Here is a 57,671-nt window from a genome sequence, read left to right on the forward strand (position 1 = left end):
GAATTGTTACTGTGGTAAGTACAATTTTCCCTGATAAGACGGGCATTCTCTGTTTAACGCGCCGCTAGATTCCGATCCCGATCGGTGGATTTAGGCTAAGCCGGTGACGATCTTCAGTAATCCCGTTTCGTCACCGATTGAGAGATCACTTCCCACCAGCTGGAACGCCGTTGCGTAAACGATGGCAGCTGCGGGCTTATAGAGGATGAATGCGATCAACCACGACATGCATTTCTGAAACCAGGCTTTGCCAGTGGCAGTGTTAGTAAAGCTTGCAGCGAGAGGAAAGATGCCGGCCAGAAGAACCAGCATCCCACCTCGAACAACCATCAATGCGATCTGGACGAGGGACGCCAACATCGCAATCAAGCCCAGAACGATGACGACTATCGGCCCTAAAGCGCCCGTCGCGGTACCTGACAGTGCCATGAGAGTGACGAGGTTCTGCCCAAAGTCAGTTCCCTCTGTCGATGACGACAGAATCCAGCTCGCGAGGCTATCGGCCGAGACGACGGCCAGTTGAATGGCGGCGAGCCCGGCACCGGACACGACGGTCAGCGTGAGAAGGCTTTGGAACAGATCGCGTCCTGGCCCGAGTCGCTGATGCCAAGCCATTCGTCCCCCGCCGATGATGATGGAAAGGATTGCCATGCCTCCCACGTAATAGGTCAGCGACGACTGGATAAACGCCACCGACGATGACGCGTTCGTCGTACGAGGGTTTTGCAGAATAACGCTGACTACGCCTACTGCCGCGCTCATCAGAAGGACCGCCCCGAGCACCACGCCGAGCCGAGATATCGAGCTTGCGGCCTCTTTAGGTCGAATAACCAGGCGCACCCCCACGACAAAAAGGCTGAGCATGCAGATCGCCAGTGAGATCCACATCGACCATGACAGGAGCGTCTCAAATTCGGTGCTCACTGGCGAGGTCACCGCGATGGCCGAGCTTCCTCCAATAAGGTCCGGCGTCGGCACAGTTGCCCACACGGATCCCAGTGTCGCGAGTGTCTGCCCCACGCTCTGACTGATCGCGTCAGCCAGGGCTTGGATGCTCTGCCCCGCTGCACTTTTTAGCCACTCGCCTGGCGCCTCGGCGAGCTGGCAGCCCCAGTCGATCGGAGCGCAGGCCATCAGCCAATCCCCCAGGGAGTGAAGCCCCCGAGGCTGGCAAGCGTTCGAAGCTCGGGGAGCCGCCCCGTTCCAGGGTCCACGATCAGCTTCCAGTCACCTTGACTCCATTTCAGGACCAGATCACCGCTCGCAAGCGAGCCGTCGTCCGCGCGCACGGCGAGAGCGATATCAGTCGATTGGGGGTCATAGCGATCAAGGCGATAGCCAGCGATCTGAACGGCACCCGGGGACGAAACGGGTGCTGCTCCTGCGGCTTCGATAGCGGCGTTCTGTCCGAGGCCTGGAACGATAGCCGAGGCCGCCAGTTCTGCGCCCAGGTCAGGTCTCCCAGTCCCAAACGCGATGAAGTTCGCGGCAGCAAGGACAGCCCCTGCCGGAGTCTCTGCGAAACAGCGCGGGACGCCGTTCGCGGACACCTCCATGGGCCCGACTCCCTGAATGTGGGGTGCCGCCACGGCCCCCACCATCGACCATTGGGCGCTGGCCAGTTCCGTCAGGACAACAGTTGACTGAAGATCCAGAGTCGGGCAATTCGCGGACCCGTCGAGCTTCGCTGCCGAACCACTCTCACCAACTCCAGCAGCCGGAGTGTCGTCCGATTCAGCAAAGCGAAGGACGGTGAGAACCAGGCCAGCGAGCGCCACGATCGAAAGAAAGACGGCAGCTAGGACGAATCCGATTGGACGACGACCCGCATCAGCGCGTCGCTTTGATTGTTCTGATCTCAATGTTCCGCCTCCAGTGGCTTGGTTACGGTGGTTGGCTGCAGGCGCCCCGGGCGACGGTTGGAGGCGACGTGCGAAGCCCATCCTTTGTCGAGCCAAACCGTCCTGGCCGCCACGTCCTTTCGCGCTTGGGCCAGCTTCGACTGTGGGTGAAACTCCGCGAGGAACTCTTCGACTCGGACGAGGACTTCGCGCCCGACACGCATCAGTTCGTTCGCCTCAGCCGGGAAAGTCTGCGTCTCGTTCGCGTATCGCGCTACCTGATTGATGTTGACCGCGACTCCCCCGATGGCCGTTTTCAGACTCCACAACGCGGTGATCAGATCACGCTTTTCCGTTATCGTGAGGCTGGCCATTTGCGAGTCTGACCCCGTGTCCCTCGCCAGTGCCATTTCGACCATCAGGCGGGCAACTGTGACCCCCTGAGCGTCTGCTTCAGACTCGAGAGCTGCGCTCTCATCGTCGTTGACTTTGACAACGTACCGATGTCCGCGACCGCCCTCAACATTTTGTTGACGCTGCGGTCTGCCCGTGCTGCTCGCCGGCTTAGACATCGGGTCGCGTCTCGGTCCAGAAGCCCAGCGCAGCGAACTCGGAAGCTGGAGGACGGACGCCTTCAAGCGGTTTAGGGCACCTAAACCTATAGCTTGCTCCAAACCGAGACACTTGGAGAAGCCTCACCGGATGCGCAAGAACGGCAATGGCAGGCGGTAGACCAGCCTGCAAGTTCGGCTCGCCTTCGTGGGCCTTTCCCGGTGTGCAGACTCGATGAATAGCGGAGAAGGCCGGCCGCTGAGAGATTCCCCAGTCTGGTTGCCCGCCTTGGGTGATCTTGTTCTCAATGTGGTTCTTCATGGTTCTTCCGTTCTCTTAGGGGGTACTGTTTCCGACCGCTTAAAGGTCGTGGATTCGTACCCCTGGTCGCTTACTTTTCGTACCTGCGAGGGGGACGTCATTCCACTCGCAGCTGACTCGAGACCCCACGGCCGCGATCGGAATGTGTACCCCTCCGCCACTGAGAATCCGTACCCCTGGAAATGACACCAAGGGTGAGTTCAAATTCCGCAGTGCGGCCAGCTCGTGCCGGTCTGATTTCGCGTATCGCGCCAACTGCCTTCAGTTCCCGCAGGGCGCGCTTGATGGCTTGATCGTCGGCTTCCCACGCCCGACGTAAATCCACATCAGCCGATTCCGGCGGCTCCCTGTCCGGCATGAATCTTCCGATTGCCAGGCCGAGTTCGGACCGCCGCATGAATGACCGTCTCGCCTGTTGACCGGATGGTGACTCGTCATCGAGGGCTCGAAGTGCCATGTAAACGAGCAGCACCCTCGCGGTGGGAGCGAGTGCCAGCTTGGCTTTGGGTCGCGCCGACTGAAGATTGGCCATATTGGCGAACGCAAAGGCCTCAAGTGCTAGGCGCGCACCCACGGCTTCCCGTCTTCCACCCGCTGTGCCGCGCACAGGCTCTCGGCCGACACGACGCAACCAGGCCTCACGCAGCTCAATGGACCGGCTCCCCCGTCCTGTGTTGCACAGAGGCGCGAATCCAACGCTCAACGTCGGCACGAAGGTACCGCACGGTCTTCGGCGTCAACTTGATGAACGCCGGCCCCTGCCCCTTGTAGCGCAACTGAGCCAATGCTCCGCGGCTCAATCCGGTCCATTTGCTTACCTGCATTGGGTTTAGCAATTCCTGTGCGATATCCATGACTCAGTCCTCCCGATATGACCACTGCCCGGCGAAAGCCGTCTGAAAAACAAGATTGTCAATAAGTGATCATGGTGGTACAAATGAGTGATGAAAGGGATCAATTTGGGACAGTCGCCTACTGAGCCAATCGGGACTCGTATTCGGCGGCTTCGGCGCGCGGCCGGATTCAACAGCCGCGAGGATCTCGCAACTGCTATCGGCAGCCCGACCGTGACTGCGGCGGTGATCAAGAACATTGAGGCAGGGCGAAAGGCCGACATGTCGGTCGTTCACCTGTTTGAGATCGCCTACGCAATCGGCGTTTCTCCGCTTGTGTTGCTTCTCGACTTCTCGCACCCGAATCGCGAAGCCACCATTACCGGCCTCGGGCCGAACTTCAGCGGCGCGACCAACAACGACCTTGACGACTGGCTAACTGAGCCAGCCGCTTACGCGCCCCTGGCATTTGGTACGGACAACTACCGAGAGCTGCTTCCAGAGGTGCAGCAGATGTACGTTGCGCGCGAATATCGCATCGCCGGCCTGGCCGCAAAAGCGACCGTAGAGAACGTCGATCATGCTCGCGTCAACATGCAAGATAACGGGCGAAACAATGTGCAAATCGAAAATCACTTGGAAGAACTAAGGATCCGCGCCGCCCAGTCCGAACAGATTCTGCGAATAACTGTTCGGACCGCGGAATCGCTAGGTATGGATCTCACCGAAAGGGATTGACGTTGGGGATGACGCTCAAGATCACACTCCAACCACACGGACCCAGGAGAGGCCGAGGCACACCTCACCGCCTGTGCGGCAAGAAGACAGAAGAGAGTAGTCATGGGATCGATCGAGAGCTATGCGACAAACGCGGGAAAGCGCTACCGGGTCCGGTACCGAAAACCGGACCACTCCCAGGCCGCGAAGCGCGGATTCACGACCAAGAAGTCTGCGGAACTCTACCTCGCCGAGAATGAGGTCTCGAAGGCCCGAGGCCAGTGGATCGATGCCAGCGAGAGTCGAACCGCCGTGTCAACGCTCGGAACGGCGTGGTTGTCCTCCCAGACGCACCTGAAACCGTCGTCTCTTCGTCCCGTCGAGATAGCCTGGCGACTCTATGTGCTGCCAGCATGGGGCCGGGTCGCGATCGGTGATATCCGCCACACGACGGTGCAGGCGTGGGTTTCCTCGATGACTACCGGCACCGGTGAGATGGCCGGAAAAGGCGCGACGACAGTTCTTCGGGCTTACGGAGTCCTCGCCGCGATCCTCGACGCCGCCGTGAAAGACCGGCGCCTACATTCGAACCCCGCCCGAGGCGTCGCCCTCCCCCGCAAGACCGGCAAGGCCCGCGTATACCTCTCGCACGACCGGGTGCAGTTGCTCGCAGACAACGCGGGCAGACACTCAACACTCGTCCTCATGCTCGCCTACACGGGCCTGCGTTGGGGGGAGGCGACTGGACTGCGCCTCAAACACCTCGACGCTCTCAGGCGGCGCGTGAGGGTGCAGGAGAACGCCGTCAACGTCGGCGGTCATGTGATCGTCGGCACTCCAAAATCACACGAGGCCCGAAGCGTGCCCTATCCAGAGTTCCTGTCCATCCCCCTGGCGCGGCAATGCGAGGGAAAGGGCCATGATGCGCTGGTGTTCGGGGCAGGGCTCGTGCACCAGGCGCAGCCCGACGGACGGCGCGGCTGGTTCGTCGCCGCAGTAGCGAAGGCGCAACTCGTAGACAAAGCCTTTCCGCGGGTGACCATCCACGATCTGCGTCACACGGCTGCAAGCCTGGCCGTTTCGTCGGGTGCGAATGTGAAAGCAGTCCAACGGATGCTCGGCCACGCCTCCGCCGCGATGACCCTCGACACTTATGCAGATCTCTTCGATGACGACCTAGACGCTGTCTCGGTAGCTCTCGACAACGCGAAGCGAGATTCAGATGTATCCAGTTCACGTCCGAAAGCGCCATTCGGAATCTGAACCCCCGAGCCCTTTGTGAGCAGAGAGAGGCACGCCAGGCGGTTCGATGGATGCCGAGTGGAATCCTCGCCAAGCGCGGATGACGTCAGAGGGGACTCTTCGAGCTACTAATAGGCCTGGGCGGAAATGCCGCCTGGAAGATTGTGGTTTGCTTCGCGAACGCCTCCGAGCGTCTCCCAGCTTTCTCCATAGACACCGCTTCCCCGCTTCGCGTCGCCACGGAGGGTGACGAGAGTGCTCGCACGGTAGCTCTCTGTAGAGGTGGGTGAAATGCGACCGGTCTGTCCACTCGGATCGCTTATCGCAGCGAGCCCCCACTGCTCAAACTTTCAATTAGGTACATCACGTCCAGCTACGGATTGAACGTCGTCTCCTTGTCCATGTGCCACGGAGAACGAGGTTCGGTCGGGCGTCTCATATCGCGAAAAGAGCAGAGCCTCACCGCTCGCCTACGCGAGTGTCCAAATCCGGTTCTTCTTTGTCCTCTGTCGGGGCTAGGCTGTCCACATGCAGCACTTTTCTATCCTAAAATCTCTTATCCGTGTCGCTCTGGCGCACGATAGCGAGCCACTACGCCACCAAGTAGAGCGGCTTGCCGCAGCAATGACGGACGCAGGAGATGACCGCGACGCCGCGGCGTTGGTTCAGCTCTTGAACAGCCGTGAGCGATCGACCAAGCTCGCGCCAAGCCGGATGAAGCGCAGCACTATTGCCGCTGGGGAACGCATGACGGCCAGCGTCCGCGTGCCCGTTGACAAAGATTCGGCTGCCCCGCTAGCGACCGTGTACATGCCAGAGGCGCTCGACGCGACGCTGCCGCTGTTTCCGGCATCCGTGCAGGACAATGTTGATGCGCTCGTACGTGAATGGGCGAAGGCCGACCAACTACTCGAGGCCGGCATGCAGCCATCGCAATCGCTTTTGATCTACGGTGCGCCAGGTACAGGGAAGACCACGGTCGCGATGTGGCTCGCTCAGCAATTACATCTTCCCGTGGTGGTTGCGCGCTTGGATGGTTTGATCAGCTCCTTCCTCGGTAACACCGCTCGGAACCTTGGCTCGCTCTTCGACTTCGCTAACCGCTACGAATGCGTACTCGTACTCGATGAGTTCGACGCGATTGCCAAGTTGCGCGACGATCCAAATGAAGTGGGTGAGATAAAACGCGTTGTGAACGCGCTGCTTCAGAACATGGATGCTCGCGAGGGGCGAGGCGTCACCATCGGTCTCACGAACCACGAGATGCTCCTCGACCCGGCAATCTGGCGTCGATTTGAGGTTCAGCTCGCCGTTCCCTTGCCAGGTCTCGAACAACGAACAGTGATCGCAAGCCGGCTGCTTGATGATGGGCTCACCGCCGAGGCCAAGCTCATTGCGTGGCTGTGTGACGGTGCGTCCGGGGCTGAAGTGCAAACAATGGCTACGAAGTACCGCAAGCGTCGCCTACTCCGCGACGACCCCAACGCTGCGCCCATCGAAACAGCGCTCCAAGTGGCGCGATCTACATCTATACGCGTCGAGTCCGATCGCAGACGTCAGATCGAGCTCGATGAAGCACCTCTAACTGTTGAGCTCGCCACGGCTGATGGTCTTTTTAATCACGCCGAGCTTGCACAGCTCTTCAAATGCAGTACCAAGACTATTCAGCGACGGCTGAGTGAATTCGTAGGGGAAGGCCCGAACAGTGGCGAATGAACCAGTACAGATCATCCTGAATCCACGGACGATCAATATCGATCGTGAACGTACGCCCCCGGTGGGTCACGGACGTGATTTCTTCGCCGGACGGAACGAAGCCTTCGCCGCGCACAGGGCGTCGCTGGCGGCTTCGGTCAGGCATATCATCGCTGGGCTTGAGATCGGCGGCCTCGGCCTCGGCCACGTCAAAGTGACGATGGCCGGCCAGGCGATCGCCAAATCACATCGACCGCAAAAGAAGATCTTCCGCTCCCGGTGGACTCCGCACGTGGCCACTGCAGACATCGGTGAACCGATTTTCGCGGCGACACCTGCAGCGCTTCAACTCGTCATCGACGCGATCGAGCAAGCTGAGACTGTTGTTGAAGTGCGTCAGAATGCCAGCGGCGAGCCGCGCCCGAACCCGAGTCGGAACCGCTGTGAGGCGTCCGCGATCGAGTCAATCTCCTTGTGGTCCGACGAGAACAAGCGAGCGTTCAGCGCAGAGACTGGTGCGGCTTGGATGAGCCGCCCCGGGACCGGAGGCGCCTACCTCGTTGAGTTGTTCCCCCGCGCCAGCGCCACTCACGATCGGACGCTTGCAGCCGCCGAAGCCGCTGCATTGTTGGAGCTCCGCTCGGCCCTTGTCGCGGTCGGCGTCAGTGCTGAGGTGTTGGGTAGCGCCGGTCCACTTGTATTGCACTCGCGAGTTACAGCTGACGGGAACGTCGGGGAGCTGACGTTCGAGCCACGTGGTGCAGGTGGACAGCTGGAGCGCTTTCCCGCTGCTAGCACGGTCATCACTCTCGAACCGACCGCTCACCACGAGGCGCTGACCGCCATCGAAGCTAACCCAATGGTCCGCCAGATCCTTCTCCCTCCGGTCATCACACCATCCACTTCAGCATCGTTCGCCCTTGGGTCCAGTGCTCCCAGCACAACGTTCGAGCGGGGCCAAGAAACGTCAGCTTCGGCCGTTGGTGTGATCGACGGCGGCGTCAGCGATGCCATCGGGGCATGGGTCGAGAACCGCTGGGGGCAGCTTGCTCCGCAAGACCGTGAGCTCGGGCACGGTACCTTCATCTCGGGCTTGCTCGTTGCCGCCGGAACGCTCAATTGGTACCTCGCGCAGCCCCACGGGTGCCGGATATTCGATATCGATGTGCTGCCGAACGACCCCGGACAAACGGGCTTGCCGTTCGATGGCTACTACCCAGGTGGCGTCCCAGACTTCATGGACGAGATCGAAGCTGCCATCGGTGATTTTCGTCGAAATCACGGCGTGCGAGTGTTCAACTTCAGCATGAATTTCACCGCTCCCGGGGAACCGAACCGCTATGGATACGTAGCTCGTCGCCTAGACCAGATCGCGGCTGCCCACGACGTTATTGTGGTCATCTCGGCTGGGAACCTGTCGCTTGCTCAGTTCCGAACTGAGTGGTCTCCAGACAACGCGACCGCGCTTGCGAGCCTTGTCAGCGACACCGCAGGGGTGCTTGCCGAGCCAGGAGAAAGTCTCTACAACGTTTCCGTATCGGCCCTGAATCCGCCCGGTCTCGAAAACCACGTTCCCTTCGCTCCGGCGCGGTACAGCAAGCGCGGCCCGGGCCTCAGAGGAGCAATAAAGCCTGACTTCGGACACATCGGCGGATCCGGCACTCCCACCCCGACAGAGGGATCCGGGCTGGTGTCAGTGAATGAATCTGGCGCCCTCGTCGCAGAAGCCGGCACCAGTTATGCCGCTCCACTCGTCGCGCGGAGCCTCGCCGACCTCGACTCGCTCATCGATGGCGACGTCTCAAGGGAAGTGCTCCTCGCTCTCCTCGTGCACTACGCTCGCACGCCGGAGCTCTTCACCCACAAGGACCTCAAGCATGTTGCGCGAAACCTAGTTGGATTCGGCGTGCCCATTTCTGCCGATGAGATGCTGCAGCGCGCCGATTCCGAGATCACCCTCGTTGTGGACAGTGTCCTGCGCCCGAAAGAGGATGCTGAGCTCGAATTCGCGTGGCCCGACGCGCTCGTGAATGACGGCAAGTGCCGCGGGGATGCTCGGCTCACCGTGGTGGCCAGACCACTCCTTGCCTACGAGCACGGCGCTGAGCGTGTACGAATGAACGTCGGCGCCCGGTTGATGCAGCAGAAACGGGATGGGGGCTTCCAAAACCGTCTCCAGCCGGTGAATGCTCCCCGTGCCAGCTCCGGCGAACCACACGCGGAGAAGGAGCTCATGGACGAAGCCCTCAAATGGCAGGTGGTCAAGTCATTCCACCGACGCATGACAAGTCTCGGTCCGTCGTCAAACTGGAAGCTTGCCGTTGACTACCTGCCGCGTTTTGACGAGGAGCCCCCGGAATCCGGCGTGCAGTTCGCTGCAATTCTGACGATCGCAGATCCTACTGGTGTGGCACCGGTCTTCCAACAGATGCGTCAGGAGCTCATTCGCCAGAACATCGAAACCGGCGACATCCGCACGAGCGTGCAGACGCGAACCCGCACGTAGTGCTGCGCCGTTGGCGCGCCCACTCTCCCATGCCCGTCGCGTCCTGCGCTGTCTCGGTAGCTCTCGATAACGCAAAACGGTTTTCAGATGTGTCCAATCCGCGTCCGTATGAGGCAATCGGAAACTAAGAAACCCCCTACTTCCCAATGAAACACTGGGATGCAGGGGGTTTTCTGTGGCGGTACCGGTGGGATTTGAACCCACGGTGGAGTCTCCCCCACACAACTTTTCGAGAGTTGCACCTTCGGCCGCTCGGACACGGTACCGAGAGCGATTGTAGTTGAGAGGAGGGGTCCGGCGCCAATCCGGGCAATTGTCAGAGGCCGGCGGTACTCTCGCGGGGTGACAAACGACAGTTCCACTCCCCGCACTCTTGCCCTCGCCGCCGGCGCCCTGGCCACCACCGCCGGCATCACAGCGGTGGCGGTCGCCAACTACAGGCGCTTCAAGCTGCACCTGGCCGCGAACGCCGCCGAGCTCAACGAGACCTTGCCGATCAATTCGCTCTGGTGGCGCACCCACGCCACGGAGAAGGGCGACCTGCTTTACGTGGCCATCGGTGACAGTGCCGCGCAGGGCATCGGCGCCAGCACGCCCAACCGTGGTTATGTCGGCATCCTGGCCGACCACATCCGTCTGGCCACAGGCCGCACCCTGCGGGTGATCAACCTCAGTGTCTCAGGGGCCACCGTGGAGCTGGCCGTGCGCGACCAGCTGCCGCGGTTCGCCAAGCTGCAGCCCGACTTCGTCACCGTCGCCATCGGCGCCAACGACATCGCCCAGTGGGATGCGGAACGCTTCGAATCCGGCATTCGCACGGTGTTCGCGGCCCTGCCGCCGCACGCCCTCGTGGCCGACTTGCCGTGCTTCCACCTGCCCCACAATGAACGCAAGGTGGCCGTGGCCAACCAGATCGTGCGCGACGTGGCCGCCGAGCACGGCCTCACCGTCGTGCCGCTGCACGCCACCACCAAACGACAGGGCTGGCGGAGCGTGCTGACGCAGGTGGCCAACGACATGTTCCATCCGAACGACCGCGGCTACCGCACCTGGGCGGAGGCCTTTCTTCCCCTGCTCAGCTCGGCCGTGGCCCGACGGGTCCCCCAGGAGGCCCTGACCGAGTGAGGCGTGTCGGCGGCCGCGGCTAGGCTCGCAGCATGGCTAAACCCGTCTCCAACTTCCGCTGCACCGAGTGTGGTTGGACCACCCTGAAATGGGCGGGCCGCTGCGGCGAATGCCAGCAATGGGGAACCGTGGTGGAAACCGCGGAGAAGTCTGGGATCAGCCGGTCGGTCGCTCCCTCCGTTGTGAGCGGCACCGGCGTGGCCCGGCCGATCACCCACGTCGACACGACGGCGGTGGCGCACTGGCCCACCGGCATCAACGAGTTCGACAGGGTCCTCGGCGGCGGCATCGTGCCCGGCTCGGTGATCCTGCTCAGCGGCGAGCCCGGGGTGGGCAAGTCCACCCTGCTGCTCGAAGTGGCGTCCAAGGCGGCCGTAGCCAAGTCTCGGGTGCTCTACGTCAGCGCCGAGGAGTCGGTGGCGCAGGTGCGCCTGCGCGCCGAACGCACCGGGGCACTGCAGCCGGAACTCTTCATCGCCGCCGAGACCGATCTGGCCACCATCCTCGGCCAGATCGACGCGGTCAAGCCCGACTTGGTGATCATCGACTCCGTGCAGACGGTGTCCAGCTCCCTCAACGACGGCCAGGCCGGGCAGCCCGGCCAGGTGCGCGAGGTGGCGTCCACGCTCATCCGGCTCGCCAAGGACCGCAACCTGCCCGTGCTGCTGGTGGGGCACGTCACCAAGGACGGCACCATTGCCGGCCCGCGGCTGCTGGAGCACCTGGTGGATGTGGTGTGTCAGTTCGAGGGCGACCGGCACACCGCGCTGCGGTTCGTGCGGGCCCTCAAGAACCGCTTCGGCTCCACCGACGAAGTGGGCTGTTTTGAAATGACCGGTGACGGCATCAGCGAGGTCGCTGACCCGAGCGGGCTGTTCCTCAGCCGCGGCACCGCCGCGGTCTCCGGCACCTGCGTGACCGTGGCAATGGAGGGACGTCGCGCCCTGCCGGTGGAGGTGCAGGCGCTGGTGATCGACACCGCCATGCCCAACCCGCGCCGGGTGACCAACGGCGTGGACGGGTCCCGCGTGGCGATGCTGCTGGCGGTGCTGGAGAAGCGGGCGGGCTATCCGCTCTCGAAGAAGGACGTGTACGTGTCCACGGTGGGCGGGGTACGGCTGGTGGAACCGGCCGCGGACCTGGCCATCGCGATCGCGGTCGCGTCGGCGCTCAAGGACGAACCCATAGCGCACAACGTGGTGGCGTTCGGCGAGATCAGCTTGGCCGGTGAGATCCGTCCGGTGTCCGCGGCCAAGCAGCGCGCCGCCGAGGCCGCCCGGATGGGCTTCAGCACCCGTATTGACGCGTCCAGCAGCACCGTGCAGACCGCGGTGAACCGGGCACTGGGCACGGGTATTTCGCGGCGCGACGCCGAGCTGGACGACGCGTTCCGGTAGCGGTTCGGGTCAGTCCGTCGACGGCTGGATCGGTCCGAGCGCGCGCAGCAGGTCGGCCGGAGCCGCCTGCATCACAGCGGGGCCGGCTACGTCGAAGAACACCATCTCCAGGGTCTCGCTGTGCACGGTGAGAAACTCTCTCAGCCACTGACCGTCGGCCACCATCACCTGCGGATCGACTTCGTCGGGGATCATCCGGGCGTAGTTCTCGCCGGAGGAGAAGAGCAGCAGGGTGCGCTTGTCGCTGCCCTCCCGGCCGAAGACCCGCACCTGCTCGGCGGAGCCCTTCACCACGAGCAGCGGCGCGATCACGACATCGTTGCGGAGCGCATACGCCACCGCCGCCACATCCTGCCTGGCCAGGGCGCTGGCCAGGGCATCGGATCGGGTATCTGAAGTCGCGTCTGTCACGTGCTCCATTCAATCATTCACGGCCGGAGCGGGGCCACTCGAGGCCTCAGCCCGGAGCGAACACCGCTCAGGCGGCGGTCAGTTGAGCAGGAACTGGGTGGGGCCGGCCGATTCGACGCCGCCCACGCTCACCGAGAGGTAGTACGACGCGCCCTCGCCGGGCACGGGCTCCCGGTCGATGATCTCGCAGGTCTCCGGGCTGGACCGGGTACGGTCCCAGGTGAGCGGCGTCTTGGTGCTCACCGCGACGCCTGGCTGCAGGGTGACCTCGGCGTCTGCGGGGTCGGACTGGCAGTCGGTGGAGGACCAGTACACGTCGGCGCCGCTGGTGATCGTGAACACCTGCGTCGCGGTGCCGGCGTTCAGGGTGCAGGGTGTGCTGCCGGTGTTGGTCACGCTCAGGGAGAGCTCGGGCTCGTCGCCCGCGTCGTAGGCGTCCTGGTCGGTGATCGCCTCGACCTGCACGGCCGCAGGGTCGCACGCCGCGCCGGCGGCATCGGGGGCGGCCGGGTCGGCGGTAGTTGCCGGATCGGCCGCGTTTCCGGTCGGCGTCGGCGCCGCCGTCGATGCCGGGTCACTGCCGCCGCCGGGGCGCACGACGATCAGGATGACGATCAGGAGCACGGCGAGCACACCGAGGCCGACCACCAAACGACGGCGCCGGTAGACGGTGCTGGCCTGGGGGCCGACGGGATGCTTGATCGTCGACATGGTTCCAGGCTAGCGAGGTCTACCGGCGCCGCCGGTAATGCTCTGCGTGTCGGTTATGAATCCATCGAAACCCGGCGACGACTCACCAGAACCGCACCGAGCAGCAGCATCAGCGCGCCGCCGGCCAGCCACGGGCTGGCGTCCAGTCCGGTCTGGGCGAGTGTCCCGGCCGGGGTGACGCCGGCGACGGTGATCTCGGTCCAGCCGATCACGGCGCCCGCGGCGTCCTGCACGATGATGCTGTGCGTACCAGCGGCGAGGCCGGCCGGCACCACCGCGGCGACGGTGCCCGCGGCGCTGACCCGCTGCCAGCCGCCCAGGTTGATCGGCGTGGAGCGAACCCAGACGGAGACGTACTGACCGGCGAACGCGGTTCCGACGCCGATGGTGAGCTTGTCCCCGGCGGCCACCGTGGAGTCATTGACCGTGATCTTGTTCTGCAGGGCCTTGGTCAGAGCGGACTCGGCCGCGGCCGTCGGTGCGCTCGTGGGAGCGGACGATCCGGTCTGGGGAAGCTCGGTGGGGGCGGGGGTCGGAGCCGTCGTCGGCACCGGGGTCGGCTCCGTGGTCGGGACCGGGGTCGGCTCCGTGGTCGGGACCGGGGTCGGCTCCGTGGTCGGCTCGGGCGTCGGGACCGGGGTCGGCTCCGTCACCGGAACGGTGACGGCCAGGGGTACCCGCACCGTGGTGCCGGATTCCTTGGCCGTGAGGGTGATCTCGCTGGCGGCCGCGGCGTCGGCGGGCACGGTGACGGTGACCGTTGCGGCGCCGGTGGTGTCGACGGATGCCGGAGCGAAGACCGTCTTGCTGCCAGCCCAGGTGACGGCGAGTTCGGTGTTCTTCGGCGAGCCCAGCGAGGTGAGGTTGAGCTGGCCCACGGTGAAGCTCACCGAGTCACCGGGCTTCACGGCGGTGGCCGGAACGCCGGTCACGGATGCCTGCAGCGCCTTGAACGACGGCGACAGTGGGCTCTTGGCCGTGATGTAGGAGATCCAGGCGTCCCGGTCGACCAGACCGGAGTCGCGGGTGCCGGTGCCCTGGGTGAAGATGCGGAAGTTGTCGCCGCCGGTGAGCAGGAAGTTGAACGAACCGATCCGGTAGCCGCGGGTCGGGTCGATGGGTGCGCCGTCGATCCAGATGCCGGTGATCCGGTCGCCCTGAGCGCGGGTCGCGTCGAACGTGTAGTTCACGTTGTCGGAGAGTCCCAGCTGCAGGTAAGGGCGGCTCGGCACGGCGCCCTTGCTGTCGAGCTGCCACTGCTGTTCGAGCGCGACCTTGAACTGCGCACCGGTGAGGGTGGTGGTCCACAGGTTGTTCAGGAACGGCAGGACGGCGTTGGCCTCCGAGAAGCTGATGTCGGAGTCCGGTGTCGTGGAGAGCTCGGCGCGCATGCCGCCGGGGTTGACGATGCCGATCTCGGCGCCGCCCTTGGCCGGGTCGGCCAGGGACTCGCGCAGGGAGTTGGCGACCAGGGTGCCCATGGTCGACGGTGCGGCACGGTCTTCGACCACGGGGCTGGCCCCACCGATGGAGGCCCGGCTGATGGGGGCGGTGAGGGAGCCGACCTTCACGTTGCCGGTGACGGCCGCCTGGGCGAGCGCTGCATCCGTGATCGACTTGACCGCGGCGACCCGCGGGAACGCGGTCACGAGGTCGGCGTCGGCGGTGGTGCTGCGCTTGACGTTCTGGTTGGTCACCGTGGTGGTGGCCTTGGTGGCGGGGTCGTAGCTGAGCACGACCTGGCCGATGTTCTCGCCGTAGCTGCCGGTCTGCAGGACCGGGCGGGTCACGCCCGTCGCTGCGCCAGGCACCTGGGCGTTCCAGGCGTACAGCTTGTGGGTGTGGCCGGTGAAGATGGCGTCCACCGCCGCTGAGGTCTTCGTGACGATCTTGGCGAAGGCGCTGTCGGTGAGGGCCAATTCCTGCTCGAGGGTGGCGTTCTCCACGGTTCCGGCGCCGGCGCCCTCGTGGTATTCGGCGATGATGACGTCGGCCTCGCCGTTGGCGGCGTCGCCGTCGGTGAGCTGGCCGGCAACGCGGTTGACCGCGTCGACGGGGTCGCCGAAGCTGACCGTGGAGATGCCATTGGGCGCGACCAGGGTGGGGGTCTCCTCGGTCACGGTGCCGATGACGGCAACCTTGACGCCCTTGACGTCCTGGATCGCGTATTCCTGCAGGGCCGGGGTCTGGGTGCCGGCCTGGTAGACGTTGGCGCCGAGGTAGTCGAAGTCGGCTTCGTCGGTGACCCGTCCGGTGAGGTCGGCGATGCCCTGGTCGAACTCGTGGTTTCCGACCGCGGAGGCCGACAGCTCGAGGGCGTTGAGCACGTCGAGGGTCGGGGTGTCTTTCTGCGAGGCGGAGGCGTAGAGCGAGGCGCCGATGTTGTCCCCGTCAGAGAGGAACAGGGTGCTGTCGGGGAACTGGGCGCGCAGGGTCTCCACGGTTCCGGCGAACTTCACGGTGTTCAGGTCGATCCGCCCGTGGAAGTCGTTGATGTTCAGCAGGTTGAGCTGCACAGTGGCCGGGGCCGCGAGGGCCGGGACGGCGACGACGGGAGCGCCCACCAGGCACGCTCCGATCACTGCAGCGAAGGCCAGCCGAAGCGGGCGGGACGGATTGAGCGACATTGTTCTCCTCGAAAGTGGTGCCGTGGGGTGACGGGGATGCAGGTGAAGGGCCGGTGTGGCGCGCGTGACAATCGGCGACAACACCGGACGGACTGACTGTGGGGGCAGCCTAACGACGCCGGATGTCCGGCGGGTTACGGCGAGGCAACTTGCTCAGATGAGCACAGGAGGGCAGACGAGGCCAACTTCTGAGCGATGGGGAGCGGGCGCCCCCGGCTGGGGGACGCCCGCTCGGGCCGGTCGGTTAGGCGCTCGGCAGGGTGGAGCGGCGACGTCGAGCGAGCAGCGCGCCGAGCAGCAGCAGGAGCAGGGCCCCGGCCAGCAGTGGGGCGCTCTCCACACCCGTGCTGGCGAGCGTTCCGGCCGCTGCCGAACCGGGAGCCACGACCGTGATCTCGGTCCAGCCGATGACCGCGCCCGCTGCATCCTGCAGGATGATGCGGTGCGTGCCCGCGGCCAGGTCCGTCGGCAGCGCCGTGGTCACGGTGCCCGCAGCGCTGACCTGCAGCCAGCCACCCAGGTTGACCGGGGTGGAGCGCACCCACGCCGACACGAAGTCACCGGCATACGTGGCACCGGCCGTGATGGTGATCGCGGAGCCGACCGGGTAGCGCGACGCGTTGGTGCTGATCTTGTCGCGGAGGGCGGCGGTGAGGGCACTCTCCGGCGCCGCGGTCGGGGCAAGTGTCGGTGCGGTGACTGCCGGGACGGTGGGCGTCGACGTGGGAACCGGGGTGGGCTCGGTCGTCGGGACCGGGGTCGGCGCCGTTGTGGGGACCGGGGTGGGCTCCGTCGTCGGGACCGGGGTGGGCTCCGTCGGGCTCGCCAGGTTCAGGCCCAGGATCGCCGGGTCGTGGTCCGAGGACCTGAAGGCGTCTGCGACATAGAAGTCGGTCACGTTGTTGTTGTACCGGCTGTATTCCAGCGCCACGGATTCGACCGAGTTGATGTTCCAGACGTCCACATCGCTCACGACGGCATCCGCTTCGGGGGAAGCAAAGACGTGGTCGAGCGAACCGACCGACCCGCCGAACGCGTAGGTGTATTCGCCGCTCTTGGCTTCCTGGTTCAGGTAGCCGGCATCGGTGATCACCTTGATCGGGTCTTCCTGGTCGTAGGCGTTGAAGTCGCCGGTGAGGAACACCCTGTCGATGCCGGACTGAGCCGACATCGTGTCGGCGAACGCGACCAGCGCGGTCGCCTGGTTGACGCGGGAGGCGTTCGAGGCGCCCTGACCGTCGCCCATGTCGGCGTCCACGCCGGTGCCCGACCCCTTGGACTTGAAGTGGTTGACGATCGTGAGGAAGCGGCTGCCGGTATCGCCGACCAGCTGGAAGGCCTGGGCGAGCGGCTGGCGGGCGTTGCTGAACGCGGCGGATCCGGTGAGGATCGTGGATCCGCCCACGGTTTCAACAGCTGCCTTCTGGTAGATGAAGGCGGTGCGGATGACGTCTTCGTTGGCCGGCAGCGCGGCCGGGGACGGCACGAACGCCCAGGCATCCTGGCCGAGGTCGGCGTTCAACGCGGCGACCAGGGTGGCCAGGGCGGTGTCCCGGTCGGCGCCGAAGACTGCCGAGTTCTCGATTTCTTCGAGTGAGATGACCTGCGCGTCGAGGGCGTTGATGGCCGCGACGATCTTGGCCTGCTGGCGCAGGAAATTCGCCTGGTCCGCCGCGCCGCGGGCGTCGCAGCCGCCGCTCACGGTGATCTTGGCGCCGGCACGGTCGGTGTAGTACTGGCACCCGGTGAGGGTGTCCCCGGTGGTGGAGAAGTAGTTCAGCACGTTGAAGGTGCCCAGGCGGATGTCGCCGCCCACCTTCTCCGGCGCCGAGCTGCGGGTGTTCTCGAAGGTGGCCGGCTGCACGGTGGCGGCGTTGGCGGGCACCAGGGCTGTTGTCGGCTGCAGCTTCCAGGCGCTGTTGCGGTAGTCGAGGATCGTCGGCTTGGTGAAGGTGACCGCGGCGCCGATGCGTACCGGGGCGGTGGTGGAGAGGTACGGAACCGGCAGGCCCTTGTTGGACGAGCTGAGGTAGTTGGTGCTCGCGCCGTCGTCGAGGGTGACTGCCCGTGCCGCGTTGGCGGCGATGGCGGCCGTGTAACCGGCGCTGCCGGGGCGGTCGGTGACGGTGGGGTTGACCAGGGGCGTCGTGCCGGCGGCGAGGCCGATTTCGGCGTACTGGTTGGTGGTGTAGTTGTTCGTCACCGTAAACGCACCGACGGGGGCGACGAGCATGCCCTCCAGGCGTTCACGGTCTGCGTCCGTGGCCGGGAGCCGGAGTTCGGCGGCGACCGGGGCGGTGATGCCGGCGCCGTCGAGCCGGGTGATGTCGCCGAGAGCGTTGATGGTCAGCTGGGTGAGGCCGTAGTACTCGCTGACAGCGCCGGTGACGCTCACGTAGTCGCCGACGGCGACGTCGACGCCGAGGGTCTTGGTGTAGACGAAGATGCCGTGGGACGCCGGATTGTTGGCACCATCGGTGCCGGGGGTCTGCAGGTAGAAGCCGGCAAAGTCGCCGGTGGGGTAGGCGGCGGTGACGACGCCGACGGTCTTCACGGTGCTGCCGGCCAGCGGGCTGGCATCCGCGGCGCCCTGGATGGCGCTGATCGCGGTGGTGTCGGTGGGCGGGGCCGTCGTCGGGGTGGGGGTCGGGGTGGGAATGACGACGGGAGGGTCGGTCGGGGCCGGTGTGGGTGTTCCTCCGGTCGGGCCGGCCGAATTGGTGGGGGTGATCGTGGCCGACAGGGTGATGTCTGCGGCGTTGTTGTCGGTGTCGGCGGCGGCGCTTCGGTTGAGCGACTTGACGTCGGTGTTGGAGCTCGGCGCCGGCGCGACGGCGCCCTCGAAGGTGAGGGAGGCGCCGTAGCCGACCAGGTCGATCACGTCCGGGTTGGCCGCCGAATCGCCGGAGTCGAGGGTGGTGAGTGCCGTGGTGGACTTGGCGAGGATCAGGGTGCCGGTGGTGCCGCTCGGGCTCAGCGTGGAGACCTGGTCCGGGGTGGGGAGCGCCGCCCCGGTGGTACCGTTCGAGCCGCCGGAGACGAGGTAGTAGCCCTTGGCCGGGATCGTTCCGGTGAGGGCGACGACGGCGCTCGGCTTGTCGGCGAGGACGCCGGTGGCCTTGCGGTACTGCAACGACCAGGCGGAGAGGTCGATGGCGGCATCCGTGGGGTTGTACAGCTCGACGAACTTGGTCGCGAATGCGGCGTCTTTGCTGCCTCCGCTGAGGTAGGCCTCGTTGATGACGACGCCGGTGCCGGCGGTGTTGGCCTGGGCGGGGAACGCCACGACCGGCGCGACGGCGAGGCACGCTCCGATCAGGGAAGCGAGGGCCAGCCGAAGCGGGCGGGGCGGGGCGAGCGACATGGAGTCTCCTGGGTGGGTGCGATGAACGGTGTGACGGAACAGGGTGCAGGGCAGGCGCAGGTTAAGACGCGGTGGAGCTCGGGTTGTGGGCACGCCGAACGTGCGAGTGGGCGCGCCACCATCACCGCCGGAGCGGGTGGCGCACGAGAGTTGCAGGTCGGCCGGAGTGCTTGGAGGGCAGCCTAACGACCGTCCATGTCCGGTTGGTTACGCGAAGGCAACATGCTCAGATGAGCAGAGAAATGCCGACGGCGCCCACATCTGAGCGGGCCTGGTCATTCAGGCGAGGCGCTTGAGCATCCGGGTGTTGCCGAGGGTGTTCGGCTTGACGCGGGCGAGGTCGAGGAACTCCGCGACGCCCTCGTCCGGTGAGCGCACCAGCTCGGCGTAGATGGCGGGGTCCACGGTTTCGGTGCCCATGTCGACGAACCCGTGCCGGGTGAAGAAGTCCACCTCGAAGGTGAGGCAGAACAGGCGCGTCAGGCCCAGTTCCCGGGCGTCCGCCTCCAGGCGGCCGATGAGCGCGTGCCCGATACCGCGCCCGAGCCAGTCCTCGGACACGGCGAGAGTGCGCACCTCGCCGAGGTCCTCCCACATCACGTGCAGGGCGCCGCAACCGACCAGGTTGCCGTCCAGGTCCTCGACCACGCGGAACTCCTGCACGGCCTCGTAGAAGACCACGCGGTCCTTGCCGAGCAGGATGCGTTGCTGCACGAGGGGCTCGACGAGGGCCTGGATGAGCGGCACGTCGCGGGTCTGCGCCCGGCGCACGATGAACTCCTGGTGTGTCACGTCCGCCCGCTCTCCTGGCCGCCAGCCGCGACCGATTCTGATGTGCCGAAAGGTCAAGTCTAGGGGCGGACGACAAACGGCCCGGCGGAGGTCCGCCGGGCCGTTCGTGTGGTGCTGGTGTCTCTATTCGCTGGTGATGGCCAGATCGGGCGTGCCCGGTCCGGTGCCGACAGCCGCGGCGGTGTTGATGCCCACCGAGACGGCCTCGTTGCGGTTCGTCGTGGTGAACACGTACTCCCCGTCGACGAAGTCCACGTGCACGTGGTCGCCGGCGTTCAGTTCGCCGTGCAGGATCTTCTCGCTCAGGCGGTCCTCCACCTCACGCTGGATCGCGCGACGCAGCGGCCGGGCGCCCAGGGCGGGGTCGAAGCCGACCTCGATGAGGTGCTCCTTCACCGCGAGGGTGAGGTCGATGGTCATGTCGCGGTCGAGCAGCCGGTCGCCCAGGCGCTTGATGAACAGGTCCACGATCTGCACCAGTTCGGGCTTGGACAGCTGCGGGAAGACGATGATCTCGTCGACGCGGTTGAGGAACTCGGGTTTGAAGTGCTTCTTCAGTTCCTCGTTCACCTTTCCGCGCATCCGGTCGTAGCTGGTGGCCGTGTCGCCCTCGAGCTGGAAACCGACGGGCGAGCCGCTGATGTCCCTGGTGCCGAGGTTGGTGGTCATGATGATGACGGTGTTCTTGAAGTCGATCACGCGCCCCTGGCCATCCGTCAACCGGCCCTCTTCCAGAATCTGGAGGAGCGAGTTGAAGATGTCGGGGTGAGCCTTCTCGATCTCGTCGAATAGCACAACGGAGAACGGCTTGCGGCGCACCTTCTCGGTGAGCTGGCCGCCCTCCTCGAAGCCGACGAACCCGGGAGGGGCACCGAACAGGCGCGAGACCGTGTGCTTCTCGCCGTACTCGCTCATGTCCAGCGAGATCATGGCGGCCTCGTCGTCGAAGAGGAACTCCGCGAGCGCCTTGGCCAGCTCGGTCTTGCCGACACCGGTGGGGCCGGCGAAGATGAACGAACCGCTCGGACGCTTCGGGTCCTTCAGGCCGGCACGGGTACGACGGATGGTCTTGGCGAGCGCCGAGATGGCCTCTTCCTGACCGATGACGCGCTGGTGCAGTGCCTTCTCCATGAAGACCAGCCGCGAGGACTCTTCTTCGGTGAGCTTGAAGACGGGGATGCCGGTGGCCTGGGCCAGGACCTCGGCGATCAGGCCCTCGTCGACGACCGCGGTGGTCTTGACGTCGCCGGACTTCCACTTCTTCTCCAGACGCAGACGCTCGCCGAGGAGGTTCTTCTCCTCGTCGCGCAGGCCCGCGGCCTTCTCGAAGTCCTGGTCCTCGATCGCGGTTTCCTTGGCGGCACGCACCACGGCGATCTTCTCGTCGAATTCGCGCAGCTCCGGCGGGCTGGACAGGATCGACAGGCGCAGGCGTGCGCCGGCCTCATCGATCAGGTCGATGGCCTTGTCCGGCAGGAATCGGTCGGAGACGTAACGGTCGGCGAGGTTGGCCGCGGCCACGAGGGCGCCGTCGGTGATGGACACCTTGTGGTGCGCTTCGTACCGGTCGCGCAGCCCCTTGAGGATGTTGATGGTGTGCGGCAGCGACGGCTCGTTCACCTGGATGGGCTGGAAGCGGCGCTCGAGCGCGGCATCCTTCTCGAAGTGCTTGCGGTACTCATCCAGCGTGGTGGCGCCGATGGTCTGCAGTTCACCGCGGGCGAGCAGGGGCTTGAGGATCGAGGCCGCGTCGATGGCGCCCTCGGCGGCACCGGCTCCGACGAGGGTGTGGATCTCGTCGATGAACACGATGATGTCGCCGCGGGTGCGGATCTCCTTGGTGACCTTTTTCAGGCGTTCCTCGAAGTCACCGCGATAGCGGCTGCCGGCGATGAGCGAGCCGAGGTCGAGCGAGTACAGCTGCTTGTCCTTCAGCGTCTCGGGCACATCGCCCTTGACGATCGCCTGGGCGAGACCCTCGACGACGGCGGTCTTGCCGACGCCGGGTTCACCGATGAGCACGGGGTTGTTCTTGGAGCGGCGGGAGAGGATCTGCATGACCCGCTCGATCTCCTTCTCGCGCCCGATCACCGGGTCGAGTTTGTTGTCGCGCGCCGCCTGGGTGAGGTTGCGCCCGAACTGGTCGAGAATCTGGCTGCCCGCGGGGTTGGCCGCGGTCTCGTTCGCACCCACCTGCACCTGCTCCTTCCCCTGGTAGCCGGAAAGGAGCTGGATGACCTGCTGGCGCACCCGGTTGAGGTCGGCGCCGAGCTTGACCAGCACCTGGGCGGCCACGCCCTCGCCCTCGCGGATGAGCCCGAGCAGGATGTGCTCGGTTCCGATGTAGTTGTGGCCGAGCTGCAGCGCTTCGCGCAGGCTCAGCTCGAGGACCTTCTTGGCGCGCGGCGTGAACGGGATGTGCCCGGTGGGCTGCTGCTGCCCCTGGCCGATGATGTCCTGCACCTGTTCGCGCACGGCATCCAGCGAGATGCCGAGGCTCTCCAGGGCCTTGGCGGCCACGCCTTCACCCTCGTGGATGAGCCCGAGCAGAATGTGCTCGGTTCCGATGTAGTTGTGGTTGAGCATCTTGGCCTCTTCCTGGGCCAGGACGACGACACGACGAGCTCGGTCGGTAAATCTCTCAAACATATGAACACTCCCTTGGCGCCAGGGCGGTTATGGCACCGATACAAAGAGAGTAACCAGCGGATGCCCGGATGCGTGCCTCTGTTCGCCATGGGCGTGACGGATGTGACTCGCGCGCTCGCCTCCGTCTCCTGCAGCACCGGCGGTTCCGCGGCATTTCCCCCCCGACCTGCCCCCGTTCGGACGAGTTGCCCCGGCACACCGGGGCAGGTGGACCGCAGCGGGGCAGCTCGACCGAGACCCTTGCTTCGCACAACGATAAACGATATGGTCGGGACCGACATTCATATCGATAATCGTTAGGAGCATCTCGTGATGAAAACGGCTCAGGCCGAGAGGGCGCCACGTACGTCCCGACTCGAACACCGGCTCGGCAGGGTTCTCACCTGGTTGGTGCTGATCGGTGCCGTGCTCTCGGGGCTTCTGGCGACCGGCATCGGCGTCGTCACCCTGGTCGGGCAGCTCCTCACCGACAGGTTCGTCGTCACACTTTTCGCGGATGCTCCCCTGCCGCCGGCAGCGTCAAGCGGCACCGCGCAGATCCACGGCGGCAGTTTCGCATCGGCCGAGGTCACCGTCACCGGGCTCAGCGCACTGCCCAGGTTTCTGCTCACCCTGGAGGGCTCCACCGCGCTGGCCACGACACTGCTGGTCTCGGCGACGGTCTTCTATTTCTGCTGGAGCGTGCTGCGCCGCCGGCCGTTCACCCGTCCGGTCTTCTGGTTGGTCGCGCTGGTCGGCTACGCACTGCTCCTGGGCACCGTGCTCGGGCAGGGCTTCGGCGGGCTGGGCCGCATGATCGCCGCGGGCGAGCTGAACGGCGACGCCCCTGACGGGTTCTGGCCACTGGCCACCCTCGTCGACCTCGCACCCGCCGGCACCGGACTTGTGCTCCTCGTCGCCGCCGCCGCCATTTCCCTCGGCCAGCGTCTGCAACGCGAGACCGACGGACTCGTCTAGTGGCGCCCGCCGCTGACGACGAGGCCACGGGCATCCACTGCCGTCTCGACGCGCTGCTCATCGAGCGCGGGATGACGCTCACCAGGCTCAGCGAGCTTGTCGGAGTCAGCGTGGTCAACCTCTCGGTCCTCAAGAACGACCGGGCCAGAGCCATCCGGTATTCGACCCTGGCCGCGATCTGCGCCGCCCTGGACTGCGAGGTGGGCGACCTGCTCGTGCGCGCCGACTGAGCCCGGCCAGCTGCGAGATGCCCTTGCGAGGGCACCGGACTGCGCAAATACTGTCAGCACTCAGGTTCCACGATTTCGCGACCTGCACCCGCAGGCGAAAGGCGGCGGCACATGGACGGCTCCTCGAACCTCGCCAAACCGGCTCGCTCGAACGGCCTCGCCGACCCGGCCGCCGAGATCGCCCGGCTCTCCGCCGAGAACGCCCGGCTGCGCGGACAGCTCGGCCCGGCCGCCGAACACCGAGCGTCCGCCAGGTGGCGGGCGTTTTTTGCGGCGCTGCTGATCACCATCGGGGTGCTCCTGGCCCCGGTGAGCGTGGTGGCCTATTGGACCAAGGGCTACATCAATGACACCGACAGGTTCGTCGCCTCGCTCGCCCCGCTCGCGGACGACCCCGCGGTGCAGGCGTACCTGGTTGACGAGATCGTCGCGGTGGTCAACGAGAACGTCGACATCAACACCATCACCAGCGATCTCTTCACCGGGCTGGAGAGCCTCGATCTGCCGCAGGCCGCCAAGGACGCCCTGGCGCTTCTCGAGACACCCGCCGCGCAGGGGGTTCAGCAGCTGATCGAGTCCGCAGCCACCAATATCGTCGCCTCGGATGCCTTCGCCGAGCTGTGGGAACAGGCACTGCGGACCAGCCAGACCCAGGTCATCGCGGCCCTGGAGGGTGACACCTCCACGGCGCTGGTGATCAGCGACACCGGCGAACTCGGCATCCAGCTCGGGCCGATCATCGCAGAAGTGAAGAAGGAACTGGTCGACCGGGGCTTCTCGTTGGCAACGAACATTCCCGAGGTCGATCGCACCATCGTGGTGGCCCAGTCCGACTCGTTGGTGCAGGCGCGCACCGGGTATCAGCTGCTGAACGTGCTCGGTTTCGTCCTGCCGCTGGTGAGCCTGGGCCTGATCGTCCTCGGCGTGCTGGTGGCCAGACGACGCTCCCGCACCATGATCTGGGCCGGACTCACCCTGGCCCTGGCCATGGCCGTACTCGCCGCCGGGATCGCGGTGGGGCGGATCCTCTTCGTCAGCGCGTTGTCGCCCACGTACCTTCCCAACAACGTGGCCCAGGCGCTGTATGACGCCGTTGTGCCGTTCATCAACACCACGGCCCTGTCGGTGGGGCTCGTCGGCTTCACCGTGGCCGTGGTGGCGTATCTGGCCGGGCCGTTCCGTGGGTCCACGATCGTGCGGCGGGCCACCATCGGCACCTGCGCCCGGATCCGGGCGGCGGCGGCGAACGCCGGGGTCACGACGGGCGGTTTCGGGGACTTCCTCTATCACTACCGGCGCTTGGCCCACGTGCTGATCGGGCTTGCTGCCGCAGCGGTCGCGATCTTCTGGCGTCCGCTTGCTGTACCGGTGATCATCTGGACGGCGGTCCTGGCGCTGATCGCCGTGCTGCTCGTCGAACTGCTGCAGCGCCCGCCGGTCACGCCCGGGGTTCCGCCGGTCCCCGGGACAAAGCCGGGCACGCCCTCGGGGCCGCAGGAACCGACGGCGGCCGCCGGCACCGAGTCGGTCAACCCCACCCTCCCGTTGCCGCCGGCAGACCCCGACGATCTGCGCGGGCAGACGGGCCCCACCGAGCCCCTTGAACCGCTACGCACCCCGGCACGCCCGGAATAAGCTCACAGTGTGAGCAACCTCGAAACCGAACCGGTCGAACTCGTCTGCGACCCCAGCACGACCTCCGAGGTGGATGTCGTCATCCTGCAGCCCCGGGATGTACCCCTGGGCGGTCTGCGGGCGATGGGCGTGCGTCGCACGCTCCCCCAGCGCGCGAGAAGCCTGATCGGCGCCTGGTGCTTCGTCGATCACTACGGCCCAGACGACGTGTCGGTCACCGGCGGGATGGTGGTGCCGCCGCATCCGCACACCGGGTTGCAGACGGCGAGCTGGCTGTTCGCCGGCGAGGTCGAGCACCGCGACAGCGTCGGCAGCCTCGCTCTGGTCCGGCCGGGCGAGCTGAACCTGATGACCGCGGGTTCCGGTATCAGCCACTCCGAGGTGTCCACGCCGGACACCACGGCGCTGCACGGGGTGCAGCTGTGGATCGCCCTGCCCGAGCTCACCCGCCACCAGGCGCCGCACTTCGAGAACCACGTCATCGCACCGGTGACGCGGGGCGCGGTCACCCTGCACGTATTCCTGGGTACGGTGGCCGGACAGACCGCCGCCGCCACCGGGGACACCCCGCTGGTCGGCGCTCAGATCGACCTGCCGGCCGGGTCGTCGATCGACCTTGACGTCGACCGATCCTTCGAACACGGTGTGCTCGTCGACGCCGGCACCGTCAGTGTCGGCGGCGCACCGGTGCACCGGAACGAACTGGGCTTCATCGACAGCGGACGTCCGGTCATCCGCCTGGAGAACACCGGCGACGGCCCGGCCCGGGTGCTGCTGCTGGGCGGTGAGCCGCTCGGCGAGCAGATCGTGATGTGGTGGAATTTCATCGGCCGCAGCCACGAGGAGATCACCGCCTGGCGGGACCAGTGGCAGGCGGAGGTGATCGACGACTCGGACGCCGACGGCCGGTTCGGCCACGTCGCGTACCACGGTGCGCCGCTGCCGGCGCCGATGCTGCCCACCGTGCGGCTCAAACCCCGCCGCTGAACCGCGGTTCGCCCGCTGCGGCTACTGCACGGCGGAGGTCAGCCTGGCGAGGTTGTCGAGGATCGTCGAGCGCAACGGCTGCTTCATCCACTCGTCGAGGGTGAGCTCGCGACTGTCTGCCCGGTAGCCGTCCTCCACCGCCCGGAGCGCCTGCACGAACGAAGCCCCACGCACCATCAGGGACACCTCGAAGTTGAGGCTGAACGAGCGCATGTCCATGTTGCTCGAGCCGATCACGGCGACATCATCGTCGATGGTGAAGTGCTTGGCGTGCAGTACGTACGGCGCCTTGTACATGTAGATCTTCACGCCCGCCCGCAGCAGTTCCTCGTAGTAGGAACGTTGGGCGTGGTAAACGAGAGCCTGGTCGCCGATCTCAGAGACGAAAAGTTCCACGTGCAGGCCGCGCTGCACGGCTGTCGTGACCGCGTACATGATCGACTCGTCCGGCACGAAATACGGGCTGGTGATCACGATGCGTTCCTGCGCGTAGTACAGCAACGCGAGGAACAGGCGCAGGTTGTTCTCGCCCTCGAAGCCGGGTCCGCTGGGCACGACCTGGCAGTCGATGGCATCCGAGATGTCCTCGGGGTGCACGGGCTCGATGTCGCGGGTGAGCAGCTCGTTGGTCTCGCTGTACCAGTCGGTGATGAAGATCGCGTTCAGGCCAGAGACGATGGGGCCTTCGAGCCGGACCATCAGGTCTTTCCATTTGAGGCCGCGGCGAATGTTGCTCTTCATGTTGTAGGTGCGGTCGATCACGTTCTGCGAGCCCATGAACCCGACCCGACCGTCGACGATGACGAGCTTGCGGTGGTTGCGCAGGTCGGGCCGCTGCCACTGACCCTTGAACGGCTGCAGCGGCAGCATCAGCTGCCACTGCACGCCGGATTCGGTGAGCCGCTTCTTGGTCTTTTTGAAGCCCGGCTTCCGCATCGACTGGATGTGGTCCATCAGCACCCGTACCGTCACGCCCCGCTTGACCGCGTTCTCCAAAGCGTCGAAGAACGGGGTGGTGGTGGGGTCGAGGGAGAGGATGTAGAACTCGACATGCACGTACTTCCGGGCCTTGTCGATGTCGGCGACCATCGCGGCGAAGGTCTCCTCATAGTTGCCGTGCAGCCGCGCCCGGTTGTCGCCGACGAGTGGCATCGCGCCGAGATTGCGGTTGAGCGCGACCACGGATTCGAGCCAGCCCGGCCACGGGTGGTCGCGTTGCACGCGTTCCATGCCGGCGGTGCTGTCGAGGATGAACTGGTTGATCTCGGCCTGCATTTCCACCCGACGCTTGGGCAGGGTGCGATAGCCGATCAGCAGGAAAAGCAGGAACCCGAAGTAGGGGATCAGGAAGATCGCCAGCAGCCACGCCATGCCGGAGGTGGGCCTGCGGTTGCGGGGTACGACGATGATCGCGATCACCCGGATGGCGAAGTCAACAAGGAATGCCACCACGAGAAGGATGGTGGATAGGTCAATACCGAACACGGTTAGGCGGCCGGTTTGTCAAGGCCGAGTCTGGCCCGCTCCTCGGCTTCGACCCGCGCGTAGGCGTTTCGTTCGGTGCGGTCTGAACGGATGATGGCGCGCACGATGATCCAGAAGAGCACCCCGACCAAAACCGTGGGCGCGAGCGAGTACAAAGCGTTGGCCCAGAAGCTATCCATAGTCCCTTCAGCCTACGCGATCTGGACGCGCCCGCCGCCGGGTTACTTGGTGAGGATGCCGAAGATCCCGGAACCGAGCAGGTACAGGCCGACGCCACCCACCACGATCCAGATCATGATCCGGTTGGTCGACGGGCCCTTCTTCTTGCCGTCGTCATCCGGCTTCAGCTGGTCCTTGGGCAGAAAAGTCATCATGCGGGTTACTTTACCAACGGGAACAGAATGGTCTCCCGGATACCGAGGCCGGTCAGGGCCATCAGCAGCCTGTCGATGCCCATTCCCATGCCGCCGGTGGGCGGCATGCCGTGCTCCAGGGCCCGAAGGAATTCTTCGTCCAGTCGCATGGCCTCCGGGTCGCCGCCGGCGGCGAGCCTGGCCTGCTCCACGAAGCGTTCGCGCTGCACGACGGGGTCGACGAGCTCGGAGTAGCCGGTGGCCAGTTCGAAGCCGCGGATGTAGAGGTCCCATTTCTCCACGACGCCGTCGATCGAGCGGTGGCCGCGCACCAGCGGGCTGGTGTCCACCGGGAAGTCGAGCACGAAGGTGGGCCGGACCAGGTCGCCCTTGACGAAGTGCTCCCACAGCTCTTCGACGTACTTGCCGTGGATGGGGTGATCGACCTCGACGCCTTCGGCGGCGGCCAAGGCCTGCAGCTCGGCCAGCGGGGTGGCCGGGCTGATGGTGCGTCCCACGGCGGTGGAGAGGCTGTCGTACATGCTGATGCGGTCCCACTGGCCGCCCAGGTCGTACTCGGTGCCGTCGGCCCAGGTCACCACGTGCGAGCCGCCGGTGATGGCCGCAGCAGCATCCTGGATCAGGGTCTGGGTGAGCTCGGCGATCGAGGTGTAGTCGCCGTAGGCCTCGTAGGCCTCGAGCATCGCGAATTCGGGCGAGTGGGTGGAGTCGGCGCCCTCGTTGCGGAAGTTGCGGTTGATCTCGTAGACCCTGTCGATGCCGCCGACGACGGCGCGCTTGAGGAACAGCTCCGGTGCGATGCGCAGGAACAGCTCGGTGTCGAACGCGTTGCTGTGGGTGGAGAACGGCCGGGCCGAGGCGCCGCCGTGCAGGGTCTGCAGCATCGGCGTCTCGATCTCGAGGAAGCCGCGCGCGGTGAAGGTTGCGCGCAGGCTCGCGACGGCCTGGGAACGCTGCACCACGGTGCGGCGGGCCTGCTCACGGGCGATGAGGTCGAGGTAGCGGCTGCGCACCCGGGTCTCTTCGCTGAGTTCGGAGTGCAGGTTCGGCAGCGGCAGCAGCGCCTTGGCGGCGATCTGCCACTCGGTGACCATGACCGACAGTTCGCCGCGGCGGGAGGAGATGACCTCACCGGCGACGAAGACGTGGTCGCCGAGGTCGACGAGGTCCTTCCACGCGGCCAACGATTCGTCGCCGACGGCGGCGAGCGACACCATGGCCTGGATGCGGCTGCCGTCGCCGGACTGCAGGCTCGCGAAACAGAGCTTGCCGGTGTTGCGCAGGTGCACCACGCGGCCGGCCAGGCCTACGGTCTCGCCGGTGGCGGCGTCCGCTTCGAGCTCGCCGTACCGGGCGCGAACGGCGGGGATGGTGTGGGTGACGGGCACCGACACCGGGTAGGCGCCACCGGCCGGGCTGGACGCGGCCGCGTTCAGGCGGTCACGCTTGGCCAGGCGCACGGCCTTCTGCTCGGTCAGTTCGGCGGCGGCCTGTGCGTCATCGTTGCTGGGCGTGTCGCCGGGCACGGCGTCGGGGGTGGTGCTCATGCGGTTCTCCGTCGGTGGGCGTACACGGGCCAGGCCCGGCACCCCGTTGAAAGCGGTTAGGGGATGTCCAGTGAAATGTTGTCGATCAACCGGGTGCTGCCGACCACCGCGGCGACCAGCATCCTGGCCTGGCCGCGGTAGTCGTCGTCGACCGGCAGGAAGGTGTGCGGGTGCACGACAACCAGATAGTCCAGTTTAACCAGAGGCGCGGCCCCGATCACCGCGTGGGCGGCAACTATCGCGGCGGGAACCCCGGAGTGGGCCGCGGCCGCGGCCGCGGTCAGGCCCACGAACAGCGACCTGGCCGCGGTGCGGGCGGGCTCGTCGAGGTTGCGGTTGCGGCTCGAGCGGGCCAGGCCGTTGTCCTCCCGCACCGTGGGCACGACCTCGATGCGCACCCGCAGGTTGAGGTCGGCGACCATCCGCTCCACCAGGAAAACCTGCTGGGCGTCTTTCTGACCGAAGACGGCGATGTCGGGTTCGACGATGTTCACCAGCTTCGCGACGACGGTGAGCATGCCGTCGAAGTGGCCGGGCCGGGCGGCACCCTCGTAGAGACCGCCGACCGCGCCTGCGGTCAGGCGGGTCGACGAGGCGCCGTCGGGGTACATCTCCTGGGCGTGCGGGGCGAAGACGAATGCGGCGCCCTCCTCCGCCAGCGCCGCCACGTCGGCGTCGAGGGTGCGCGGGTAGGTGTCGAGGTCTTCGTTCACGCCGAACTGCAGCGGGTTGACGAAGACCGACACGACCACGATGTCGCCGACGGCGACGGCACGCCGCACGAGTTCCCGGTGCCCGGCGTGCAGGGCGCCCATGGTGGGAACGAGCACGACGTGGGCATCGCCACCCCTGGCCGCGGCGTTCTGTTTGGCGAGGCAGAGGCTATTTCGCAGCTCGTCTATCGTGTCGATGACTTCTGGCTTGGTGAGCACGGTCACTGGTCCTCCGGGTCAAACGGGTGGGGCGGGTATGGCGGGTCGAGTAGGTGGGTGGTGTCGCCCAGATCGGCGAGGTCGTCGAGCGGATGCCTGGCGCCGGTGCGGGTGAGGGCGTTCTCGATGGCCGAGCGCACCAGCGGCGCGATCACGGCCCCCGGCGCCTCGATACCGATCTCGCTGAGCAGCCGGGTGGATTGGTCGACGATCGAGCTGGAGAACGCCGTGGCGGTCTCGATGCCTTCGGAGTAGATCTCCCGGTCGCCCTCGGCCACGATCACCGGTTCGCCGCCCATCTCCACGACCAGGGCCTGCGCGATCGGCAGCACGGGGGCTGGGGCGGTCACGGCAAAGTAGCTGTCGGCCAGGCGGCTGATGTCCAAGCTGGTGCCCGTGAACGCCATTGCCGGGTGGATGGCCAACGGGATCGCGCCGGCCCGCTGGGCGGGCAGCAGCACGTTGGTGCCGTAGCGTGCGGAGGTGTGCAGCACGAGCTGGCCGGGCTGCCAGGTTCCCGTGGCAGCGAGGCCGGTCACGAGGCTGTCCAGCTGGTCGTCCGGCACCGCGATGATCACCAGTTCGCTGCGCTCCACCACCTCGGGCACCGTGAGCACGGGAACGCCCGGCAGGATCGCTTCCGCGCGGTCACGGCTGGCCTGCGAGATCGCGGAGATGCCGATCAGGGCATGCCCGGCGCCGGCGAGAGCGGCGGCGAGGATGGGTCCGACATGGCCGGCGCCGATGACGCCGATGCCCAGGCGGCCCGGTCGCACCGTCACGAGGTCACCTCCGCGGCGGCGGCGGGGCCGACCGGGCTGGCGGGTCGCGGGGTCGGCGCTGGGTCCGGGCCGATGCGACTCCAGTGGTGGCTGGTGTCGGACTCCGCGGACGCGACGGCGCCGGCGGTGACGGTCTCCAGCAGGCGCACGGCCTCCCCCACGTCGAGCACGCCGAGGGTCGCGGTCACCGGTCCGGTCACGGTGTGCAGCCTGGCGGTGGCCAGTCGAAGACGGCGTCGGACGGGTCCCTGGTTGATGCCGACGCTTTGCAGACGGGCCAGGGGTACCAGGACGAGTTCCCTGGACAGCACGCCGCGGCGGAGCAGGACGGCGCCGGCGGATACCGCGTAGCCGGTGCGGCGCCAGGAGAACGGTCGCAGCCAGGCCGCCCGGCGGGGCGCGTTGCGGAAGCCGTCGTCGCCGCCGCGGGAGGTGAGGCCGTGCTGGATCAGGACCCGCTGCTCGTCGAGCGCGAACCCGGGCAGGATCAGTTCGAGGACCTTCGCCACGTCGGCCAGCGACCCGACCGGCAACACGGTGGTGGCCGCCTGGCCGGCTGCGCCGTCGTTGGTGGAGTGGCCGGCCTTATTGATGCTGATCTGCCACCACCCGAAGGGCCGCCAGACCAGCGGCTGGGTCACGCCGATGGCGTGGATGCGTCCGGGCGGCAGGGTCTCGTTGCTCGTTGTGAGCAGCCCGAAGCCCACCCGCACGCCGTCCCTGGTGCCGGCGATGCTGTACCGCAGCGATTTGGTGAACCTGGAGACGTAGTATCCGATGCTCGCGATGAGGCCGGGGAAGATCGCGATCAGCAACCACTCGCTGCCGCCGACGATGACGCTCACGATGAGAGCGACGATGGCCACGGCGACGAAGACCGTGAAGCCGCTGAACACTATCGAGCCGATCAGCCGCAGCACCGGGATCCGTACGACCGACTCCGGCGGGGCCGCGTCAGGGTCCAGTTCGGGGGCGAGGAATTCGCCCACCCGGCTGGTGGCGTAGTCGTTGAGGGCCTGACGGCGGCCGGCGTGCGCGGCGGTCGCCGTGTCGGCGGGGATCTCTGCGGGGTCGCCGTCCGGCAGCGGCGCCTCCGGCACGCTCTCGCCCGCGACGGGCCGGGGCTGGCGTGCGCCGGAGGCCAGCTGCAGGATGTCGCGGCGCAGCCCGTCGGCCAGCGCGGAGCCGAGATAGGCGAGCTGCACGTTGGCGTCCTGACCGGCCACGCTCACCTCGAGCTTGGCCGCACCGAACAGCCTCGGGATGAGGGGGCGCACGATGTTCACGCCCTGGATGCGGTCCAGGCGCGCCTGCCGGTGGCTGCGGAACAGGACGCCGCTGCGGACCTCGACGGATTCATCGCTGACCCTGAAGGTGTGCATCCGCCAGGACAGGGTGAAAGCGATGAGGATGACGATGAGGATCGCGGCGGCGATGAGCAGCGCCCAGCCCACGGCGCCGCGCTCGTAGATCTCGTCGAGGGGGTCGCCGGATTGCCGTGGGATCCCGAAGACCACGTCGACGAAGCGTTCGCGCAGGTTGGCGATGACGAAGCCGAGCAGGGCGAAGACGAAGATGCCGCCGCGCAGCACCGGGCTCGCGGGATGCAGGCGGTGCCAGTCCCCGTCGGCGAGGGAGGTCACAACCCGGCCCGCCGACTCTCGGCCAGTTCCACCAGGCGGTCGCGGAGGGCATCCGCGTCGGCCTCGGCGAGGCCGGGGATCGCGACGCCGGAGGATGCGGCGGCCGTGACGAACTTGAGGTCGGCGAGGCCGAGCAGGCGCGCGACCGGGCCGCGGGTGATGTCGACCAACTGCATGCGGCCGTAAGGCACCGACACGAACCGCTGGTACATGATGCCGCGGCGAAAGAGCAGGTCGTCGGCGCGCAGTTGGTACCCGATCGAGCGCACCCGGCGGGGCTCGAACGCCAGCGAGACCAGGGTGATCAGCGCGATCAAGCCGCCCACCCAGGCGGCCCAGACCTGGTCGAGCATCAGCCAGAGGGCCCCGGCGGCGGCGCAGACTATGAGCAGGAAGACGACGGTTCCCACGATTTCGACCATGACGTACTTCGGCGACACGCGCTTCCATTCGCCCGCCTCCGGCAGGTCGAGGCGGGCACCGACGGGTGCTACGGCCTCGATGGGGTCGCTGCCGGGGTAATCAGGCACGGGCTGCTCCGCCATCGTTCGGTCCCCCATTGTCGTGATCGTGGTCGTCCGGCGGCAGTGTGCAGAAATGCTCCGCTACGAGCCCGCCCGCGAGGAGGATCACGGCGCCGAGCGCCATCCCGATTGCGAGCCACAACGATGTTACCGCCGGTACCACCGACCGGGTGAGGATGAAGGCCACGATGCCGAGGCCCACGCCGAGCAGGAGCGCACTGGACAGGCTGGATGCCTTGGCGAGCAGGGCGATCCGCATTGCCAGGAACGGGTCGACGCGTTTTGTCGCCCGACCTCTGGTGGCCTGGCGGATCGGCCAGGCCAGGGAGACGAGGATCACGGCGATCAGGATCAGGGCCAGGGGCAAGGTGAACGGTGGAACTATGATCGGCGCGCTCCAGGCCGTCGCCGCCAGTTCGACCAGGAACCCGACGACGAGCCCGGCCAGGCCCAACGCGATCAGCGGGGTGGGGTGGGTGCGCTTCATCGGCGATCGTCCTCGTTCTCGGTGAGGTCGTCGGTGAGGTCGTCCGGGGTGCCCGGTCGCGGTCGGCCCGGGGTCTCGTGCAGGGTCTCGGCGTGGGCGACCTCGGTGTGCGCGGGGTCGGTGCTCGCGGTCACCGGATGCGCCCTGGCGGTGCGTGCGGCGACGGCCAGGAGTTCGCGCACCCGGCCCCGACCGGGCAGCTCGGCGTCGGGGTCGATGTCGAGCCAGGGAGCCAGCACGAAGTCGCGTTCCGCCGCGCGCGGGTGCGGGAGGGTGAGTCTGTCGTCGTCGATGCGGAGGTCGCCCAGGCAGATCAGGTCGATGTCCAGGGTGCGGTCGCCCCAGCGTTCCTCCCGGACCCGGCCGTGGTCGTTTTCGATGACGTTGACGGCGTCGAGCAGGGCGTGCGGCTCGCCCGTCCACAGCACGCTCACCACAAGGTTGAGGTAGCCGGGTGCGGCGAGGTCCACCCCGTCGGGCTTCACGGCGTCGGAGGCGTACACCGGGGAGATCGCGGTGAGTTGCACGCCGGGCAGTTCGGCGACGGCGCGCACGGCGGCGGCCAGGGTGCCCTCGCGGTCACCGAGGTTGCTGCCCAGGGCGAGCACGGCGGTGCGTGCCGGGGCGGCGTCGGCGTCGGTCATGCGCGGCTCCCTTCGGTTTGCGTGCGTTCGGTTTGCGTGCGTTCGGTTTGCGTGCCTTCGATCCGCGTGCGTTCGATCTGCACCGACACATCCGCGAACGGGATCTCGATGGGAGCCTGCGGCTTGTGCACTGTCACCCGCACGCGTTCGGCGGCGTCGTGGGCGAGAACCACGTCGGCGATGCGCTCGGCGAGGGTCTCGATGAGATCGACGGGGTCACGACGCACGGCGTCGGCGACCTCCTCGGCGAGTTCGCCGTAGTGGATGGTGCGGGACAGGTCGTCACCGGCCGCCGCCGCACGGAAATCCAGCCAGACCGTCACGTCGATGACGAACTCCTGACCGTTCTCGCGTTCGAAGTCGAAGACACCGTGGTGCGCGGTGATCCGCAGCCCGGTGAGGGTGATCGAGTCGGTGCTCATGACCCTATTCTGGCCGAATCGACCCGGGCGAGCACGTTGAGGGCGGCCCGGGTGCCCGCCACGTCGTGCACACGAACGGCCCAGGCGCCCGCCTGGGCGGCGAGCACGCTGAGCACGGCGGTTGGCAGATCCCGGTCGATGATGGTGGCGTCTTCCGGCAGCACGCCGGCCAGGAAGCGTTTGCGGGAGGCACCGACCATGACCGGAAGGCCGAGCGGAGCGAGGGCGTCGAGCCTGGCGAACACCCGCCAGTTCTGCTCGGCGTCCTTGCTGAAACCGAGGCCGGGGTCCAGCACGATCTGGCTGCGCGCCACCCCGGCAGCCTCGAGGACGGCGACTCGTTCGGTCAATTCGGCGACCACGGTGGCGACCACGTCGTCGTACTCGGCGAAGGTGTCCATGGTGCGGGCGTGGCCGCGCCAGTGCATCGCGATGTAGGTCAGGCCGGTGCGGGCGACCACCGCCGCCATGCCGGGGTCGGCCAGACCGCCGGACACGTCGTTGATGATGTCGACCCCGGCGTCGGCGGCCCGTGCGGCGGTCTGGGAGTTGAGGGTATCGACACTGGTCATGATGCCCAGCCGGCGCAGCTCGGTGATCACGGGCAGCACCCGGGCCTGCTCGACCTGGGGCGAGACCCGGTCGGCGCCGGGCCGGGTGGATTCCCCGCCGACGTCGATGAGGTCGGCTCCCGAGGAGTGCAGGTCCACGGCGTGTCGCACGGCAGCGTCGGTACTCGCCCACCGGCCGCCGTCGCTGAACGAGTCGGGGGTGACGTTGAGCACACCCATCACCAGGGTCACCGCCCGACCTGCGTCCCGCCGATGAGGGCGATGATCTCCGAGCGAGCAACGGGCAAGGCCAGGTCCCCACGGCTGGCCATGGTCACGGTGGAGCTGTGGGTCTGGCGGGGACCCCTGGTGGTGACGCAGCCGTGGCTGGCATCGAGGACCACCAGGATCCCGCGCGGCGCCAGCCCGGTCTCGAGGGTGTCGGCGATCTCTTCGGTGAGCCGTTCCTGCAGTTGGGGCCTGGCGGCGAGGGTCGTCACGACGCTGGCCAGTTTGCCCAGGCCTACGATGCGTTCACCGGGCAGGTAGGCCAGGTGAGCGGTGCCGAGGAACGGCAGCAGGTGGTGTTCGCAGACGGAACGGAACTCGATGTCACGCAGCAGCACCAGTTCGCCGGTCCGGTCTCCGACCGGCACTGTGTCGCGCAGGTGGTCGAGCGGGTCCTGGCCGAGACCGGCGAAGAACTCGGCGTAGGCCGACGCCACTCGCTCCGGGGTCGACGCCAGGCCGGCCCGGCCGGGATCCTCACCGATGGCGGCGAGGATCTCGGCGACGGCCGCTTCGATGCGTGGCTGGTCGACTCCCACGGGGGCCGGTCTACGCGGTTGCGGGGCGCGGTTTGCGTGCGGGGGCGCGCTTGGGCTTGTCCGCATCGGCGCCGCCGCTGGTGACGCCGCCGTCGACCGCCGCACCGTCGATGGGCGCCTTCGGCGTCGGCATCGCGATGGGGGGCAGGTCGGAAACCGGGCGCTTGTCGCTGGAGAGCCACTGCGGGCGCGGCGGCAGCTTCTGCACGTCGGCGAAGATCTCCACCAGCGCGGTCTGGTCGAGGGTCTCGTGTTCGAGCAGCTTCGCCGCCAGGTCGTCGAGGATCGCCCGGTTGGCGTTGATGACCGTGTAGGCCTCGTCGTGCGCGTTCTCGAGCAGCTGGCGCACCTCGGTGTCCACCCGCTCGGCAAGCCGCTCTGAGTAGTCCCGCTGGTGGCCCATGTCGCGGCCGAACATCATCTCGCCGGAGGCCGAACCGAGCTTGAGCGGTCCCACATCACTACTCATGCCGAACTCGGTGACCATCTTGCGAGCCGTGGCGGTGGCCTTCTCAATGTCGTTCGAGGCGCCGGTGGTGGGGTCGTGGAAGATGATCTCCTCGGCCACCCGGCCGCCCATGGCGTAGGCGAGCTGGTCGAGAAGCTCGTTGCGGGACACCGAGTAGCGGTCCTCGAGCGGCATCACCATGGTGTACCCCAGGGCGCGGCCGCGGGGCAGGATGGTGATCTTGGTCACGGGGTCGGTGTTGCGCATGGCCGTGGCAACGAGAGCGTGCCCGCCCTCGTGGTACGCGGTGATGAGCTTCTCCTGGTCGCGCATCACGCGGGTGCGGCGCTGCGGACCGGCCATGACCCTGTCGACGGCTTCGTCGAGGGCTCGGTTGTCGATCAGCTGGGCGTTGGAGCGTGCGGTGAGCAGTGCGGCCTCGTTGAGCACGTTCGCCAGGTCGGCGCCGGTGAAGCCCGGCGTCTTGCGGGCGAGCACCTCGAGGTCGACGCCGGCGGCCATCGGCTTGCCCTTGGAGTGCACCTCGAGGATGCGCTTGCGGCCGAGCATGTCGGGGGCGTCGACGCCGATCTGACGGTCGAAACGTCCCGGACGCAGGAGCGCCGGGTCGAGGATGTCGGGCCGGTTGGTGGCCGCGATGAGGATCACGTTGGTCTTGACGTCGAAGCCGTCCATCTCCACCAGGAGCTGGTTGAGGGTCTGCTCGCGCTCGTCGTGGCCGCCGCCCATGCCGGCGCCGCGGTGGCGTCCGACGGCGTCGATCTCGTCGACGAAGATGATCGCCGGGGAGTTCTCCTTGGCCTGCTGGAACAGGTCGCGCACCCGGCTGGCGCCGACACCGACGAACATTTCGACGAAGTCGGAACCGGAGATGGAGTAGAAGGGGACACCGGCCTCGCCGGCGACGGCGCGGGCCAGAAGGGTCTTTCCGGTTCCGGGAGGGCCGTACAGCAGTACGCCCTTCGGAATCCGGGCGCCGACGGCCTGGAACTTGGCCGGTTCCTTGAGGAAGTCCTTGATTTCCTGCAGCTCTTCGATGGCTTCGTCCGCGCCGGCGACGTCGGTGAAGAAGACCTGCGGGGTCTCCTTGGAGACGAGTTTGGCCTTCGACTTGCCGAACTGCATGACCTTGTTGCCGCCGCCCTGCATACCGGAGAGCATCAGCCAGAAGAACGCACCGATCAGCAGGACCGGCAGGAGGATGCCCAGCAGCGACAGGAACCAGCTGGCCTGGGGAACCTCGTCGGTGAAGCCGTCCTTCGGGTCGGCGTCCGTGACGGCGGCGACGACCTCTTCGCCGCGGGGGGCCACGTAGTAGAACTGCACCTGCTCGCCGTAGGTCGAATCGGCCTTGCTGAGGGTGAGGTCGACGCGCTGGTCGCCGTCGACGATCTTCGCCTCAGACACCTTCCCGTCCTTCAGGAAGTCCAGACCCTGCTGGGTGGAAATCTCGCGGAAGCCAGACATGGTCAGGAGGCTCGACCCCACCCAGACGGCGATGACAGCCAGGATGATGTAGAGGAGCGGCCCGCGCAGAAGTTTCTTGACGTTCATGGTGGTCACAGGCTACCGCTCTCGTACTGGGGGAACACCGAGTGTTCGCCCAAAGGTGAACTGGAGGACGTGGTGCAGCGGAGCCTACTCGCCGGTGGAGTACACGTGCGGAGCCAGCACCCCGACCGAGCGCAGGTTGCGGTACTTCTCGGCGTAGTCCAGGCCGTAGCCGACGACGAACTGATTGGGGATGTCGAAGCCCAGGTACTTGACGTCGATCTCGACGCGGGCCGCGTCGGGTTTCCGGAGCAGGGCGCAGATCTCGAGCGAGGCCGGCCCGCGGGACTTGAGGTTCGCCATCAGCCAGGACAGGGTGAGGCCGGAGTCGATGATGTCCTCGACAATGAGAACGTGGCGGCCGTGCAGGTCGGTGTCGAGGTCCTTCAGGATCCGCACGACACCGCTGGACTGAGTGCCTGACCCGTAGGAGCTGACGGCCATCCAGTCCATCGTGACGGGGTGCACGAGTTCGCGGGCCAGGTCGGCCATGACCATGACCGCGCCCTTGAGCACGCCCACCAGGAGCAGGTCCTTGCCGGCGTAGTCCGCTTCGATCTGCCGCGACATCTCGGCCAGGCGAGCGCGAATCTCGGTCTCTTCGATCAGGATTTCGGTGAGGTCGCCGTCAATGTCACGAGGTTCCATGGGAGTGGAAGAGTCCTTTGTTTAGGTGGGTCGAGGAGCAGAAAACACGAGCGTTCCCCCCAGACGTTCCACTCTAACGCCTGGCAGGTCGAGCGCATTCTGCCCGTGCCAGTCGGTGACGAGCCTGGCGACGGCCAAGGTGTGACTGCGTTCCCAGGCCACCCCGAACTCCCGAGCCACCACGTGGCGGATCATCCGCTGGCGGAGGGCCGCCGGGTGCACGGCCAGCGCGGCGGCCGACACCCCGATGCCGGCTTCGGCCGGCTCGTAGATCTCCTCGACGAGGTCCCGCACCAAGGCGTCGAGGGCGTCGGCATCCTCGCGCAGCGTTTCGGCGGTGCGGGCGAGAGCCTCGGCGATGCCCGGCCCGAGCTCGGCCTCGAGCACCGGCAGCACCCGTTGGCGCACCCGAACCCTGGCGTAGCGGGGGTCGGCGTTCTGCGGGTCGGACCAGGCCGGCAGCCCCGCATCCAGGCAGGCCTGCCGGGTCACGGCACGGCGGATGCCCAACAGCGGCCTCCGGTACGGCCCACTGATCGACGCCATGCCCTGCAGGCTCGTCGCCCCCGAGCCGCGGGCCAGGCCCAGCAGCACGGTCTCGGCCTGGTCGTCGAGGGTGTGGCCGAGCAGCACCGCGATCGCGCCCGTGCCGGCCAGTGCCTGCTCGAACGCCGCGTACCGCGCGGTCCGCGCGGCGGCTTCGGGGCCGTCGCCGGCGTCCGGCGTCACCATGACCGGCACGATCAGCACCGGATCCAGGCCGAGAGCCCGAGCCTGTCCTGCTGCGACGGCTGCGGTGTCCGCCGAGCCGGCCTGCAAGCCGTGGTCGACGATCACGGCGCCGGCGGTGAGCCCGGCCCGCGGGGCCTCGAACGCCGTCGCGGCGGCCAGGGCCAGCGAATCCGCTCCCCCGCTCAGCCCCACCAGGACCAGGCCGGTCTCGGGCAGCAGCTCGCGCACGGCACGGCGCAGGTCGGCGATGGCCGGCGACAGTCGCGGGCGGCGGGTGGACTCCATCCAGTAACGTTATCCGCAGACTTCGAATAAGGGAGATATCAGGCCATGGCCGAATACGACGCAGTCATTGAAATCCCACGCGGTAGCCGCAACAAGTACGAGGTGGACCACGAAACCGGTCGGGTCTACCTCGACAGGGTGTTGTACACGAGCTTCGTGTACCCCACCGACTACGGGTTCTTCGAGAACACCCTGGGCCTGGACGGCGACCCCGTCGACGTTCTGGTGCTGCTCGACTTCCCGTTGTTCCCCGGCGTCGGCGTGTCCGTGCGCCCCGTCGGCGTGTTCAACATGACCGATGACGGTGGCTCAGACGCCAAGGTCATCGCGGTTCCGGCCGGCGACCCGCGCTGGGACTACATCCAGGACGTCACCGACATCCCGGAGTACACCCGCAAGGAGATCGAGCACTTCTTCGAGCACTACAAGGACCTTGAGCCGAACAAGTGGGTCAAGACCGAGGGCTGGGGCGACGCCGCCGAGGCCGACCAGATTGTGCGCGACGGCCTGAAGAAGCTCGTCGACGAAGGTCACTGACCCGCAGCGACGCGCTGAACCAATAGAAGCCGCCTCCCATCCGGGAGGCGGCTTCTATCGTGTGCCGGGGTCGGTTGCTCAGGACGGTCGGCCGACGTACGGCGCGACCTGGCCTGGCGACCAGATGCTGTGCACCCGAACGGGCTTGCCTACGTCTGGCGCCTCGAGGATCTGTCCGCCGCCGACGTAGATGGCCACGTGATAGTAATTTCCCGGCGAGCCCCAGAACACGAGGTCGCCCACCTGCACCTGCGAGAACGAGACGAGCTTGCCCTGACCGGCCATGGTGTTGTAGTGGTTCGTTGCCGAGTGGGTGCCGATGTAGATGCCCGCGGCTGCGTAGGCGGCCTTGGTCAGACCGGAACAGTCCCAGACGTCGGGGCCGGAGCCGCCGAGCTTGTAGGCGTCGCCGAGCTGTGCACGGGCGAAGGCGATGGCGGTGCCGACGGCTGACGCGTTGGGTGCGGCCGGGGCCGACGCGACGGGCGGCGCCGGAGCAGCGGGAGCCGGAGCAGCGGGGGCAGGGGCGGCGGGAGCCGGAGCAGCGGGGGCAGGGGCGGCAGGAGCCGGAGCAGCGGGAGCTGGAGCAGCAGCGCCCGGAGCAGCGGGAGCGGAGGCGGCCGGCGGGTTGTTCTTGACGGCGGCCGCAGCGGCGGCCTGGGCCTTGGCCAGCGCGGCGGCGGATGCGGCGGCGTCCAGACCGGTTTGGTACTCGCGCTCCACGTCGGCGGTGGTGTCCTTCAGCAGGGCCAGCTGTTCGTAAAGCTCCGACGACTTCTTCAGCTCGACGTCGAGTGCGGCCTGGGCGCCCAGCGCGGCGTCGCTGGCCGATTCGTACTTCTCCTTGGACTCGGCGCTGAGGCGCTTGCGTTCCGCGGTGGCGGCGGCAGCCTGGGCGATGAGCGATTCCGCGGTGTTCTTGTCCTGGACGGCCTGCCGGTAAATGGTCTCGGACTGTTCGCTGAGCTTGCTGGCCGTGCCGAGCTGGCTGAGCAGGTCGTCGGCGGTATTGCCGTTGAGGAACAGATTGAGGGAGAGGTCCTGGGCTCCGGTCTTGGCCAGGTGCGCGGCGATCAGGCCGGCGCGCATCTTGGACGTGTCAGCGGCCTTCTGTGCCACCGCGGACTGCTTGTCCAGGCTCTCTTCCCGGGCCGTGGCCGCATCGAGGTCGTCCTGGGTGACCCTGTAGGCCTCCGCGGCCATCTGGGAGCCCTGCGACGCGACCGCCGACGACTCCCGCAGGCCCGTGAGCAGTCCGGTGAGGTTCTCGATTTCCTTCGCCTTGGTGGCCTCGCTCAGCTTGGCCTTGGCCACTTCGTCCCAACTCGGGTAGTCCTCGTCGGCGAAGGCCGGCACGGCCACGCCGGCCGCGGCCGTGACGGAGCCGATCATCGCTGCCGACAGCAGCGCGGCCGAGGTACGCCGCGAGCGGCGGGTGGACGTGTGCTCAGCCAAGTGGCGCTCCCCTGTCGGACATGAACGGAACGGCGTTGATCCGGTTGCCGCCGCTGAACACCTCGAAGTGCAGGTGGCAGCCGGTGGAGGCGCCGGTGGTGCCGGAGCTGGCGATGTTCTGGCCGACCGAGACCTGCTGGCCGACCGAGACGAAGATGCCACCGTCCCGGATGTGGGCGTAGCCGGTCATGATGCCGTTGCCGTGGCTGATCTGAACGAAGTTGCCGTAAGTGCCCTTGCGGCCCGCGTATTCGACGGTTCCCGATGCTGCCGCGTAGATCGGGGCACTGCAGCCGGTGCCGATGTCGGTGCCGTAGTGGAAACCGCCGCTACAGCCGCCGCTGCCGCAGAGCACGGCGCGGGCGCCATAGCCGTCGGTGATGCGTCCGCCGGCGGGAACGCCCCAACCCTGGCCGCCGACCTGGCCGCCGCTGAGGCCTGCGCCGGGAGATCCGGTTGAGCCGCCGGACGAGGGGGCCGGTCGGGAAGCCGCGGCGCGTGCTGCTTCGGCGGCGATGGCGGCGAGGCGCGCCTTTTCGGCTTCCGCGGCGATCCGGGCCCGTTCGGCGACGCCGGCCTCGTAACCCGCGGTGGTGGTGGCCTGAGCGTCCTGCATGAACTGCAATTGCTGCTCGAGGATCACGCTCTGCGCTTCGGAGTCGGCGAGCGCACCGGCTGCGGCGTCCGCCGCCTCCTGGGCTGCCACCATGGCGGCTTCGGCCTCGATCCGGAGGGCCTCTCGCTCGGCCTGCGCCACAGCGGCCTGGTCACCCAGGGCCTGAGCGGTGTTGTTGGCGGTCTGGGCCTGGTCGTAGACGTCGGTGCTGCGTTCGACAAGTTTGCTCATGCTGCCGAGCTTGGACAGCAACTCGTCGGCACCCTCGCCACTCTTCTGCCCGTCGATGAAGAGGTTGACGCTGAGATCGGTGCCGCCGGTGCGGTACAGCTGCGCGGCAAGCTGACCGGCCTGGGTGGTCGCGGCGTCCGCCTCGGTCTTGCTGGTGTCGGCCTGAGCCTGCAGGTCGCCGGCGCGACGGCTGGCGTCGTCGAACTTCTCCTGGGCGGTCTGGAGCTCGACTCCGCGCGCCTCGGCTTCCGCCTGGGTGCGTTCCACCTCGGTCTGCAGGCCGGCGATGAGGTTCTGGATCTCGGTGACCTGGGCGGCGGCAGCGTTGGTGTTGGACTTGGCGGCCAGCACGTCTGGCCAGCTCGGGTAGTCCACGGCCATGGCCGGGCTGATCGGGCTGGCGAGCGTCACCGCGAGGGTCAGGGCGGCGGCGAAGCCGGTCACGCCCATGGTCGCCCGGCGGACGCTGATTCGCCCGCGTCGGGGCTGCTGCCGGTTCGGCCGCAGCCGGCTGAGGCCGGCGTTGACTCCGCGGCTGATCACGGTGGCCGTGCGCTTCATAACTCCCCGATCGGGCTCGTGCTTTGTCACATTCGTCACTGTGGTAACTCTCGTCACAATAACAAACCCCGCTGAGTGGCCAGGGTTCGAATAAAACCTAACCCCCGGGTGCTCCGGTTTGCCGCCCATTCGTGGGCGCGGTGAAAAGCGACACGCCGAGGTGAGAATCGGGTCCGATTAGGGTTCTGGCCCGGAATCACGCGGCGAACGGACCCGCGATCCGGCGCCTCGCGCACCGGACGCTGGGGCCGATTTGAACTATCGCTCTGCCAACACTTATGATTATGCGTCGGAAGTCATCAGCTTCCGGTAAGCAAGGCCCCATCGTTTAGCGGCCTAGGACGGCGCCCTTTCACGGCGTTAACACGGGTTCGAATCCCGTTGGGGCTACGGATACTGTAGGTTGTACTCGGCACGAAAAGTTAGACAGCAACACCGCAGAATCACAAGAAACACAGCATCAAAGTTTGGCCCTGTAGCGCAGTTGGTTAGCGCGCCGCCCTGTCACGGCGGAGGTCGCCGGTTCAAGTCCGGTCAGGGTCGCCAAGGCGACAAGCCCTTTCGAAAGAAGGGGCTTTTCGTCCTTTCGAAGGCATCTCTCGAGTCGCCTTCGAGGCCCTGTAGCTCAGTTGGTAGAGCGTTCGACTGAAAATCGAAAGGTCACCGGATCGACGCCGGTCGGGGCCACTTGGCCATCTGCGGGCTTCTACCGCAGGTGGCCTTTTTTTATGCCACGATGTGGACATGAAACGCTCCGCCTCCGCGCATTTGGAACTGCATGCGTTCGGGCCCGCCGAGCTGGTCCTGTCCGTCGCCGTCGCCGCTGACTCGAACGCCACGGAACGGCTGCGCATCGTGCAGAACGGCGCCACGCTGACCTATCGGGAGACCCTCGATGTGCACGGTACCCGGCTCCAGCTCGTGTCGGTGCAGGCCGGGCGGATCGACATCGACTACACAGTGGAGGTCTCGGGCGAATCCGAGCCTGCAGAAGTGTCCGACATCGACCTCGTGCGCTACCTCCGACCCAGCCGCTACTGCGAATCCGACCACCTCTGGCCCACCGCCCAGGCCGAGTTCCGTGGGCTCACCGGCACCGCCCTGCTCGACGCGATCACCTCCTGGGTGGGCACTCACCTCAACTACGTGCCCGGCGCCAGCCTGCCCACGGATGGCGCGGTGCGCACCCTGCTGGCCCGGCAGGGCGTCTGCCGCGACTACGCGCACCTCGTCATCGCGTTCTTGCGCGCGCACGACGTGCCGGCACGCCTGGTGTCGGTCTACGCCCCTGGGCTATCGCCGATGGACTTCCACGCTGTGGCCGAGGCGTTCCTCGACGGCGCCTGGCAGGTCGTCGACGCGACCGGTCTCGCTCCACGGCAATCGCTTATGCGCATCGCCACGGGCCGGGACGCCGCGGACACCGCCTTCCTGTCCTCGGCGGGCGCCGCTGTTGCACTGAACGCGCTCACCGTCACCGCCGTAGCCGACGAGCTGCCCCGGGATGACGTCACCAGGCTGGCCCGACTGGCCTAGACGCCACCCCTGGAGTGGTTACAGCGGGCCCGAAGGGCCTGCGCTATGGTCCCTGCATTGCACACTCAAACTGAGGTTGTCTCAGTCGTGTCCGGGGTTCCAGGCCGGGCCGACGACAGCACGTGCCCCCCGCGGCATCCGGCTCCCAACCTGCAAGGGATACTCGTGACGACAGACGCCGGTGCCGTGAGGGCGACGTGGATCGCACCGTCCGCCGACATCGACCCCCGCGCGGTGCTCGGCGCCGGCAGCACGGTGGCGGACCGCGCCCAGGTCCGCGAATTCGCCCGGGTCGGCCCCGGCTGTGCGGTCGGGTACGCCGCGTATCTCGGGCCTGGAGTCATCCTCGGCCGCCAGTGCACGGTGCAGGACTTCGCCCTGCTCTACGAACCGACCCTGCTGGAGGATCGGGTGTCCGTCGGGCCGGGGGCCGTCTTCACCAACGACAGATTTCCCCGCGCCGTTGTACCGTCCGGACGCCTCAAGTCCGCGGCGGACTGGGTACTCGTGGGCGTCACCGTGCGCACCGGTGCCTCCGTCGGCGCCAACGCCGTCTGCGTGGCGCCGCTCACCATCGGGCGCTGGGCCATCGTGGCCGACGGCTCCGTGGTGACCGCCGATGTCCCCGAGTACGCCCTGATGGACGGCATCCCCGCCAGGAGGGTGCACTGGGTGGGTCAGAGCGGCGCACGCCTGAACAACGTCGGCCCCGGACTCTTCAGGTGCCCGGTGACCGGCGCACACTACAGCGAACACGACGGCACTCTCCGTCCCCTCGGAATTGCCCCCCGATAAGGTCACAGCGACTCCATCCCAGCCCGGCTATGGTCGCGTCGTGAGGACCTGGGCGTGCGCCAGGTCTCGTCACGAGTCCGTCACCGGGGTGCGCTAGTCCCGGCGTCGGGCTCTGTCCGAGCTGCACCTGTACACCCGACATGCAGGGATGGAACGTGAAAAGAAATGCTCTGCGGCGACCCCTCCGTGCGGCCGGCTGCCCCGCAGCCTCCCGCCGCCTCGCGCAAGGTCGACGCTCGTGATACCCGCACCGGAGACGGCCGGACGGCCCCTCATCGAAGCGACCTCCGACGTGGACCCCACCGCGGAGGTCGGCGCTGAGACACGCGTGTGGCACCTCGCCCAGGTGCGCGAAAATGCCTCCATCGGCAGCGGCTGCATCCTCGGGCGGGGCTCGTACATCGGACCCGGCGTCATCCTCGGACGCAACTGCAAGGTACAGAACTACGCACTGATCTACGAACCGGCGGTCCTGGAGGACGGTGTCTTCGTCGGCCCCGCCGTGGTGTTCACCAACGACATGTTTCCGCGGGCCGTCAATCCCGATTTGAGCATCAAAGCCGCCGAGGACTGGCATCCGGTCGGCGTGCACGTCGGCACTGGCGCCTCCATCGGTGCGCGGGCCGTCTGCATCGGACCGGTCAGCATCGGCCGTTGGGCGCTTATCGCGGCCGGCGCCGTGGTGACGAAGGACGTCCCGGACTACGCCATCGTCGCCGGCGTACCGGCCAGACGCATCGGCTGGGTCGGCCGGTCGGGGATCCCGCTGCGGAGGGCTGAGGACGGCCGGCTGACCTGCCCGGCCACCGGTGAACACTTCCACGAACGCGATGGCGTCCTCCTGGCAGAACGTGAGTCCGGATGAACAAGCGTCAGCTCGGGCTCACCGCCCTCGCCCTCGCCGCAGCAGTGGCGACAGCCGGCATGATCGTCGCCCAGCTGCTGCCGGAATCCGACCGGATCCGCCCGGTGGCGGAATCCACACCGTCGGCCACAGCGCCACCGACAGCCGCCGAGAGGGGCGCCCCCACACCCGTCTCGACCGCGCCGATCGACGAGACGGCGCCGCTTTCTCCGGAGCGACCGCAGGCCGACCCCGAACCCGACACCGATACCGAGGTGGGCCCCCGCACCTCAACCGAAGTGCTCCCGCCCGGACAGGTCGACGTCACCCTGCCGCCGTCGAAGCCCCGGTCCGCGCTCTTCTCGCAGCCGCTCCCCCCAGCCGTGAACTCCCTCGGCGAGGTTGTGGACGGGTTCCCCACCGACGTCATGCCGGGGATCCCGAACTCACTCGTCGACAACAGCTCGGTAGCGACGCAGGGCGACCGTCTGCAGGCCGCGTTCGAGGCCAGGACCACTCTCGGCACCGACGACGTCCTCGCGTTCTACCGTCACCATTTCGCGCCCCTAGGACTCCTCGAAACCCCGGTGACCACGACTAAACGTGGGACAACGCTCAGTTTCGCCCGCGATGACGACTCGGTGACCCTGTCGGTCACCGCCGTTGCCGGCGGATCCGGCTACGTGCTCTTCGGCGTTTTCACGGCGCAGGGTTGACGGCGGCCGGCCCGTGTACATCTCTTTTTCCGACCGGGGGTCGGCACACGGAACGGTCTCCCCTCCCGGACGACCCGTGGCGACACGGGTGTCGTCCGTCGTCATCGCGCTGGGAATCGTCAGCCTGGTCACCGACGTCTCCTCGGAGTCGGTGTCGGCGATCCTTCCGTTGTACATCACGGGAGTGCTGGGCCTGTCGACTATTGCCTACGGGTTTCTCGACGGGATCTACCAGGGCGTCAGCGCCATCGTGCGCATCGCCGGCGGCTGGGCGGCGGACCGGGGGGACCAACCGAAGTGGATCGCGTTCTTCGGGTACGGCCTGTCGGCCCTGGCCCGCACCGGACTTCTCTTCGCAACCGGGTTCACCTCCCTGGTGGCCGTCATCGCTGTCGATCGACTCGGCAAGGGCGTCCGGACCGCCCCGCGGGATGCGCTGATCACAGCGTCATCGCTCCCGGAGAACCTCGGTAGGTCTTTCGGAGTGCACCGCATGCTGGACACCGTCGGCGCCGCGGTCGGGCCACTGCTCGCCTTCGCGATCCTGTTCGCCATCCCGGACGGCTACGACACTGTTTTTGTCGTGTCGCTCGCCTTCGCGATCGTCGGCGTCTTCGTGCTCGGCCTCGTCGTACCGAACACGCGTCCCTCGGCAGAGCGCGCCGCACCCGGCACCTCCCGGACGTCGTTCAGGTGGGCACAGCTGAGGGATCCGCGGCTGCGCCGCCTGCTCCTCACCGCGGGACTGCTGGGCATCGTGACCATCGGTGACGGGTTCATCTACCTGGTCCTGCAGAGCCGGGATGCCTTCGCGGCGGCCTGGTTCCCCCTGCTCTACGTGGGCACCAACGTCGTCTTCCTCCTCCTTGCGATCCCGCTGGGCAAGCTCGCCGACCGGTTCGGCCGCGCCAGGGTTTTCGTCCTCGGCCACCTCGCGCTCCTGACTGCCTATGCCTCTGCAGCGGTCCCCGTTGCCGGGCTTCCGACGACGATTCTCTGCCTGATAGCCCTCGGCGTGTTCTACGCGTCCACCGACGGTATTCTCGCGGCGCTGGCGGCCCAGTCAACGTCTGAGGCCAGCCGCGCGACAGCCATCGCCTCCGCCCAGACCGTCGTCGCCGCCACCCGGCTGATCGCGTCCACTGGATTCGGTGTGCTCTGGTTCGCGGTCGGCCGCGGCGACGCCATGCTGATCATCGCGGGCTCACTCGCCCTGCTGATCCCGCTGGCCGCTCTTGTCCTGCGCGGCGCGTTCGACCGGACGCAGACGACATGACCGCACGCAAACGCACCATCGCCGCCGTGCTGGTCAGCGCGGTGCTCCTCGGCGGAGCCGGAGGGTACGGCATCGTGGCCTGGGCAGGGTCCCAGGAACGACGGACCGGCGTGAACGCCGTGCAGGCGGTCACCACCGACACGGCGGCGACAGGAGACCGGATCGTGTTCCGCAACACGGCATCCGGCGACGGGTACGGCCTGGTCGCCGTCGTCCCGCTCGCCGATCCCGCCGGTGAGCGCTCGGTGACGGCCCAGGCGTGCGACAGGGTGTACGCAACCACAGTCGTAGAGATGTGCCTCCACATCGACCGCGGGATCGTCACGACCTTCGCGGCCACCCTGCGCGGTGCGGACGCCGCCGAGCTCCGCACCTGGCCGTTACCCGGCATCCCCAGCCGCACCCGGGTATCCGCCAACTCCCACCTCGTCGCCATGACAGCGTTCGTGACCGGGGAATCGTATGGGACGGTCGCGTTCTCGACCCAGACGACGATCTCCACAATCGACGGCACCGACTACGGCAATCTCGAAGACTTCGCGCTCATGGTAGACGGTGAGCGCATCACAGCGGCCGACCGCAACATCTGGGGCGTGACCTTCGGCAGCGACGACACCACCTTCTATGCCACCGCGGCCTCGGCCGGACGCACCTGGCTGGTGCGGGGCGACCTGACCGCCCGCACCCTGACGGCCATCCGGGACAGCGCCGAGTGCCCGTCGCTCTCCCCCGACGGTCGTCATATCGCCTACAAGAAGGTCGTTGCCGGCACTGCGTCGCCGGTCTGGTCCATCGCGGTGCTCGATCTCGAGACGGGGGTGGAGACCCTCCTCCCCGCCCCCGGCAACGTCGACGACCAGGTGGAATGGCTGGATGATTCGACACTGCTCTACGGGCTGGCCCGCACCGATGTCGTCGGTGACAGCGATGTCTGGTCCATCTCCATCGACGGGGTCAGCGAACCTCGCCTCTTCATCCCGCACGCCTGGTCTCCCTCGGTGGTGCGCACATGACTACCAAACGCGGGCAGAACGCGACCCGTCTGGACGCCCCCGCGACGGCGCCACGCACGGTCGATCACGTCCTGATCACCCGGTTCAACCTGCCGACCCCGGGCCCAGAGGGTCGGCTGCGCCAACGCGAGGGATGGCTCACCGGCCGCGCCGACCTCTTCGAGAAATACTGCCTGCCGTCGGTGCGCGCTCAAACCAACCAGAACTTCCGCTGGCTCGTCTACCTCGACCCGGACAGCCCAGAATGGCTCATCCAACGTCTGGCACCGTACGTGCGGGACCAGGTCTTCGAGCCGATCTACCGCGCAGCGGTCACCCCGGCCATCATTCTCGACGACATCCGCGCCGGGCGAACCACCCCCTCCGCCGACCTGCTGACCACGAATCTCGACAACGACGACGGGCTCGCCGCCGATTTCGTCGACCGTCTGCAGCGAATCCCTCCCAGCGGGCCGCGCTCGGCGCTCTACCTCGCGTCGGGACTGATCCTCGGTCCCGACGGTTTGTTCCTCCGCGTCGACAAGCTCAACGCGTTCTGCTCCGTCAGGGAGACCTGGAACGATCCCGTCACCTGTTGGGCGGACTGGCACACGCTGCTCCCGCGGTCCATGCCGAGCGTTGCGGTATCCGGCCCACCAGCGTGGCTGCAGGTCGTGCACGGCAGCAACGTCAGCAACCGGGTTCGCGGCCGGCTCGTCGCGTCGAGCGGCTACGCCGCCCTGTTCCCCACCCTGCCGACCGATCTTGACCAGCCGACGCGTACCGACCTGCTCCGCGACCGTCTGTGGAGCGGGCCGGCCAGGCTGCTGCGGGAATCCTCGCGCGCCGCCGTGAAGTCCACCCTGCTATTCCTGGTCGGCAAGGGCGGGGTCGACCGGATCAAGGTGTGGCGCAGCGGGACGACGGAATGACACCCCTCCGCCTCAGGCCGCGTCAATCTACCCCCCGATAAGGTCACAGCGGCTCGTCGCTTGCCCGACTATGGTCACCACGTGAGGACCTGAGTCTGCCTCAGGTTTGAACACGAGTCCGTGCCGGGCCTTACCCTTCCGGCCACGGGCTGTATCCGAGCTGAACCTGTACACCCGAAATGCAGGGATGGAACGTGACCACAACCATTATTTGTCGACCCCTCTGTGCGGCCGGCTGCCTCGCAGCCGACCGCTTCCTCGTTCGCCGGCGACGCCGATGAACAAGCGTCAGCTCGGCCTGGCAGCGCTCGGCCTCACGGCGCTGGTGGCCAGCGCCGGCGTCGTGGTCGCACAGCGGCTGCCCCCGACCGACCGGTTCCAGAGCGTGGCGGCGTCGACATCACCCACCGCGCAACCGACCCCCGAGCGGAGCGTCACCCCGACGCCGGCCGACACCGACGGCGCGACGCCCGATCCGGTTGCGGAGGAGCCGACGGACACCGGCACGGACGGCGAGCGATGGAGCGAAGCCGACGCCGCGCCGCGCACGTCGACCGAAGTGCTCCCTGAGCAGCCCGAGAGCGTCTCTCTGCCACCATCGAAACCCCGAACCACCCTCGTTTCGCTGCCGCTTCCCCCCACGGCCAGCTCGACCGGAACCGTGGTCGGCGGGTTCCCCACGGACGTCATGCCCGGCATCCCGGAGTCGGTTATCGACAACACGTCCGTCGCGACCGAGGGCGATCGCATGCAGGCCGCTCTGGAGGCCAGGACGTCGCTCGGAACCACCGACGTGCTGGCGTTCTACCGGCAGCATTTCGCTCCGCTGGGTCTTCTGGAGTCCCCGACCACCGCCGCCAAACGGTCGACGACGCTGAGCTTCGCGCGCGGCGACGACTCCATCACCCTCGCCGTCACCGCCGTCGCCGGCGGGTCCAGCTATGTCCTCTTCGGCGCATTCACCGCGCAGGACTGACAGGCAGGCCCGTGTACATCTCGTTGTCCGGCATCTGCACACCCTCCCTTCCCTTGTCCATGCCTGGTCTCCCTCGGTGGTGCGAACATGACTCTTGAAACTGCCCGAATCGTCCTCGGCGGGTCCGCCGTGGACCTGCTCGAATTCAGCGACTCCATGGAACGGATAACCGAGCACCTCGAGGCGCCGGACATCCCACCCCTGGCGGTCACGTCGATCAACCTCGACCATGTGCATCACTTCGGGTCGGGTGCCGACTGGTCGGGAACGCTCGACGACGACGGACCGGCGCCGGACGCGGCGCACAGCCATCTGACCTGGCTGAACCTCATCGATGGTGCCCCGCTCGCCGCGCAGGCCGGCCGCATCACCGGCCGCGCCTGGCCGCGCCTGGCCGGCAGTGACCTGATCGGACCGATCTTGGCGCTGTGCGAAAGCCGCGGCACCCGCATCGGCATTCTGGGCGGGACGGCCGACACCCACGACCGCCTCCTCGCCGAGCTCGCCGTTCGATACCCGGCGCTGTGCGTTGCCGGTCTCTGGGCTCCCGCCCGGGACGAACTGAACGATTCGGCGCGATCGGAGGCGATCGCCCGCGAAATCCGCGATGCCGACACCGAGCTCCTGATCGTCGGACTCGGTAAGCCTCGGCAGGAGCTGTGGATCGCAGAACACGGGCTGGCGACGGGCTCCCGCGTGCTGCTGGCCTTCGGCGCCGTCGTCGATTTTCTCGCCGGACGGGTGACCAGGGCTCCGCACTGGATTTCCGCGCACGGACTGGAGTGGGCGTGGCGGCTCGCCCTGGAACCCCGGCGCCTGTGCACCCGGTACCTTGTGCAGGGTCCACCTGCCTACCTCGCGGTGCGGCGGCGGGGGTCGATCGCCGCGCCCTGGACACCATCTCCGGCGGTGATCGGTGTCCACCCCCACGATGGTGCGACGGCGACCCGATTCGTCGGCTTCGTCGACCCGGACGAGCACGCCGACGTGGCCGTCGTTGTCGTCGCCGACAGCACGGTCAGCGTCCTCCCGCTGCTCGAGGAACTCCGAGCGGAGTGTCAGGACCTCCGACTGCGCTGCATCGTGACCAGCGGGGACCCCGGTCGCACCTCCCGGCCCGAGCTGCTGCTGCAACGGGACGTGATCCTGGTGCCAACGGAACGAAACCGCGGCCATGCGGCTTCGATCAATGCCGCCAGAGCCCACATCGGCAGGGCGGACGCTGTGCTCGTGCTCGACGGCACCGGGGAGGTGGAGCGGGGCGCGCTACGAACCATGGTCGACCGGATGAACCGCGCCGGTGCCGGCGCCGTGGTACCCCGCTTGCTCACCGGTGACGGCGCCACCCGTCGGCACCTGCCCAAGGAACCCACGGTGGGCCGGGCCCTCCTTGGCGTGACAGTCGACAAGGACGATTCCGGCTCTGGAGGCCGGTTCAGCGCGGTGTACACCGACGCTGAGAGCTACGAGCATGCGCATCAGGTGCGCTGGGGGTTCGACACCGGGCTCCTGGTGCGCCGAGACGTCGACGACCTCGTCGGCGACAGGGACGAGCGGTTCACCGCCGCCCAGGAGTCGGACTACTTCCGCCGCGTGCGTGAGACGGGGGCACCGATCTGGTACGAACCCGCCGCGCGCATCCGGTCCGAAGCCAGCCCCGGTGTCCGCCCGCCCGCGCTGGCGGCGCTGCTCGCCGCGAACCAGGTCCGCTTCACGCGCCGCTATCGGTCCTTCGGTTACGCGCTCGCCTTCCAGGCCGCGTTGGCCGTGACCGCCGCCCGGCACTGGACCGACCCGGCCCAGCGCACGATCGTGCGCACCCTGCTGACGGGATCTGCCTGGAGGACGGCGCCGGCCGCTCCCCCAGAGCCGGTCGCGGTCACCGCGGCAGAGCCCGGCCCGTGGGGCAGGTCCGCGACGCCGGCCGGAACCATCATCATTCCCGCCCACAACGAGCGCGCGACGATCGGACGTACCCTCGCCCTGATCGCCCCGATGGCGGCCCTGAACCAGGCCGAGATCATCGTCGTCTGCAACGGCTGCTCCGACAGCACGGCGTCGGTCGCCCGCCGCTTCCCCGGCGTCGCGGTGTACGACATCGAGACGGCATCCAAGACCGCGGCCCTCAACGTCGGCGACGCCGCCGCCCACGCCTGGCCGCGTCTCTACCTGGACGCAGACGTGGCGATCGAGCCCACAACGGTGCGCGCGATCTTCGACTCTCTCGGGACCGGGCGCATCCTGGCGGCACGCCCCGAGTACATCTATGACACCACTGGCGCGTCGGTCCTGGTCAAGAGCTACTACCGCGCACGGCGCAGGATACCGACCAATCGCGACGCCGTCTGGGGCGCCGGTGCCTATGCCCTGAACGCGTCAGGGCACGGAAGATTCGACCGTTTCCCCGACGTCACGGCCGACGACTCGTACGTCGACAGCCTCTTCGGCTCCGACGAGAAGGTCGTCGTACCGACCGGCTCCCCCGTGCGGGTCTTCACACCTCGGACCGTCGCCAGCCTCGTCGCCGTTCTCGCCCGCCAGTATCGGGGGGTCTCGGAATTGGGGACCGAGTCCACGACCGCCGGAAGCATCAGATCCCTCGTCGCATCCGTGCGCGGCCCGGCGAGCGCGGCCGACGTGGTCTGCTACGGGCTGCTCACGGTGCTCGGCCGGGTCAGGGCCCACCGTGTCGTCAGCCGAGGCAGGGCGGGCTGGGAACGCGACCTGTCCAGCCGAGCACTCCCTCCGGACCTCGCGGCGTGACCCTGACGACTTCGGCCAATCACCCCCTCTCTGGGGTCCGACGGTCTGCCTCGACCGGGATACTGTCTGCTCCGACGGGGACCCTGGTCCTGTCAATTGCACCGTGGGTCTGGCTCGCGATACCTGCCACATTTGCTTCGAACCAAGGGGGTGAACGCGTGTACTCATCACGTCGACCCTGCCGGTTCCTGCCATGACCGCGTTGACGCCCGACCGGTTGCCGTCGCCAGCCGCCGGGCGCGACACCTTCGTCAGCGCTGACCAGCCGGCCGATGTCGCGGTCATCATCGTCACCTACAACAGCGAGGCAGACGTCGGGCCGCTCCTCGCCAGTCTGAGAGACGCCACGCCGTCTGTGCGGATGTGCGTCGTCGTTGTCGACAACGATTCGGCCGATGGCACCCTCGGTGTCCTTGCCGAGCACGCCGACATCACCGTGCGCTCCAGCGGCGGCAATCGCGGCTACGCCGGCGGAATCAACGTGGCGTTGAGGCTTGTCTGCCGTGCACGCAGCATTCTGGTGCTCAACCCGGACCTGGTGGTTCGGCCGGGCAGTGTGCGTGAGATGCTCGACTGCCTGGATTCAACCGGCGCCGGCGTCGTCGTTCCCCGCCTGGTGGATTCCCGCGGCGCCCTTCAGACGTCGCTCCGCCGCGAACCGACGGTGCTGCGGTCGTTCGGCGAAGCGCTGTTCGGCTCTCGGGCCCGGCGGAGGCCGGGCTGGCTCTCCGAGACCGTCTTCGACCAGGAAAGCTACCGGCGCGCGCACGTTGTGGAGTGGGCCACCGGAGCCGCCCTGCTGATCGACCGGGCGCTCGCCGACCGCCTCGGTGATTGGGATGAGCGGTACTTTCTTTACTCAGAGGAAACCGACTACTTCCGCCGCGCCCGGAACGCCGGCGCAACGGTGTGGTACGACCCGGCCGCGACCGTCGCTCACCGCCAGGGCGGCTCAGGTGTGTCGGCCGGGCAATCCGCGCTGATGTCCGTGAACCGGGTGCGCTACGCCGAACGGCACGGCACCCCCGCCGCCGCCGCGCTGGTGCACGTTGCGGTCACACTCCATGCGGCCCTCCGGGCCCACCGGGCAGCCGATCGCTACGCCCTGACCGTGCTGCTGGATCGTCGCCGGTGGAGGACCCTTCCCCATGCGACGAACACCGCCGCCTCTCCGATCGGGATGGGCGAATGACCGCCGCCGGCCTGCTGCGGGTTCTCCTGCGACGCTGGTATGTCGTCGTAGCCGTTTTCGCCGTCCTGGGCGTCACTTTCGTCACCCTCGATGAGGCCGGCGGCGCTTACGTCTCGCAAACGAAGGTGGTCTTCGTGGTTCCCGATGCCGCAGCCGTCGGCGTCTTCGACGACCGACAGCGGGATACCCTGTTGGAATTCGTCGGGGCCATCGAGCAGGAGATCAACGACGGAAAGCTGCCCGACCGTCTGTCGCCGGACGCCCCACTCTTCGGCGCGGGAGTGTCCGAGGGGTATCAGGTCGTCATACCCAACACCGGCGGGCAGTGGGAGTACAGCTTCCCCGACCCGGTGTTGTCGGTCCGGGTCGCCGGTCAGGATCCCGACAGGGTCAGAGAGACCCTCAACACTCTCCTCGACCGGATCGACGTTCTCACCGCCGACCGGCAGAGCACCCTGGACCCCCGGGATGTCATCAGCACGGAGCGGGTCCCGGCCGAGGCCACGGTCAGTCACGTCGGCGGATCCCGCAGAACACAGGCCAGGGCCCTGCTCGTACTCGGGCTCGTCGGGCTCGGAGTGGCCGCGACCGCGGCAACGCTCGTCGACCGGCTCGCCGGCCGGGCTCCCAGACCCCGCCGCCAAGACGGGACGGCCGGCCAAACCCTGCCGCCCACTACTTCACCGGGCACAACCGCCCAGCAAACGGAGCGTGTGACATGACATTGAAGAACTTCCTGCGAGGCCTTGGACGGCGCTGGTATGTGGTGCTGATCGGTTTGGTGCTCACTGGCGTCGCTGCCGGCGTCGTGTATTCCGAGGTGCAACCCACCTACCAACGCACCGCGACCCTGCTCCTCATGCCCGCGGCCTCGAGCGTTCCCGAAGGAGAGAACCCCTACCTGTTCCTCGGCGGCCTCGGCCAGGCCAGTGACGTGTTGGTGAACACGATGGCGTCGCAGACCGTGCGGGAGTCGTTGTTGGATGGGCATCCGGCCGCTGACGCCACCGTTCAGCGCATCGCGACCAGCAGCGGTCCGCTCCTCTCCGTCACCGCCACCGGCAGCACCAACAGTGAGGTTGCCCTGGTCCTCGACCGCGCCCTCTCCGGCGTGCAGACAAACCTCAGTTCCCTGCAGACCCGAGCCGACGTTCCGGAGGTTGAGCGCATCACCGCGATGCCGCTCACCACAGACGAAACCAGCACGGTGATCCAGAAGAGCCGGCTGGAAGCCGTCGCCGCAACAGCTGCCGCCGGCTTCGCTCTCACCCTGCTCCTGGCCGGTTTGGTGGACGGGCTGCTGCTGTCCAGGGACAGGAGGCGCCGGTTGGATCCGCCCGTTGCCGATTCCGCCGGCACGCCGGATGACGTTGAGCTCGAAGACGGCCCGGCAACCGAGGACTCCGACGACGACCTCGGCGCACCCCAGGGTCCGAGGGACCCGGACCTGTCCCGATCCGGCGACCGCCGGGTGCTCGCCGGCGTCCCGGACGGCTTCGACGACAGCACGATCCCGGTCAAGGCCGGCGCGGACGCCCGCGCTCCCGAGCACGCCGAATGAGCAGGCCGGCGCCCGCGGCGACCCGCGCCGCCGCGACGGAGCGAGGTCCCCGTCGGGGGATCGACGGACTGACTGTTCTCACCGTGTACGTGGTTCTGCTGTTCGCGGTTCCGTCCGGACTCACGATCACGGCCCTGGGGTCGGCGGGACGGCCCGCGACGCTCTGGGCCCTCGGCGCGGGGCTCTGGTGGTG

52 protein-coding genes and 4 tRNA genes (1 of these 56 running past the window's edge) are annotated in these 57,671 nt (G+C 67.4%); 27 read left to right on the forward strand and 29 right to left on the reverse strand.

Annotation, left to right across the window (positions count from 1 at the left end; all coding sequences use genetic code 11):
• Positions 1-90 precede the first annotated feature (90 nt).
• The 4 genes from RCH12_RS11680 to RCH12_RS11695 all read right to left on the reverse strand — a co-directional run bounded on the left by RCH12_RS11680 (position 91) and on the right by RCH12_RS11695 (position 3,568).
• A complete protein-coding gene (locus RCH12_RS11680) occupies positions 91-1,134 on the reverse strand; it encodes a hypothetical protein (protein ID WP_327016964.1) in 1,044 nt (347 codons plus the stop codon).
• A complete protein-coding gene (locus RCH12_RS11685; RefSeq protein WP_327016965.1) occupies positions 1,134-1,556 on the reverse strand; it encodes a hypothetical protein in 423 nt (140 codons plus the stop codon). The genes RCH12_RS11680 and RCH12_RS11685 overlap by 1 nt, the downstream gene beginning before the upstream one ends.
• Positions 1,557-1,858: 302 nt before the next feature.
• Positions 1,859-2,215 carry a plasmid mobilization relaxosome protein MobC gene (mobC, locus tag RCH12_RS11690; protein ID WP_327016966.1) on the reverse strand — a complete coding sequence of 119 codons (357 nt, stop codon included), beginning with the start codon at positions 2,213-2,215 and terminating at the stop codon, positions 1,859-1,861.
• A gap of 1,146 nt (positions 2,216-3,361) precedes the next feature.
• Positions 3,362-3,568, reverse strand: coding sequence for a helix-turn-helix transcriptional regulator (locus RCH12_RS11695; RefSeq protein WP_327016967.1), 207 nt, complete (start codon positions 3,566-3,568; stop codon positions 3,362-3,364).
• A 90-nt stretch (positions 3,569-3,658) separates the two neighbouring features.
• On the opposite strand from RCH12_RS11695, the gene RCH12_RS11700 reads away from it, so the two are divergent.
• The 4 genes from RCH12_RS11700 to RCH12_RS11715 all read left to right on the forward strand — a co-directional run bounded on the left by RCH12_RS11700 (position 3,659) and on the right by RCH12_RS11715 (position 9,707).
• A complete protein-coding gene (locus RCH12_RS11700) occupies positions 3,659-4,285 on the forward strand; it encodes a helix-turn-helix domain-containing protein (protein ID WP_327016968.1) in 627 nt (208 codons plus the stop codon).
• Positions 4,286-4,387: 102 nt separating this feature from the next.
• A complete protein-coding gene (locus RCH12_RS11705; RefSeq protein ID WP_327016969.1) occupies positions 4,388-5,527 on the forward strand; it encodes a site-specific integrase in 1,140 nt (379 codons plus the stop codon).
• Between the two features lie 507 nt (positions 5,528-6,034).
• Positions 6,035-7,222 (forward strand): AAA family ATPase, encoded by a 1,188-nt coding sequence (locus tag RCH12_RS11710; RefSeq protein WP_327016970.1) that lies wholly within the window; start codon positions 6,035-6,037, stop codon positions 7,220-7,222.
• On the forward strand, positions 7,212-9,707 hold the full coding sequence (locus RCH12_RS11715) for a S8 family peptidase (protein ID WP_327016971.1): 2,496 nt from the start codon (positions 7,212-7,214) through the stop codon (positions 9,705-9,707). Before RCH12_RS11710 ends, RCH12_RS11715 begins: the two co-directional genes overlap by 11 nt.
• A gap of 176 nt (positions 9,708-9,883) precedes the next feature.
• On the opposite strand, the gene RCH12_RS11720 is transcribed toward RCH12_RS11715, so the two are convergent.
• Positions 9,884-9,973 (reverse strand) — tRNA-Ser (locus tag RCH12_RS11720).
• Between the two features lie 76 nt (positions 9,974-10,049).
• Between RCH12_RS11720 and RCH12_RS11725 the strand changes: the two genes are divergently transcribed.
• Positions 10,050-10,832 (forward strand): SGNH/GDSL hydrolase family protein, encoded by a 783-nt coding sequence (locus RCH12_RS11725; RefSeq protein ID WP_327016972.1) that lies wholly within the window; start codon positions 10,050-10,052, stop codon positions 10,830-10,832.
• 32 nt (positions 10,833-10,864) lie between these two features.
• Positions 10,865-12,229 (forward strand): DNA repair protein RadA, encoded by a 1,365-nt coding sequence (gene radA, locus RCH12_RS11730; protein WP_327016973.1) that lies wholly within the window; start codon positions 10,865-10,867, stop codon positions 12,227-12,229.
• A 9-nt stretch (positions 12,230-12,238) separates the two neighbouring features.
• Here radA and RCH12_RS11735 read toward each other — a convergent pair whose 3' ends face one another.
• The 6 genes from RCH12_RS11735 to RCH12_RS11760 all read right to left on the reverse strand — a co-directional run bounded on the left by RCH12_RS11735 (position 12,239) and on the right by RCH12_RS11760 (position 22,783).
• On the reverse strand, positions 12,239-12,640 hold the full coding sequence (locus RCH12_RS11735; RefSeq protein ID WP_442784577.1) for an SseB family protein: 402 nt from the start codon (positions 12,638-12,640) through the stop codon (positions 12,239-12,241).
• A gap of 78 nt (positions 12,641-12,718) precedes the next feature.
• The gene (locus RCH12_RS11740; RefSeq protein ID WP_327016975.1) at positions 12,719-13,351 is read right to left on the reverse strand and encodes a DUF4232 domain-containing protein; all 633 of its coding nucleotides are present in this window, start codon (positions 13,349-13,351) and stop codon (positions 12,719-12,721) included.
• Positions 13,352-13,404: 53 nt separating this feature from the next.
• The gene (locus RCH12_RS11745; RefSeq protein WP_327016976.1) at positions 13,405-15,978 is read right to left on the reverse strand and encodes a bifunctional metallophosphatase/5'-nucleotidase; all 2,574 of its coding nucleotides are present in this window, start codon (positions 15,976-15,978) and stop codon (positions 13,405-13,407) included.
• Positions 15,979-16,222: 244 nt separating this feature from the next.
• The gene (locus RCH12_RS11750) at positions 16,223-19,342 is read right to left on the reverse strand and encodes an ExeM/NucH family extracellular endonuclease (RefSeq protein WP_327016977.1); all 3,120 of its coding nucleotides are present in this window, start codon (positions 19,340-19,342) and stop codon (positions 16,223-16,225) included.
• Positions 19,343-19,621: 279 nt separating this feature from the next.
• Positions 19,622-20,134, reverse strand: coding sequence for an amino-acid N-acetyltransferase (locus RCH12_RS11755; RefSeq protein ID WP_103430205.1), 513 nt, complete (start codon positions 20,132-20,134; stop codon positions 19,622-19,624).
• Between the two features lie 123 nt (positions 20,135-20,257).
• Positions 20,258-22,783 (reverse strand): ATP-dependent Clp protease ATP-binding subunit, encoded by a 2,526-nt coding sequence (locus RCH12_RS11760; RefSeq protein ID WP_327016978.1) that lies wholly within the window; start codon positions 22,781-22,783, stop codon positions 20,258-20,260.
• A 309-nt stretch (positions 22,784-23,092) separates the two neighbouring features.
• Here RCH12_RS11760 and RCH12_RS11765 point away from each other — a divergent pair, with 309 nt between their 5' ends.
• The 4 genes from RCH12_RS11765 (at position 23,093) to RCH12_RS11780 (ending at position 26,592) form a co-directional block, all read left to right on the forward strand.
• Positions 23,093-23,740, forward strand: a complete 648-nt coding sequence (locus tag RCH12_RS11765) for a hypothetical protein (protein ID WP_133163719.1) — start codon at positions 23,093-23,095, stop codon at positions 23,738-23,740.
• A complete protein-coding gene (locus RCH12_RS11770) occupies positions 23,740-23,970 on the forward strand; it encodes a helix-turn-helix domain-containing protein (protein ID WP_327016979.1) in 231 nt (76 codons plus the stop codon). The genes RCH12_RS11765 and RCH12_RS11770 overlap by 1 nt, the downstream gene beginning before the upstream one ends.
• A 111-nt stretch (positions 23,971-24,081) precedes the next feature.
• A complete protein-coding gene (locus RCH12_RS11775; RefSeq protein ID WP_103430208.1) occupies positions 24,082-25,605 on the forward strand; it encodes a hypothetical protein in 1,524 nt (507 codons plus the stop codon).
• 9 nt (positions 25,606-25,614) lie between these two features.
• Positions 25,615-26,592: a pirin family protein gene (locus tag RCH12_RS11780; protein ID WP_327016980.1), complete on the forward strand. Its 978-nt coding sequence runs from the start codon at positions 25,615-25,617 to the stop codon at positions 26,590-26,592.
• Between the two features lie 21 nt (positions 26,593-26,613).
• On the opposite strand, the gene cls is transcribed toward RCH12_RS11780, so the two are convergent.
• The 16 genes from cls to tilS form a co-directional block, all read right to left on the reverse strand.
• On the reverse strand, positions 26,614-28,068 hold the full coding sequence (gene cls / locus RCH12_RS11785) for a cardiolipin synthase (protein ID WP_327017009.1): 1,455 nt from the start codon (positions 28,066-28,068) through the stop codon (positions 26,614-26,616).
• A gap of 11 nt (positions 28,069-28,079) precedes the next feature.
• Entirely contained in the window at positions 28,080-28,256 is a 177-nt protein-coding gene (locus tag RCH12_RS11790) for a hypothetical protein (RefSeq protein ID WP_165787932.1), read from the reverse strand.
• A 42-nt stretch (positions 28,257-28,298) separates the two neighbouring features.
• Positions 28,299-28,451, reverse strand: coding sequence for a hypothetical protein (locus RCH12_RS11795; RefSeq protein ID WP_165787931.1), 153 nt, complete (start codon positions 28,449-28,451; stop codon positions 28,299-28,301).
• 5 nt (positions 28,452-28,456) lie between these two features.
• On the reverse strand, positions 28,457-29,998 hold the full coding sequence (gene lysS, locus RCH12_RS11800; RefSeq protein ID WP_327016981.1) for a lysine--tRNA ligase: 1,542 nt from the start codon (positions 29,996-29,998) through the stop codon (positions 28,457-28,459).
• Between the two features lie 56 nt (positions 29,999-30,054).
• The gene (gene panC, locus RCH12_RS11805; RefSeq protein WP_423739401.1) at positions 30,055-30,930 is read right to left on the reverse strand and encodes a pantoate--beta-alanine ligase; all 876 of its coding nucleotides are present in this window, start codon (positions 30,928-30,930) and stop codon (positions 30,055-30,057) included.
• A gap of 2 nt (positions 30,931-30,932) precedes the next feature.
• Positions 30,933-31,712: a Rossmann-like and DUF2520 domain-containing protein gene (locus tag RCH12_RS11810; RefSeq protein WP_327016982.1), complete on the reverse strand. Its 780-nt coding sequence runs from the start codon at positions 31,710-31,712 to the stop codon at positions 30,933-30,935.
• Positions 31,709-33,355, reverse strand: coding sequence for a PH domain-containing protein (locus tag RCH12_RS11815; protein ID WP_327016983.1), 1,647 nt, complete (start codon positions 33,353-33,355; stop codon positions 31,709-31,711). Before RCH12_RS11815 ends, RCH12_RS11810 begins: the two co-directional genes overlap by 4 nt.
• Entirely contained in the window at positions 33,352-33,885 is a 534-nt protein-coding gene (locus RCH12_RS11820; protein ID WP_327016984.1) for a PH domain-containing protein, read from the reverse strand. Before RCH12_RS11820 ends, RCH12_RS11815 begins: the two co-directional genes overlap by 4 nt.
• A complete protein-coding gene (locus RCH12_RS11825) occupies positions 33,878-34,366 on the reverse strand; it encodes a DUF3180 domain-containing protein (protein WP_327016985.1) in 489 nt (162 codons plus the stop codon). The genes RCH12_RS11820 and RCH12_RS11825 overlap by 8 nt, the downstream gene beginning before the upstream one ends.
• Complete coding sequence (gene folK / locus RCH12_RS11830) at positions 34,363-35,010, reverse strand: 2-amino-4-hydroxy-6-hydroxymethyldihydropteridine diphosphokinase (protein WP_327016986.1); 648 nt, start codon at positions 35,008-35,010, stop codon at positions 34,363-34,365. The genes RCH12_RS11825 and folK overlap by 4 nt, the downstream gene beginning before the upstream one ends.
• On the reverse strand, positions 35,007-35,432 hold the full coding sequence (folB, locus tag RCH12_RS11835; RefSeq protein WP_327016987.1) for a dihydroneopterin aldolase: 426 nt from the start codon (positions 35,430-35,432) through the stop codon (positions 35,007-35,009). The genes folK and folB overlap by 4 nt, the downstream gene beginning before the upstream one ends.
• A complete protein-coding gene (gene folP, locus RCH12_RS11840; RefSeq protein WP_327016988.1) occupies positions 35,429-36,235 on the reverse strand; it encodes a dihydropteroate synthase in 807 nt (268 codons plus the stop codon). Before folP ends, folB begins: the two co-directional genes overlap by 4 nt.
• Positions 36,232-36,810 (reverse strand): GTP cyclohydrolase I, encoded by a 579-nt coding sequence (folE, locus tag RCH12_RS11845; protein ID WP_207795439.1) that lies wholly within the window; start codon positions 36,808-36,810, stop codon positions 36,232-36,234. The genes folP and folE overlap by 4 nt, the downstream gene beginning before the upstream one ends.
• A 10-nt stretch (positions 36,811-36,820) precedes the next feature.
• Positions 36,821-38,833 (reverse strand): ATP-dependent zinc metalloprotease FtsH, encoded by a 2,013-nt coding sequence (gene ftsH / locus RCH12_RS11850; protein ID WP_103430225.1) that lies wholly within the window; start codon positions 38,831-38,833, stop codon positions 36,821-36,823.
• An 84-nt stretch (positions 38,834-38,917) separates the two neighbouring features.
• Positions 38,918-39,478 carry a hypoxanthine phosphoribosyltransferase gene (gene hpt / locus RCH12_RS11855; RefSeq protein WP_088457319.1) on the reverse strand — a complete coding sequence of 187 codons (561 nt, stop codon included), beginning with the start codon at positions 39,476-39,478 and terminating at the stop codon, positions 38,918-38,920.
• 21 nt (positions 39,479-39,499) lie between these two features.
• Positions 39,500-40,495 carry a tRNA lysidine(34) synthetase TilS gene (gene tilS, locus RCH12_RS11860; RefSeq protein WP_327016989.1) on the reverse strand — a complete coding sequence of 332 codons (996 nt, stop codon included), beginning with the start codon at positions 40,493-40,495 and terminating at the stop codon, positions 39,500-39,502.
• A gap of 45 nt (positions 40,496-40,540) precedes the next feature.
• Between tilS and RCH12_RS11865 the strand changes: the two genes are divergently transcribed.
• Positions 40,541-41,032 carry an inorganic diphosphatase gene (locus RCH12_RS11865; protein ID WP_088457321.1) on the forward strand — a complete coding sequence of 164 codons (492 nt, stop codon included), beginning with the start codon at positions 40,541-40,543 and terminating at the stop codon, positions 41,030-41,032.
• Positions 41,033-41,110: 78 nt separating this feature from the next.
• Here the strand turns inward: RCH12_RS11865 and RCH12_RS11870 are convergent, their stop codons facing one another.
• On the reverse strand, positions 41,111-42,487 hold the full coding sequence (locus tag RCH12_RS11870) for a C40 family peptidase (protein ID WP_327016990.1): 1,377 nt from the start codon (positions 42,485-42,487) through the stop codon (positions 41,111-41,113).
• A complete protein-coding gene (locus tag RCH12_RS11875) occupies positions 42,480-43,925 on the reverse strand; it encodes a peptidoglycan DD-metalloendopeptidase family protein (RefSeq protein WP_165789017.1) in 1,446 nt (481 codons plus the stop codon). The genes RCH12_RS11870 and RCH12_RS11875 overlap by 8 nt, the downstream gene beginning before the upstream one ends.
• Before the next feature lie 287 nt (positions 43,926-44,212).
• Between RCH12_RS11875 and RCH12_RS11880 the strand changes: the two genes are divergently transcribed.
• The 16 genes from RCH12_RS11880 to RCH12_RS11955 all read left to right on the forward strand — a co-directional run.
• A tRNA-Glu gene (locus RCH12_RS11880) sits at positions 44,213-44,285 on the forward strand.
• A gap of 79 nt (positions 44,286-44,364) precedes the next feature.
• A tRNA-Asp gene (locus RCH12_RS11885) sits at positions 44,365-44,441 on the forward strand.
• 68 nt (positions 44,442-44,509) lie between these two features.
• Positions 44,510-44,582: transfer RNA gene (locus tag RCH12_RS11890), tRNA-Phe, on the forward strand.
• A gap of 57 nt (positions 44,583-44,639) precedes the next feature.
• Complete coding sequence (locus RCH12_RS11895; RefSeq protein ID WP_327016991.1) at positions 44,640-45,431, forward strand: transglutaminase-like domain-containing protein; 792 nt, start codon at positions 44,640-44,642, stop codon at positions 45,429-45,431.
• A 165-nt stretch (positions 45,432-45,596) separates the two neighbouring features.
• Entirely contained in the window at positions 45,597-46,226 is a 630-nt protein-coding gene (locus tag RCH12_RS11900) for an acyltransferase (protein WP_243399085.1), read from the forward strand.
• A gap of 241 nt (positions 46,227-46,467) precedes the next feature.
• Entirely contained in the window at positions 46,468-47,091 is a 624-nt protein-coding gene (locus RCH12_RS11905; RefSeq protein ID WP_327017010.1) for an acyltransferase, read from the forward strand.
• Positions 47,088-47,786 (forward strand): hypothetical protein, encoded by a 699-nt coding sequence (locus RCH12_RS11910; protein WP_327016992.1) that lies wholly within the window; start codon positions 47,088-47,090, stop codon positions 47,784-47,786. Before RCH12_RS11905 ends, RCH12_RS11910 begins: the two co-directional genes overlap by 4 nt.
• Before the next feature lie 13 nt (positions 47,787-47,799).
• Positions 47,800-49,062 carry an MFS transporter gene (locus tag RCH12_RS11915; RefSeq protein WP_423739405.1) on the forward strand — a complete coding sequence of 421 codons (1,263 nt, stop codon included), beginning with the start codon at positions 47,800-47,802 and terminating at the stop codon, positions 49,060-49,062.
• Positions 49,059-50,075, forward strand: a complete 1,017-nt coding sequence (locus RCH12_RS11920) for a TolB family protein (RefSeq protein ID WP_103430589.1) — start codon at positions 49,059-49,061, stop codon at positions 50,073-50,075. Before RCH12_RS11915 ends, RCH12_RS11920 begins: the two co-directional genes overlap by 4 nt.
• Entirely contained in the window at positions 50,072-50,986 is a 915-nt protein-coding gene (locus RCH12_RS11925) for a glycosyltransferase (protein WP_327016994.1), read from the forward strand. The genes RCH12_RS11920 and RCH12_RS11925 overlap by 4 nt, the downstream gene beginning before the upstream one ends.
• Before the next feature lie 277 nt (positions 50,987-51,263).
• Positions 51,264-51,962: a hypothetical protein gene (locus RCH12_RS11930; protein ID WP_327016995.1), complete on the forward strand. Its 699-nt coding sequence runs from the start codon at positions 51,264-51,266 to the stop codon at positions 51,960-51,962.
• 87 nt (positions 51,963-52,049) lie between these two features.
• The gene (locus RCH12_RS11935) at positions 52,050-54,725 is read left to right on the forward strand and encodes a WecB/TagA/CpsF family glycosyltransferase (protein WP_327016996.1); all 2,676 of its coding nucleotides are present in this window, start codon (positions 52,050-52,052) and stop codon (positions 54,723-54,725) included.
• 193 nt (positions 54,726-54,918) lie between these two features.
• Positions 54,919-55,917, forward strand: coding sequence for a glycosyltransferase family 2 protein (locus tag RCH12_RS11940; protein WP_327016997.1), 999 nt, complete (start codon positions 54,919-54,921; stop codon positions 55,915-55,917).
• Positions 55,914-56,639 carry a hypothetical protein gene (locus tag RCH12_RS11945; RefSeq protein WP_327016998.1) on the forward strand — a complete coding sequence of 242 codons (726 nt, stop codon included), beginning with the start codon at positions 55,914-55,916 and terminating at the stop codon, positions 56,637-56,639. The genes RCH12_RS11940 and RCH12_RS11945 overlap by 4 nt, the downstream gene beginning before the upstream one ends.
• Positions 56,636-57,478, forward strand: coding sequence for a hypothetical protein (locus RCH12_RS11950; RefSeq protein WP_327016999.1), 843 nt, complete (start codon positions 56,636-56,638; stop codon positions 57,476-57,478). Before RCH12_RS11945 ends, RCH12_RS11950 begins: the two co-directional genes overlap by 4 nt.
• Positions 57,475-57,671 carry the 5' portion of an O-antigen ligase family protein gene (locus RCH12_RS11955; RefSeq protein ID WP_327017000.1) on the forward strand. Its footprint extends 1,150 nt past the window's final position, so the window shows 197 of its 1,347 coding nt (coding positions 1-197); it begins with the start codon at positions 57,475-57,477; the stop codon falls past the right edge of the window. Before RCH12_RS11950 ends, RCH12_RS11955 begins: the two co-directional genes overlap by 4 nt.

Origin of the sequence: Cryobacterium sp. MP_3.1 (assembly GCF_035984795.1) — a bacterium.
Lineage (GTDB): Bacteria > Actinomycetota > Actinomycetes > Actinomycetales > Microbacteriaceae > Cryobacterium > Cryobacterium zongtaii.

What these genes read in the sequence shown, in the direction of transcription:
- RCH12_RS11930 (WP_327016995.1), top strand. Translation starts at nt 51,264, where the DNA reads ATGAACAAGCGTCAGCTCGGCCTGGCAGCGCTCGGCCTCACGGCGCTG.
- RCH12_RS11695 (WP_327016967.1), bottom strand. Translation starts at nt 3,568, where the DNA reads ATGGATATCGCACAGGAATTGCTAAACCCAATGCAGGTAAGCAAATGG.
- RCH12_RS11950 (WP_327016999.1), top strand. Translation starts at nt 56,636, where the DNA reads ATGACATTGAAGAACTTCCTGCGAGGCCTTGGACGGCGCTGGTATGTG.
- RCH12_RS11740 (WP_327016975.1), bottom strand. Translation starts at nt 13,351, where the DNA reads ATGTCGACGATCAAGCATCCCGTCGGCCCCCAGGCCAGCACCGTCTAC.
- radA (WP_327016973.1), top strand. Translation starts at nt 10,865, where the DNA reads ATGGCTAAACCCGTCTCCAACTTCCGCTGCACCGAGTGTGGTTGGACC.
- RCH12_RS11920 (WP_103430589.1), top strand. Translation starts at nt 49,059, where the DNA reads ATGACCGCACGCAAACGCACCATCGCCGCCGTGCTGGTCAGCGCGGTG.
- RCH12_RS11910 (WP_327016992.1), top strand. Translation starts at nt 47,088, where the DNA reads ATGAACAAGCGTCAGCTCGGGCTCACCGCCCTCGCCCTCGCCGCAGCA.
- folK (WP_327016986.1), bottom strand. Translation starts at nt 35,010, where the DNA reads ATGACCGACGCCGACGCCGCCCCGGCACGCACCGCCGTGCTCGCCCTG.
- RCH12_RS11945 (WP_327016998.1), top strand. Translation starts at nt 55,914, where the DNA reads ATGACCGCCGCCGGCCTGCTGCGGGTTCTCCTGCGACGCTGGTATGTC.
- RCH12_RS11790 (WP_165787932.1), bottom strand. Translation starts at nt 28,256, where the DNA reads ATGGATAGCTTCTGGGCCAACGCTTTGTACTCGCTCGCGCCCACGGTT.
- RCH12_RS11925 (WP_327016994.1), top strand. Translation starts at nt 50,072, where the DNA reads ATGACTACCAAACGCGGGCAGAACGCGACCCGTCTGGACGCCCCCGCG.
- RCH12_RS11825 (WP_327016985.1), bottom strand. Translation starts at nt 34,366, where the DNA reads ATGAAGCGCACCCACCCCACCCCGCTGATCGCGTTGGGCCTGGCCGGG.
- RCH12_RS11760 (WP_327016978.1), bottom strand. Translation starts at nt 22,783, where the DNA reads ATGTTTGAGAGATTTACCGACCGAGCTCGTCGTGTCGTCGTCCTGGCC.
- RCH12_RS11935 (WP_327016996.1), top strand. Translation starts at nt 52,050, where the DNA reads ATGACTCTTGAAACTGCCCGAATCGTCCTCGGCGGGTCCGCCGTGGAC.
- lysS (WP_327016981.1), bottom strand. Translation starts at nt 29,998, where the DNA reads ATGAGCACCACCCCCGACGCCGTGCCCGGCGACACGCCCAGCAACGAT.
- RCH12_RS11940 (WP_327016997.1), top strand. Translation starts at nt 54,919, where the DNA reads ATGACCGCGTTGACGCCCGACCGGTTGCCGTCGCCAGCCGCCGGGCGC.
- RCH12_RS11745 (WP_327016976.1), bottom strand. Translation starts at nt 15,978, where the DNA reads ATGTCGCTCAATCCGTCCCGCCCGCTTCGGCTGGCCTTCGCTGCAGTG.
- ftsH (WP_103430225.1), bottom strand. Translation starts at nt 38,833, where the DNA reads ATGAACGTCAAGAAACTTCTGCGCGGGCCGCTCCTCTACATCATCCTG.
- RCH12_RS11680 (WP_327016964.1), bottom strand. Translation starts at nt 1,134, where the DNA reads ATGGCCTGCGCTCCGATCGACTGGGGCTGCCAGCTCGCCGAGGCGCCA.
- folB (WP_327016987.1), bottom strand. Translation starts at nt 35,432, where the DNA reads ATGAGCACCGACTCGATCACCCTCACCGGGCTGCGGATCACCGCGCAC.
- RCH12_RS11895 (WP_327016991.1), top strand. Translation starts at nt 44,640, where the DNA reads ATGAAACGCTCCGCCTCCGCGCATTTGGAACTGCATGCGTTCGGGCCC.
- RCH12_RS11795 (WP_165787931.1), bottom strand. Translation starts at nt 28,451, where the DNA reads ATGATGACTTTTCTGCCCAAGGACCAGCTGAAGCCGGATGACGACGGC.
- mobC (WP_327016966.1), bottom strand. Translation starts at nt 2,215, where the DNA reads ATGGCCAGCCTCACGATAACGGAAAAGCGTGATCTGATCACCGCGTTG.
- RCH12_RS11750 (WP_327016977.1), bottom strand. Translation starts at nt 19,342, where the DNA reads ATGTCGCTCGCCCCGCCCCGCCCGCTTCGGCTGGCCCTCGCTTCCCTG.
- RCH12_RS11775 (WP_103430208.1), top strand. Translation starts at nt 24,082, where the DNA reads ATGGACGGCTCCTCGAACCTCGCCAAACCGGCTCGCTCGAACGGCCTC.
- RCH12_RS11685 (WP_327016965.1), bottom strand. Translation starts at nt 1,556, where the DNA reads ATGGAGGTGTCCGCGAACGGCGTCCCGCGCTGTTTCGCAGAGACTCCG.
- RCH12_RS11865 (WP_088457321.1), top strand. Translation starts at nt 40,541, where the DNA reads ATGGCCGAATACGACGCAGTCATTGAAATCCCACGCGGTAGCCGCAAC.
- RCH12_RS11700 (WP_327016968.1), top strand. Translation starts at nt 3,659, where the DNA reads ATGAAAGGGATCAATTTGGGACAGTCGCCTACTGAGCCAATCGGGACT.
- tilS (WP_327016989.1), bottom strand. Translation starts at nt 40,495, where the DNA reads ATGGAGTCCACCCGCCGCCCGCGACTGTCGCCGGCCATCGCCGACCTG.
- RCH12_RS11705 (WP_327016969.1), top strand. Translation starts at nt 4,388, where the DNA reads ATGGGATCGATCGAGAGCTATGCGACAAACGCGGGAAAGCGCTACCGG.
- RCH12_RS11710 (WP_327016970.1), top strand. Translation starts at nt 6,035, where the DNA reads ATGCAGCACTTTTCTATCCTAAAATCTCTTATCCGTGTCGCTCTGGCG.
- hpt (WP_088457319.1), bottom strand. Translation starts at nt 39,478, where the DNA reads ATGGAACCTCGTGACATTGACGGCGACCTCACCGAAATCCTGATCGAA.